The following is a 57,671-nucleotide window of genomic DNA, read 5'->3' as shown; positions in this document are numbered from 1 at the left end:
GGGCCTATGCGAAAGCTTGGCAGCGATCAATCGTGAAGGACTTCAGGTTTGAGATTGGCCGCTACGAAAGCCTCAAGGACGCGTATCTATATAACTTTCCCCGCATGAGAGGCGCGCGGGCCCATCCGACAAGGCAGCGGTCGCACAGGCGACCGAGAGCTTTCGAAACCGAGACAATTTGTGTCGGATAGGCCGCTTCGCAATCCAGGGCGGCGGGGAGTCCTGCCTACATCGGGGGAATCATCTATTCTTCTTCCGGCACCTCCTTCAAGACCTCCTCGGCGTTCTTAGGAACATTCTTAAAAAGTGTCTGCAAATCTGTCAGGCTGAGAACTGGCGCCGAGCGCATCTGATCCTTAGCTGCTGTTTTCGACTCGTCGATTTCGTTGAAGCGCCTATCCATCTTTCTAAGATGAGCGTAGCATCCACTATCGATCGCAAAAGCCTGAAAATATCCTTGCTGCGATTTGTGCGTTAGCGCGCTGCCCGCTTGGTGGATGATCCTATAGTCTACGAGGCGACTAAATAGCGACTTCCAGTCCTCCTCCTGCTGAAGCAGCTGTTCTGGCACTAGAAAGACATTCATTTTCCTGCCGAGGCAAAACTCCCTCAGAACGTAAATGCCGGCGATGAGGATGTTCTGTTCGTCGATCTGGGAATCTTGCTTAAGCTCCTCGATGTGCCGCTCGAGATTTGATCGACTAAGGACGCGGATTTCATCCATGCCTACCGCTTCGCCCTCGCTCGGACTCATAGATTCCAAAAATAGCGACAGCACGTCACGCGGAACGCCACCGCCCGCCACAACTAGGCGCGCGAACCCCTCTCCCTTGAATAAGGCCTCGAGCTCTTTCTTATCCATTCCCGCACGGCGCCCGTACTCCATCAGCATCTGCCAATTCTGGCTTTCTGTCCGCGAGAAATGGCTAAACGTGTAGTCGATGTTGATCGGCTGATAGTCGTGACGCTCCTATGCCCCGATGGGTTGCCCATCGCGGTCAGCAAACATTGTGCCGCATGGTCGCAATTTTGAAAAACAGAGGAACGTCTTTACAAAGGCGGTGAATATCGCGCCAGGCCGGTAGAGGATGCTGATCGGCACATCATAGGTGATGGAGGGCCGGCCCATCATGAATAGCTATCGCCTTCAGATATCCATGTTCTTTAGAGCCATAATGGCTTTGTTGAGCGCGTTCGAGGCTTGCTTGAGGCCGTCCACATATTCGGCTGTGACAACGGCCTCGGAGGCGCCTGCCGCATGGACGCGGACTTGGCGCCCCCCAAGGCCTGCCCAAAGCTGATCAATGTTCGCTCGTTCTCGCTCCAACTCCTCGATGATCGACCCGGGTTTTGTCATCCCGCTTTCCTTACCCATCAGGTTTGACTGTTGTACTCGGGGCCTCCGTTAAACTCGGCGAACCGGCGTGTTCGCTCATCGTATCGCCAGCACGCTCGGGTGTCCTAGGGCCTGTTTGGATTCCGGATTCTCATCCTGGCTTGGTTGTGATTCAAGCTTGGGATGGACCGATTCGTTTTGACTGATGCCCAATGGGCGAAGATGGAGCCGCTTTGTCTTGGCAAGCCGGGTGATCCCGGCCGGAGCGGCAATAACAACCGGCTGTTTGTCGAAGCCGTGCTGTGGATTGCGCGCACGGGCAGTCCGTGGCGCGATCTGCCGCGCGCCTTCGGCAACTGGATAACCGTGTACACGCGCTTCCGCGACTGGGCCAAGGCGGGCGTCTGGAAGCGCATGTTTGATGCGGTCTCGGACGAGCCGGACATGGAGTACGTCATGGTTGATGCCACCATCGTCAAAGTCCACCGCCACGGACAGGGCGCAAAAGGGGGACGCAAAACCAGGCGATCGGCCGCTCGAAAGGCGGAATGACCACCAAAATCCTGGCACTGACCGACGCGCTCGGCAATCTCCTGCGTTTCGTGCTGCTGCCAGGACAGCGCTTCGACACGGTCGGCGTCCCGCCGTTGATCGAAGGGCTGACCTTCGATGCGATGATCGCCGACAAGGCGTTCGACAGCAACGCCATCATTGCCGACCTCGACGCACGCGGCGCCAAGGTCGTCATCTCCCAGCACCCGCGGCGCGCAAAACCTCTCGCCATCGACGCGGAAATCTACAAATGGCGACATCTGATCGAAAATTTCTTCTGCAAGCTCAAGGAATTCAAGCGGATCGCCATGCGAGCCGACAAAACAGATATCAGCTTCGAAGCCATGATCAATCTCACCGCCGCTGTGATAAATTCAAGATGAATCCAAACAGGCCCTAGCTGGCGTGCTGTGATATAGCGCCAGCTTTGCCCTCTCGTCTTTCTCCAGCTGTCTGGCACGCGGGTTGCTGAGCCTAGTACCTACTGTTCTTAAAGCGTGAGTCGTGATTCAAGGTCGGGATGATACCCGAAGCAAGAGAAGTCCACCTTTCGAGGAAAGATCGCAAGGTGCTTGAGGCGTGTTGCCGCTCCCCGGTGACGTTGCAGCGCGATTTGAAGCGGGCGCGGATAGTTCTGTTGGCGGCGGATGGACGCAGCACTCGGTCGATCGCCAAGGAAGTTGGGGTCCAGCCGCGGATTGTCAGCCTTTGGCGGCATCGCTATGCCGACCAAGGCCTTGAAGGGCTGCAAGACAAGCCGCGACCGGGCAAGCAGCCAATCTATACGAAGGCCACCGACAAGCGGATTCTGAAGCTGCTGGACAAGCCGCCGCCGGACGGGTTCGCACGCTGGACCGGGCCCCTGCTGGCCGGGGCGCTGGGCGATGTTGACGTCCAATATGTCTGGCGGTTCCTGCGCAGCCACAAGATTGACCTCGCGGCTCGTAAGTCCTGGTGTGAGAGCAACGACCCGAACTTTACGGCCAAAGCCGCCGATGTTGTCGGCCTCTATGTCGCCCCGCCCGCGAAGGCCATTGTGCTGTGCGTGGACGAGAAGCCCTCGATCCAGGCTTTGGAGCGAGCGCAGGGTTATCTGAAGTTGCCCAATGGCCGCGCCTTGACCGGCCAGAGCCACGATTACAAGCGGCATGGCACCACAACATTGTTTGCGGCGCTCGAAGTCGCCACCGGAAAGATCATCGCGGCGCATTCAAAACGCCGACGCCGCGTCGAGTTTCTCGACTTCATGAACAGCGTCACCGCGGCTTTTCCGAACCGGAAGCTTCACGTCATCCTCGACAACCTCAACACCCACAAGAAGAACGAGCATTGGCTCAAGGCCCACCCCAACGTGCAATTTCATTTCACGCCGACAAGTGCGTCTTGGCTCAATCAGGTCGAGGTATGGTTTTCGATCTTGCAGGGGCAGTCGCTCAGCGGCACCTCCTTCACAAGCCTCACGCAGCTTCAGGAGCACATCGATGCCTACGTCAACGCATACAACGACAGAGCCGAGCCCTTCGTCTGGACCAAGAAAAAGGTCCGTCAACGCCGTTTCAAAGGCCGCCGTATCACTCAGCTCTGATTCTGGGTACTAGTATGGCTTGGTCCCTTATTGAATGACCCTCGTGAGGGCCAAGCCTGTTCGCGGCGCGACGGCGTGCGGGCGGCCGTTAGCAGCCGTCCGCACGCTTTCGGCAGTCGGTGCCGCCCACGTAGACGGAGATCATGGCATGACCCGAGAACAGGCTCTGAAGAAGCCATAACGACGGTCAAACAATACTTTCAAGGAAAGATCACAAAACGGGCCGTACTTGCCGCGATTGAGAAGCTGCAAGCGACTAGGCCGCCTCCAAAACAGAAAGGCCAATTTCGCCGATCTGCACTTCGATACCGCTTATCGCTCGATCAGTCCTCTCAGGACGGCTTCCGCACGCATAGAGACGGCCGTGTAGTGCCGTGCGGCCTTAATGGACCTATACCGCCCCGGATCGTTTTCCACGATGTTGGGATCAGCTAAACGCCGCTGGAGCCGCTTCCGGCGCCATGCCTGCACCCGGCGGACCCGCGACAGCACAGACGGCCGCTCTTCGATGCTGGTCCGCTTCTCCCTCGTCACTCCGGTCGCTCCTCTTGAGGTTGCGAGCCTAGACCAACGTGCGGCGCAGAGGGAAGAGGTTCCCGGAATGCTACGGGATCGAGCGCGATCAATGGCTTCTAAAAGAAGTGTGGTTAACGGCCGCCCGTCGCCGGCTCGCGGACCTTCTGTTCTCTTGCGGCTGTCACCGGCTCGGACTAGTCGCTGGACGAGAGGAGATACATGCGATGAAAACGCGGACATTCAAACAGGGCTGAGAGAAGGCGCGAGCAGGACCGCAGGCAGTCGAACCGCGTCCGCCGGCTCGTCGGCATCACCGAGCGGCTGATGGCGGAGTGCGGCTCTACTGAACTCGCGAACGTAAGGTTGACCGTCAAACGCAGTATCGCGCGGCGGATGCAAGGCATCTTTCCGCCGGAGATACTCAGGGGCATCTAGCCCGTCTTATTCGTCAGAGGGCGCCTGAGAGGCTGGCGAGCGTGGTGTAAAGCGCTGATGCGGCGTAGGATTCGGTTGCAAAGCCAACCCCATCACCTTCAGCCGCGAACACCACGCCCGCCATGACCGATGATACGATTCTGCCCTTCTCGTTTCCAGCCGTTCACGCCAAGAAAGTCACAGCTGCCTTCGATGGCGGTCGGCTGGCCTCGAACGGGGGCGTGATGCTTCTGGCGATGGCCGAGCGGCGTCTCGGCTTGGCCGACAATTTGGCCCGGGTGTTCCCGGATCGGCGCGATCCGACGCGGGTCGTGCACGGCCTTGTCGATATGTTCCGCGCGCGCATGTTCGCGATCTGCTGCGGCTACGAGGACGCCGACGACCTCGATCATCTGCGGTCCGATCCCGCATTCAAGCTGGCCTGCGGACGGCTGCCGGACACGGGTCGCGATCTGTGTTCCCAACCGACGCTGTCGCGGCTGGAGAATGCTCCGCGCCTGCGCGACGTGATCCGACTGACCTACACTTTGGTCGACGCATGGATGGATAGCTACCCGCGCGAGCCGGCATCCGTCACGCTCGATGATACCTGCGATGTCGTCCACGGCCATCAGCAGCTCTCGCTGTTCAACGCTCATTATGACGAACGCTGCTTCCTGCCGATCCACGTCTACGACACGGAGAAGAGCCGGCCCGTGGCGGTCGTGCTGCGGCCCGGCAAGACGCCGGGCGGCGTCGAGGTGCGTGCCCATCTGCGCCGCCTGATACGGCATATCCGGACGCGGTGGCACAACACGCGAATTACGTTCCGTGGCGACGGGCGCACTATGCTCGGCCGGAGGCAATGGCGTGGTGCGAGACCAACGGCATCGACTACATCTTCGGTCTGTCCGGCACCAAGCCGCTCGCCAGAAAACTCGACGAGGCCGCCGACGACATCCGCACGCGACGCGCCATCGAGAACCTGCCGGTTCTGCGTGGCTATACCGAGACGCGCCACAAGGCAAAGTCCTGGGATCGCGAACGACGCACCGTCGCCCGTATTGAGGCGACAATGCTCGGCCTCGACATCCGCTTCGTCGTCACCAGCCTCGATGTCGGTTCGGCCGAGTGGATCTACGACAGCCTGTATTGCGCGCGCGGCCAAGCCGAGAATCTGATCAAGCTGCATAAGACACAGCTCGCCTCCGATCGCACCAGCTGCCGTTCGGCGCTCGCCAATCAAGTCCGCCTCGTTCTCCACACCGCCGCTTATTGGCTGATGCTGACCGTGCGCGACGCGATTCCCAAAGCCCGGGAATTGGCCACAGCCGAGTTCGCGACGCTGCGTCTTCGGCTCTTGAAACTCGCTGCCCGTGTCGTCGAAACCACGAGCCGCATTCGCCTTGCGTTTGCCGCGGCATGTCCCGAAGCCGACCTGATCCGCGGCTTGCCAGGCGCGCTGCTGCCGCTCGGTCCTTGACCGGCGGGGCGTCCGCCCCCCCGTTCGCCCAACCTACACCTCAAGCGCGTTGCAAAGTACGGGTCGTCAGGCGGTGAAAAGCCGAAGGCAATCCCGCGCGCCTTGTCAGAGCAGATGTGCGGCCACATCAAGCGGACTAAAAAAAGCACTCTCACGAATAGGACGGGCTAGCGGCACGCCACAGGCGGCAAAAGAAAGGCCGGACAAAGCCGGGCCTCTTCTGATTGATCGCTCGCAGGACCGCTCTATGGCCCCGAAGGCCTTTGACGAAGCTCTCCAGCGTGGCCCTATGGCTGACCGACCGTAAACTAGACATCAGATTTCTTGAGAACACGCGTCCGCCACCTACGCGGACAAGCAGGTGTAGGACTTGGATTTCCGTGTCACGTTGCCGCGTCCCGGAGTGTATGCTCCGTCCAAGCGCCGTAGCCGAGTAGTGCGTGGAGCCTCCCGTACATCGCGTGCGTCATTTTGATGGGACTAGCCCGTCTTATTCGTCAGAGGGCGCCTGAGAGGCTGGCGAGCGTGGTGTAAAGCGCTAATGCGGCGTAGGATTCGGTTGCGAAGCCAACCCCATCACCTCAACCGCGAACGCCACGCCCGCCATGACCGACGATACGATTCTGCCCTTCTCGTTTCCAGCCGTTCACGCCAAGAAAGTCACAGCTGCCTTCGATGGCGGTCGGCTGACCTCGAACGGGGGCGTGATGCTTCTGGCGATGGCCGAGCGGCGTCTCGGCTTGGCCGACAATCTGGCCCGGGTGTTCCCGGATCGGCGCGATCCGACGCGGGTCGTGCACAGCCTTGTCGATATGTTCCGCGCGCGCATGTTCGCGATCTGCTGCGGCTACGAGGACGCCGACGACCTCGATCATCTGCGGTCCGATCCCGCATTCAAGCTGGCCTGCGGACGGCTGCCGGACACGGGTCGCGATCTGTGTTCCCAACCGACGCTGTCGCGGCTGGAGAATGCTCCGCGCCTGCGCGACGTGATCCGACTGACCTACACTTTGGTCGACGCATGGATGGATAGCTACCCGCGCGAGCCGGCATCCGTCACGCTCGACATCGATGATACCTGCGATGTCGTCCACGGCCATCAGCAGCTCTCGCTGTTCAACGCTCATTATGACGAACGCTGCTTCCTGCCGATCCACGTCTACGACACGGAGAAGAGCCGGCCCGTGGCGGTCGTGCTGCGGCCCGGCAAGACGCCGGGCGGCGTCGAGGTGCGTGCCCACCTGCGCCGCCTGATCCGGCATATCCGGACGCGGTGGCACAACACGCGAATTACGTTCCGTGGCGACGGGCACTATGCCCGGCCGGAGGCAATGGCGTGGTGCGAGACCAACGGCATCGACTACATCTTCGGTCTGTCCGGCACCAAGCCGCTCGCCAGAAAACTCGACGAGGCCGCCGACGACATCCGCACGCGACGCGCCATCGAGAACCTGCCGGTTCTGCGTGGCTATACCGAGACGCGCCACAAGGCCAAGTCCTGGGATCGCGAACGGCGTACCGTCGCCCGTATTGAGGCGACGATGCTCGGCCTCGACATCCGTTTCGTCGTCACCAGCCTCGTGTCGGCTCGGCCGAGTGGATCTACGACAGCCTGTATTGCGCGCGCGGCCAAGCCGAGAATCTGATCAAGCTGCATAAGACACAGCTCGCCTCCGATCGCACCAGCTGCCGTTCGGCGCTCGCCAATCAAGTCCGCCTCGTTCTCCACACCGCCGCTTATTGGCTGATGCTGACCGTGCGCGACGCGATTCCCAAAGCCCGGGAATTGGCCACAGCCGAGTTCGCGACGCTGCGTCTTCGTCTCTTGAAACTCGCTGCCCGTGTGGTCGAGACCACGAGCCGCATTCGCCTTGCGTTTGCCGCGGCATGTCCCGAAGCCGACCTGATCCGCGGCTTGCCAGGCGCGCTGCTGCCGCTCGGTCCTTGACCGGCGGGGCATCCGCCCCCCGTTCGCCCAACCTACACCTCAAGCGCGTTGCAAAGTACCGGTCGTCAGGCGGTGAAAAGCCGAAGGCAATCCCGCGCGCCTCGTCAGAGCAGATGTGCGGCCACATCAATCGGACTAAAAAAAACGCACTCTCACGAATAGGACGGGCTAGCCTCGCTTGCCGTCATAGCGGCCGCAATATTCATGCAATGAGGTGACCGACCTAGCGTTCAGCTGCGTTCGGTCGGTGTGTGCGGTGGCTCCCGTGTGCCGCCGGTTCTGATCTGCCGGAGCGCAACAAAATGGATGGTTGGATAGTGACAGTCTCTGTCCTCAAGGAAGACGGCCACGATGACGAAGATTTCAGGCACATAACTTACGTAGTGGCCCTCGCCGACCCGGCGGACGCGGTGAGAATGACCATAGCGGAATGCGGCGCAAAGGCCGCAATGCTAACCTGCCCGATCGACGAGAAGCAGCTGCCAAGACCTGGTTTGAAGCCTGGCGAGCTTCTGGTTGTACAAGATGACGAGATCAATCCAATCATCTCGCGGCCTCGGCGTCATTAGCGTGGCACGTCTGATCTCGTCAGTCGTGTCCGGTTCATGACGTTGTGGTCCGGAAGCCGCCGCTCGCGCGAGTATTCAGTCCGCACAAGGTATGAAAGCGCGCCGTTTGCTTGTCTGCGCAATGTGACCGTCTGGCACGCTGATTGCTGAGCCAGGTATGGCTTGGTCGCTTATCGATTGACCCTCGTGAGGGCCAAGTCCTCGCATCGCAACTAGTGCGGGCGGTCGTAAGCGGCTACCCGCACGTTTTTTTTGTCGGGCCGGCTCTACCCTTGCGTAGTGACCGTCTGGCACATGAGTTGCTCAGATGCTTATCGGCTTGGCTGTCTATCTTCACGCCCCCCAGACAGCCAAGCTTGGCGTACCAAACTTCGCGCGGGTGGTTCCTCCAGCCGCCCGCGTCTTTTCCGTAGCATCGGGAACAGCAACACGCCGTGGAGATCATGGCATGCCCCGTGAAACTGAGATGGCAGCAGGGTGGATGGTTACGGTCGGCGTCGTCAAAAACGACAAGCTCCGATATGTGGCTTATGCTGTCGCAATGGCTGATCAGGCTGAAGCCGTGAAAGCTTCGTTGGCAGCCAGCGCCGGTGAAGCAACGATAGACAAATCCGAACTTCGCGAAGCCGATTTGAAGGGCCTCGGCCTAAAGGCCGGCGAGCTTGTGGCCATATACGATGATCGCAGTGATCCGCGGATGTCACGCACGTGGCGACCGCGCGGCAGAAGCTAGAGCGCTGCGACCCTCTCCGGCATACGGAGAACGGCATTCCCGGCTCAGTGCGAAGAGCTTCCATCGGCCGCTCAGCCTTAACGAGCCGGCAATGGCTTGTCAGATCTCCCCGAACCCAACCGATAAAAACGGTCAACGCGGCGCTGGTCGTTGGACTTCTTCCTTCGCGGTCTCATCAGCATCTTGCAGGAAACAGAATCTGCTGCAGAAGGCTGGCCGGAGCTCTGCCCGTGTGCTTCTCGATCGCTCGCGGCTGGCGCCTCTGGCCAACCGGGAGTCGCGGCGGCCTGAGGGCTGAGCTATCGTGATGCATGATGATGAATGCGAAAAGGAGAACTCAGACAGCCCGACTTGGCCAGCCACTCAGTCCCCTTTCATCAAAAATGCTGAGCCCGATGCTGGGCTCGTTCCGGCGGAGTATAATCGGGACAGCTTCGGTGAACCCCATGAGAGTATCGTTGCCGTGAATTGTGGCTGGACCGCTGCTCTCGCCGTCACCTACGGTCTGAAGGTGCCCTGATGATAGACACAACCGCTGAAGTGGCCCGACTGATGAAGGTGACCGAAGCAATCGTCGCCGAGTTGCAGCGGCAAGGTGTGGCTAAAGCGATAGCGAACCTCAGGTTCGACCCGCTCGAGTTGGCGCGGGTGGCGATCCGCGCCGCAGACGGCAACGTAGTTCAGTTCCGAAAGCCACCGAAATGACAATGGCGGATTGACCAAAGTCTTGCTCTCCGACGTTCGCGAAACCCAAGCCAAGCGACTTCCCGCGCCCCCGATTCAGCGCGATCATCGGCCCATCATGGCCCCGATGCACCATCCCCCCCGGCCGTCCGGGGGCGACCGCAAGGCGCTGACCAAGGAGCTGAAGCGCGCCCGGGCCGTGACTACCATGCTCGCCACCCGGTCGATCGAGAAGCGCGCGGCAATGCAAGCGGAGCAGAACAGAGGGAAATAGCCACAGACCGCCCGAGCCGGTGCCGACTTCGCTCCGATCTCCGGTTCACGAACTAGCTGAATCGACTTGTCCCAGACCGCCACGCATTGTCTGGACCCGCTGCTCCGGAGTCTACAAACGCGACCGGTGTTGAACCATGCGCGAATATAGCTCGCTCACGCTAGTCGATCCGGTCTTCGTTAATAGAAAGGGGAAGATCCCGTGCACGAAGCAGGCGAGAGCAGCCAATTGCATCCGCCAGAGAGGGGCCAAGCGGTTCGCATATGCTGAGTAGGTCTCGCCTACCGAGGCCGGATGCTGTGTGAACGAAATACGAACCATCGAACTCTCCTTGCTTGCGGACAAGAGTCCGCGCTCCTTGAACAGCAACATTGCATCCTTTTACTAAAGCCACCTATGTGTTAGAATTCATTTTCATCCTTCTGCGCATTCGGCGCGAATTGTTCGCGCAGCGTATCGACCAATACGGCGGGTAATCGATCCGCCAAGTTGGCGAAGCTGCCCGGTAGAAGCTTGGCAATGGCATCGTCAACTTAATCGACCGCCGAGCTGACTCAAAGGTTCGAGATTAGGCGACAGCGCTTGTCGTGGAGATCTCGCGCCAAGTCGCAAAGGCTCGCTCGCGCGAAGCGCGACGGAAGTCGGCGGTGACGGTTCCGGGATAGGGGATGTAGAAAAGGTTCGCGACCTGATCGTGAAGTGACAGAAACCGTTGGGCCTGACGGAACAATTCAAGAGCTTCTTCATGAGCCGCTGCGCAGCGCGCGAGTCTCTTCGGCGCTGGATCAAGACGTCGAGAACGAAGCCATTCTGACCGACAGCGCGCCAGAGCCAATGTTGTGCGCCCGCGATCGAGATAACGACTTCGTCCAGATGCCATTTGTCACCGCGAGCGGGTGCGCGCTGGCGGATCCGATCGGAGAACGGCTTGCCGAATTTCCGCCCCACTGGCGCACGGTGGCATAGGTCACGCCAATGCCACGCGCCGCCAGGATTTCCTCGACCATGCGCAAGCTTAAGGGAAACCGGAAATACAACAAAACGGCACAGCTGATCACTTCCGGTGGGAAGCGATGGCGCCGATAAAGAGGGTCCCGGGTGGTCGGCATGCCTGTCGTCTACCCCCTCGGCCGCTCTAATTGTACGCATCCGGCCAGGACCGCGGACAGGCGTGCCGGTCTGCCGCGGCGCTCAGGCAGCAGCCGCTTTGGACTGTTGGGTTGCGTTCCAATTCCACGGGAGCAGGTCGGCGACTCTGTTGACGGGGTGATCTGGAAGCCTTGCCAGCACGTCAGCGAGCCAGGCCTGCGGATCGACATCATTCAGCTTGCAGGTTTCGATCAGGGTATAGACGGCGGCGGCACGATTGCCGCCAGCATCTGAACCTGCGAAGGTCCAATTTCGTCTTCCGACAGCCACACCGCGTAACGCTCGTTCGGCAGCGTTGTTCGAGAGGCAGACGCGGCCATCGTCCAGGAAGCGCGTGAACGCCGTCCAGCGGTTGAGCAGGTAGTTGATCGCCGTTGCAGTATCGTTGCCTGATGAGAGCAAGGTTCGTTGCTGGCGCATCCAGATTTCGAGATCGGCGACGATCGGCCTCGACTTATCACGACGTACCGCAAGCCGTTGTTCCGGCGTATTGCCGTTGATGGTGCGCTCGATCTCGAACAGGATATCGATGCGTCGCACGGCCTCGCTGGCAATCGGCGCCTCTCCAGATTTCGCCAGGTCGAAGAACTTTCTGCGGCCATGGCTCCAACAGGCCGCTTCAACCTTTGGGCTTTGTAGAGCTGGTTATATCCATCGAAGGCATCGGCCTGCAGGAGGCCCACATAGCCGGCAAGACGGCTTTGCGGATGCTCTCCAGCCCGATCGCGTGAGTAGTAGAACAGGGCCGCCGGCGGATCCGTGCCGCCAAACGGCCGGTCATCGCGAACATAGGCCCAGATCCGGCCGGAAACCGTCTTAAGCTTGGCCAGTACCGGCACCGTCGTATCGTCGGCGTGGATGCGCTGCGCCCTCATGACGTGGATGCGGATGGCCTCAATAATGGGATCGAGTGCTACCACGCAGGCGCCGACCCGATCCGCCAGGGTCGAGACTCGATCTCGATCCCTTCGCGGGCATAGGTCTTGCTCTGCCGGTTCAACGGCTGATGCAGCAAGAACTTGTTGACCAGCACCATCGCCAGCAGGCTCGGCCCGGCACAGCCCCGCGGGATCGGATCGGATGGGAGGGCGCCGGCGCCTCTGTGATCGCCTCGCAATCTCGGCAGGAGAACTTTTCGCGGACATGCTCGATAATCTTCCAGCGCCGCGGCTCGCAAGGGTCTTCGATACCACCTCGCCCTCGCCGAGCTTGTGCAGCCGTTCACTGCCGCACTTGCCACACGCGCAAGGCATGGGTTCGATGATACGTTCGACCGGCAGGTTATCCGGTAGGGGGCGTCGCGGCGGCCGTGGATTTTGCGCGCGCTTCTGTTTGGCGGCTTCCGGCGCTGCGAACTCGGCTTTGGTTTCCTGCTCCGCCTGTGTCTCTTCAAGATCCTCGATGGCGAGTTCGAGCTGCTCGACCAGCAGCTTGCCGCGCTCAGAAGATTGCCCGAACTGCTCGCGCCGTGCCTTGGCCAGCATCAGTTTCAGCCGCTCGATTTCCAGCCGGCCGACGGTCACTTCGCTCTTCGCCAGCGTCAGCTGTTCGCGCTGCGCAATGATCATCGCATGCGCAGCGGCAAGGTCGGCGGGAAGCGGATCGGCGGGCGTCGTCACGAGGGCGAATCAACCATATTCGCGGCAAAAAATCCCGCTGGATTCCTGCCGTGAGTCAAAGAGCCACAGCTTAACCGGAAGCCTGTGGACGCCAGGTTGCCTGCGGCATCCGCCAGTCAATTCCGGACAGGAGATAGGATAGTTGCGCAACGCTGATCGTCACAACGCCGTCCGCCAGCGACGGCCACAAAAAGCGGCCGCGCTCCAGCCGCTTCGTGAACAGACACGCGCTCTGGCCATGGTGAGTCGGCCCCGGGGGTTGCACCCGGAGCCGCTCTCCGAACCGTACGTGACGCTCTCACGTCATACGGCTCTCAACAAGTAACGAGGCAGAACTCAACATCGCCCAATGAGCGAACAGCTTCGGCCTGCGGCAGCGGATCAATCTGAGCCAGGTGGAGGCTCTGACTTTTCCATTCTTCAGCCCTTTGTATTTGCGTCGCGCCCAGCGGTTAAGAGATTCGTCGACATATCGATACAGGTTGTGCATTTCTGACCGCCCATATCTGCCGTAGTACTGCCTCCATCCACGAAGGACGGGGTTCAGTTCCAAGGCAATTGCGTCGACTTCCGTCTGCGAGCGAAGCCTGAGGCGGAGCTGCCGGATCGTCATACGCATAGACGTCATCGCCGCCCTGCTGACCGCTGGCGAGAACGTACAGAAGTTTTCTTTCTTCTGATGGTTTCTTGCCCTGCGCGGTCGAAAGGTAAATCCCAGAAAGTCAAATGACTGACTGGCATGGCTACCCGGGCGATTGCTGTCTTTGCAGTAGACGATCTTGGTCTTGTCGGGATGCATTTCGAGTTCGCATTCCTTAAACCTTGCTTGCAGCGCCGCCTTGATGGCTTCCGCTTCAGCCTTGGTTCGGCAATGAACGAGCCCGTCGTCCGCGTATCGACACCACGGCGACTGCGGGAAGTTCCGCGCCATCCATGTATCGAACGCATAATGCAAGAACAAATTGGCAAGGACGGGACTGATCACGCCGCCTTGGGGTGTGCCCCGGTCGCGAGCGGTGATCGCTCCGTCTCTGTCTTGCATCGGCGCTGTTAGCCAGCGTTCGATGTAGAGCAGAGCCCATTCGTCTTGCACATGCTTCCTGACGGCCTTCATAAGCAACTTGTGGCTGATATTGTCGAACAGGCCTTTGATGTCGAACTCCAGCACCCAGTCCATCCTCCAGCACCGTTGCCGGGTGACGCCGACGGCGTCCAGCGCGGATTTTCCGGGCCGGTAGCCGTAGGAATCGGGAAGGAAGATTTCCTCGAGTGCTTGTTCAATCTGCAGCTTGACGACCGTTTGCGCCACGCGATCTGCTACTGTCGGCACACCTAGTACCTACTGTTCTTAAAGCGTGAGTCGTGATTCAAGGTCGGGATGATACCCGAAGCAAGAGAAGTCCACCTTTCGAGGAAAGATCGCAAGGTGCTTGAGGCGTGTTGCCGCTCCCCGGTGACGTTGCAGCGCGATTTGAAGCGGGCGCGGATAGTTCTGTTGGCGGCGGATGGACGCAGCACTCGGTCGATCGCCAAGGAAGTTGGGGTCCAGCCGCGGATTGTCAGCCTTTGGCGGCATCGCTATGCCGACCAAGGCCTTGAAGGGCTGCAAGACAAGCCGCGACCGGGCAAGCAGCCAATCTATACGAAGGCCACCGACAAGCGGATTCTGAAGCTGCTGGACAAGCCGCCGCCGGACGGGTTCGCACGCTGGACCGGGCCCCTGCTGGCCGGGGCGCTGGGCGATGTTGACGTCCAATATGTCTGGCGGTTCCTGCGCAGCCACAAGATTGACCTCGCGGCTCGTAAGTCCTGGTGTGAGAGCAACGACCCGAACTTTACGGCCAAAGCCGCCGATGTTGTCGGCCTCTATGTCGCCCCGCCCGCGAAGGCCATTGTGCTGTGCGTGGACGAGAAGCCCTCGATCCAGGCTTTGGAGCGAGCGCAGGGTTATCTGAAGTTGCCCAATGGCCGCGCCTTGACCGGCCAGAGCCACGATTACAAGCGGCATGGCACCACAACATTGTTTGCGGCGCTCGAAGTCGCCACCGGAAAGATCATCGCGGCGCATTCAAAACGCCGACGCCGCGTCGAGTTTCTCGACTTCATGAACAGCGTCACCGCGGCTTTTCCGAACCGGAAGCTTCACGTCATCCTCGACAACCTCAACACCCACAAGAAGAACGAGCATTGGCTCAAGGCCCACCCCAACGTGCAATTTCATTTCACGCCGACAAGTGCGTCTTGGCTCAATCAGGTCGAGGTATGGTTTTCGATCTTGCAGGGGCAGTCGCTCAGCGGCACCTCCTTCACAAGCCTCACGCAGCTTCAGGAGCACATCGATGCCTACGTCAACGCATACAACGACAGAGCCGAGCCCTTCGTCTGGACCAAGAAAAAGGTCCGTCAACGCCGTTTCAAAGGCCGCCGTATCACTCAGCTCTGATTCTGGGTACTAGAATGCGTTGCCCGCCGTTCTTCTTGGGAATGGAGACAGCCCGAACGGCAGGTGGAAAGTAGCTGCCAGAAGACATTCGATTCCAGACCTTGTAAAGGTTGCCCTTCAAGTCCTTCTCAAAAGCTTCGAGCGACACCTTATCCACGCCGGCCGAGCCCGCATTGGCTTTGACCAATCGGTAGGCCTTCATCACTGTCTGCTTGTCGATATCGTACTGCTTACGTCCGGTTACACTCACATGTCCTCCTGCTCATCACAGTTGCATATGGGAGCAACCCACTTGTTTCGGCCCCTTCGCTCCAGTCCCATTACAGCACCTTCATCACTACTACGAGCCGATCCGCCCCAGTGTTGTGCTTCGGTACTCTCGTCTCGCGGTGTGCGCCGCTTGAACTTCTCCCTTGGCATCACAACGACTGGTTCCTGCAGTTCTCTACAAGAGCCTGTATCCAGATCGCGTCCCCTAAACGCCGGTCGCCATCCGCGCAGTAATCCAGGCGCCTCACGGATTGATCTCAGGGATGGCACGCGCCCCTGATTTTGGCGACGCCTTAGTAATTTTCGACGCGTCATCGGAAGATTCGCTTTCGCTCGCCTTCTGGATACTTACCTGCCCCGTACACCCGGGACTTTTGCAACACTTGCTCATGACCGCGCCTTTTAAGCGAAGCCACAGTGTCGTGGTTTTGCATCTGCGCCTGAAACGCCGATGCAGGAGGGCCATCCTCCATCTCTCATAAAGCTGTACGCATTAAATTCGGTTATTCACCTCCTTCATGCTCTGCAGCACACCATGCCAGATGATCTTGATCAGGTCGCCGCGGCGGCCTCTAAAAACGTAGAGATCGCCAGCGTGAGGGTTCCGTTTCAAACCCTCCTGAACCAGACGCGCAAGGCTAGGGAAGCCTCGGCGCATATCGGTATGGCCGGTCGCGAGCCAAACCCGTACATTGCCCGGTATGGCGATCATCGGCGCTCAAGCACCTCGAGGACCCGCGCCAGCGCCTCCGGATCGACGTGTGCATCCACCCGGATGCGTCGTCGGTTGCCAAGATCGATCTCGATCAATCCAGTACGCGCGGCCGCCACGGAGCGCACTCGGCCGTCACCCGCAGGCAAAAGATTCGGAGTTTCCTCCACTTCTGTAGCGACGATCTGCACCGGCGCAAAGGAAGGTACAACCTGCTCTGATGTCCGCGCTTGTCGACGCCAGGTAAACACCAGGCTGGCCGCTACTCCGTTGCGACGCGCAACCTCTGTCACCTTCGCGCCTGGCGCCAACGTCTCCTCGACAATCCGCGCCTTGTCATCCTGCGACCAGCGCCGCCGCCGCTCCAGCCCGCCCAAAACCTCGACCCGCATCGCCTGATGACTGAGCTGCTGCCGGTTTGATGGACACCGAGATTAGGTGTTTCATGAAGCCGGAGGTGGCGATGAAAAGACGGAAGTTCAGCCGCGAGTTCAAGGTCGAGGCGGTCAAGCTGGTGCGGGAACGTGGGGTGTCGGTGGCGCAAGCTGGCCGTGACCTGGATGTTCATGAGAATGTTCTCCGCAAATGGGTGAAGGAGTTGGGCTCCGACCCGGCGCAAGCCTTTCCCGGCCACGGGCAGATGAAGCCGGAGCAGCAGGAGATCGAGCGGCTGCGCCGTGAGGTCGCCAAGCTGAAGGCCGAGCGGGATATCCTAAAAAAGGCCGCAGCCTACTTCGCGAAGGAAGCGACATGAAGTTCGCCTTCGTCGCGAAGCACCGGACGATCTGGCCGGTGGCATGGCTATGCGATGCGCTGGGAGTGTCGCGGTCGGGCTTCCATGCCTGGCTGAACCGCTCTCCCAGCGCCAGATCCCGCAGCGACGAGGAGCTCGGCGGCAAGGTCAAGGCCAGCTTCGCCGCCAGCGACCGCACCTATGGCGCACGCCGGGTGTGGCGTGACCTGCTCGCCGACGGGGCGGATTGCGGCCTGCACCGGATTGAGCGGCTGATGCGCCTGCAAGGCTTGCGGGCGCGGCCGCGACGTCGGCGCTTACCGAAGGACAGCGGCGATCGACAGCTCGAGACCGTACCGGCGAACCTCCTTGACCGGCAGTTCGCCGCCGAGCGGCCGAACCAGAAGTGGATCGCCGACTTCACCTATCTCTGGACGGCCGAAGGCTGGCTCTATGTCGCAGCGGTGATCGACCTGTTCTCACGCCGCGTGGTGGGCTGGTCGATGAGTGCCTCCATGACGGCACAGCTCGTGACGGACGCATTGTTGATGGCCGTCTGGCGGCGCGGCAAGCCGGATGCGCTGTTGCATCACTCCGACCAGGGCAGCCAGTACACCAGCGAGCAGTTCCAGCGCCTGATGGCCGACCACGGCATCGTTTGCAGCATGAGCCGCTCCGGCAACGTCTGGGACAACGCGGCGATGGAGAGCTTCTTCTCCTCGCTCAAGACCGAGCGTACGGCCAACAAGATTTATCAAACCAGAGATGAGGCACGCGCCGATGTGTTCGACTACATCGAACGATTTTACAACACGACCCGCAGGCACTCGACCATCGGCTATCTCAGCCCGGTTGAGTTCGAGCGCAAGGTGGGATTAGCTTAAGCGGGTGTCCATCAAACCGGCAGCAGCTCAGACCTTAAAGCTAGACTTAAGGTCGCACGCTTCGCGAATTACCACGCGTCACGCAAGACGGCGCCCGTCGGATGCGTACCCCTAATTCGTTAGCTTGCGGTAAAAGCCGACCTAGTACCTACTGTTCTTAAAGCGTGAGTCGTGATTCAAGGTCGGGATGATACCCGAAGCAAGAGAAGTCCACCTTTCGAGGAAAGATCGCAAGGTGCTTGAGGCGTGTTGCCGCTCCCCGGTGACGTTGCAGCGCGATTTGAAGCGGGCGCGGATAGTTCTGTTGGCGGCGGATGGACGCAGCACTCGGTCGATCGCCAAGGAAGTTGGGGTCCAGCCGCGGATTGTCAGCCTTTGGCGGCATCGCTATGCCGACCAAGGCCTTGAAGGGCTGCAAGACAAGCCGCGACCGGGCAAGCAGCCAATCTATACGAAGGCCACCGACAAGCGGATTCTGAAGCTGCTGGACAAGCCGCCGCCGGACGGGTTCGCACGCTGGACCGGGCCCCTGCTGGCCGGGGCGCTGGGCGATGTTGACGTCCAATATGTCTGGCGGTTCCTGCGCAGCCACAAGATTGACCTCGCGGCTCGTAAGTCCTGGTGTGAGAGCAACGACCCGAACTTTACGGCCAAAGCCGCCGATGTTGTCGGCCTCTATGTCGCCCCGCCCGCGAAGGCCATTGTGCTGTGCGTGGACGAGAAGCCCTCGATCCAGGCTTTGGAGCGAGCGCAGGGTTATCTGAAGTTGCCCAATGGCCGCGCCTTGACCGGCCAGAGCCACGATTACAAGCGGCATGGCACCACAACATTGTTTGCGGCGCTCGAAGTCGCCACCGGAAAGATCATCGCGGCGCATTCAAAACGCCGACGCCGCGTCGAGTTTCTCGACTTCATGAACAGCGTCACCGCGGCTTTTCCGAACCGGAAGCTTCACGTCATCCTCGACAACCTCAACACCCACAAGAAGAACGAGCATTGGCTCAAGGCCCACCCCAACGTGCAATTTCATTTCACGCCGACAAGTGCGTCTTGGCTCAATCAGGTCGAGGTATGGTTTTCGATCTTGCAGGGGCAGTCGCTCAGCGGCACCTCCTTCACAAGCCTCACGCAGCTTCAGGAGCACATCGATGCCTACGTCAACGCATACAACGACAGAGCCGAGCCCTTCGTCTGGACCAAGAAAAAGGTCCGTCAACGCCGTTTCAAAGGCCGCCGTATCACTCAGCTCTGATTCTGGGTACTAGACAAGATGAGAGAGCCCATCCGGGTCATTTGCGTCGGTCTTGTTTGGCGCCATATCTAGCGCCGCCTTGGCGTCCCGCGCATCTAAGCAAATCGCTGGCAGTCTTTCCTGTGTCAGTGCATGGTAAACTAGACTGACAAGGGCCCCGTCTCGAACACGACGCGTTCGGCGGCAACCACCTCAATCCAACGCATCACAACCACGCCGGTGTTCCCAACCCCGCGATTACCCTATGTAATTGAAAGCTCGCTTACGTTGAAACCAGCAGCGATCAAGCCGATCTTGTCATCGAGACGTGGGCATACGATCCCGCCGCATTGTCTGACACCGACAACGTGGACCCTCTGTCACTTTACGCTCACTTCAAGGATCACCGTGACGAATGCGTCTCCATGGCGGCAGAACATCTCTTGGAGCAAATCACATGGTAGCTGGTGACTTGCGTTGCTCTCAGTTGCTCGGCTTATCGCGTCTGCCACACATGACTCGACCGACGGGCTGCCGCGCTCGCAGTCAAGTTGTTGAATAGAATGTAGGACGGCTTTTCGGGGTTTCTCCTCCCCCGCAGTTGGCACGACTCTTGAGTGTCTCTCGTTGCCCGGCGGCACGAGTTGCCGACGCCATCACTGATTGATCCTCTCATTGAGAAGGGAAGCAGCAATGAAGATCGATATTTCAGCTTAAGGTGTGACCGAATTAACTGCTTAAGAAGCATCTGCAACTTCAGGAGGCCGGTCTTGGCTCCTCATAGGAGCAGTGGGCGGAATTCTCGGGGTGCAGCCCCTGTAGTTATATCTGCGGGCGTCTGGTTTCCTACATATAAGCCGTACGGCTAGACTGGTTTCTTACACGTAAGCCGCACGGCTAGACCCGAAGAACACAGGTGACGAAAACGCAGTACGGACCGCGGATTAGCAGCTTCCATGGAAGCCACTAACCCGTCTTATTCGTCAGAGTGCGCCTGAGAGGCTGGCGAGCGTGGTGTAAAGCGCTGATGCGGCGTAGGATTCGGTTGCAAAGCCAACCCCATCACCTCAACCGCGAACGCCAGGCCCGCCATGACCGATGATACGATTCTGCCCTTCTCGTTTCCAGCCGTTCACGCCAAGAAAGTCACAGCTGCCTTCGATGGCGGTCGGCTGACCTCGAACGGGGGCGTGATGCTTCTGGCGATGGCCGAGCGGCGTCTCGGCTTGGCCGACAATTTGGCCCGGGTGTTCCCGGATCGGCGCGATCCGACGCGGGTCGTGCACAGCCTTGTCGATATGTTCCGCGCGCGCATGTTCGCGATCTGCTGCGGCTACGAGGACGCCGACGACCTCGATCATCTGCGGTCCGATCCCGCATTCAAGCTGGCCTGCGGACGGCTGCCGGACACGGGTCGCGATCTGTGTTCCCAACCGACGCTGTCGCGGCTGGAGAATGCTCCGCGCCTGCGCGACGTGATCCGACTGACCTACACTTTGGTCGACGCATGGATGGATAGCTACCCGCGCGAGCCGGCATCCGTCACGCTCGACATCGATGATACCTGCGATGTCGTCCACGGCCATCAGCAGCTCTCGCTGTTCAACGCTCATTATGACGAACGCTGCTTCCTGCCGATCCACGTCTACGACACGGAGAAGAGCCGGCCCGTGGCGGTCGTGTTGCGGCCCGGCAAGACGCCGGGCGGCGTCGAGGTGCGTGCCCATCTGCGCCGCCTGATACGGCATATCCGGACGCGGTGGCACAACACGCGAATTACGTTCCGTGGCGACGGGCACTATGCCCGGCCGGAGGCAATGGCGTGGTGCGAGACCAACGGCATCGACTACATCTTCGGTCTGTCCGGCACCAAGCCGCTCGCCAGAAAACTCGACGAGGCCGCCGACGACATCCGCACGCGACGCGCCATCGAGAACCTGCCGGTTCTGCGTGGCTATACCGAGACGCGCCACAAGGCCAAGTCCTGGGATCGCGAACGGCGTACCGTCGCCCGTATTGAGGCGACGATGCTCGGCCTCGACATCCGTTTCGTCGTCACCAGCCTCGATGTCGGCTCGGCCGAGTGGATCTACGACAGCCTGTATTGCGCGCGCGGCCAAGCCGAGAATCTGATCAAGCTGCATAAGACACAGCTCGCCTCCGATCGCACCAGCTGCCGTTCGGCGCTCGCCAATCAAGTCCGCCTCGTTCTCCACACCGCCGCTTATTGGCTGATGCTGACCGTGCGCGACGCGATTCCCAAAGCCCGGGAATTGGCCACAGCCGAGTTCGCGACGCTGCGTCTTCGTCTCTTGAAACTCGCTGCCCGTGTCGTCGAGACCACGAGCCGCATTCGCCTTGCGTTTGCCGCGGCATGTCCCGAAGCCGACCTGATCCGCGGCTTGCCAGGCGCGCTGCTGCCGCTCGGTCCTTGACCGGCGGGGCGTCCGCCCCCCGTTCGCCCAACCTACACCTCAAGCGCGTTGCAAAGTACGGGTCGGTCAGGCGGTGAAAAGCCGAAGGCAATCCCGCGCGCCTCGTCAGAGCAGATGTGCGGCCACATCAATCGGACTAAAAAAAGCACTCTCACGAATAGGACGGGCTAATCACCACAAGGCGTGAACTTGTGGCCTTCGGCGAACGACAGCGTTCAGGCATTCACCGGGTTTGGCAATCAACAGGTTAGGTCATGGATTGTCTGGACTTTCTTCGGACGAGCATAGCGAAAAAGGAGCTGCCGACCTACGTCTATGGTTATCCTTCCAAGCGAGCGTATCGGGCTTTTCCGCAGCCACTCCACATAACTGATGTCGTTGAGCAGGCTAGCCGTTCTAAGCACATCAACATCTATATCCACATACCGTTCTGCCGCTACCGGTGCACCTACTGCACGCTCTTCCTTACAACGCGTCAAAGCCCGGCCACGAGGGAGTCTTATGTTGCTCGATTGGCGGAGCACATCGCGCGATATGGAGAATACTTCGGAGATCGAGAGGTTGTAAGTATCTATTTCGGCGGCGGCACGCCAACTCTGCTGACTAAGCATCAATTCCGCGAGCTTTTCGCCGCCCTCGAGGCTGCATTTCCAAAACGAAGCCGGAAATGTGAGATTACGATCGAGAGCGCGCCAGACACTTTCGACAACAACCTTCTGGATTGCTTGAAGGCCTTTGGCGTCAACCGAATGAGCATGGGCATCCAGACCATGGTACCCGGCGAGCTTGCGCACGCTGGTAGACCATATTCGGTCGAGACTGCAGAAGCGGGAATGAAAGCACTGACGGAACGTTTTTCCCACGTCAATCTTGATCTGATCTACGGGTTGCGTGGTCAAACCCGTGACTCCTGGTTCTTTTCGCTTGGCCGCGCGCTCGACTACGAGTCGCAGACACTCTCCCTTTACCCCGTTGTTGTTCGTCCGATGACAAACATCATGACCTCAAAGGCGCACGCCCCCGAATTATTCTTCTCTGATGCGGATAAGTATGAGGTCTACGACCAGAATGTTGCTCTGATGGCGTCCAAGGGTTACCGCCAGGAATCCTTTACGCGTTTCACCAAGATCGCTGGCGGCCGAGCCTACCGGCAGGAGAACTCGGATTTCGAGGGAAAGAGCTGGCGCCGGTTGTTTGGACAGCGCCCCGCGGGATTTAAGTGGATTCCTGCCGGGTTATGCTGAACGCGGGGCCTTACGATTTTGTCGTTGCGTCGGGAGGGCGTAGCCCGACCAGAGCGACGACAAAATCGTCGGCGACGGTCATGCGGCCATCACCATAGCTTGCGTGCCGAAGTAAGCCTCGTCGGGCGTGCGCCCGTCAAGGCTCGAGTGAGGGCGTCCCTGATTGTAGAAGGCCAGATACTTGGCAATTGACGCTCGCGCCTCGGACACGCTGTCGTAGGCGCGGAGATAAACTTCTTCGTATTTGACCGTGCGCCAGAGCCGCTCGACAAACACGTTGTCGCGCCAGGCGCCCTTGCCGTCCATGCTGATGGCGATCTTCGCGTCCAGCAGCACATCGGTGAACTCGAGGCTGGTGAACTGGCTGCCCTGGTCCGTGTTGAAAATCTCGGGCCTGCCGTGCTTCGCCAACGCCTCCTGGACCGCTTCGACGCAGAAGGCCGCCTCCATTGTGATCGAGACGCGATGGGCCAGGACCCGTCGGCTGAACACATCGACGACCGCCGCGAGATAGACGAAGCCACGCCGCATCGGAATGTAGGTGATGTCCATTGCCCACGCCTGGTCGGGCCGCTCGATCTTCAATCCGCGCAACAGGTACGGGTAGATCTTGTGACCCGGTGCCGGCTTACTCGTGTTCGGGCGACGATAGACCGCCTCGATCCCCATGCGCTTCATCAGCGTCGCGATGTGGCGGCGACCGGCGTATACGCCCTCCCGCCGCAGCAACGATCGCTGCATACGCGCTCCCGCGAAGGGATAATCGAGATGCAGCTCATCGAGCCGACGCATCAAGGCAAGGTCCTCGGCCGAAACTGGCCGAGGTTCATAGTAGACCGTGCTGCGAGCCAGCTTCAGGACCTTCGCCTGGCGCACGATAGAAAGATCATGACCGCGGTCGATCATCGCTTTGCGCTCAGCAGGCCCGCCTTGGTGAGCGCGCCGGACAAAAAATCGTTTTCCAACGCCAGCTCGCCGATCTTGGCATGTAACGCCTTCAAATCGACCGGCGTCTCGGCCGACGCCTTGTCATGCCCAAACACGCCGGCGGCGCCTTCCAGGAGCTGGTTTTTCCAGATCGTGATCTGGTTCGGATGAACATCAAACAGTTGCGCCAGCTCCGCCAGCGTCTTGTCGCCTTTGACCGCAGCCAAAGCAACCTTCGCCTTGAATGCCGGAGAATGCATCCGGCGGCTCTTCTTCGTCATCTTCGCTCCTGATTCGCGGCAAGAATCCTCGCCGCTGTCAGGCAGAAAATCCACTCAAGCTACTGTCCGAATTTGCGGAGCCAGCTCTCTATGGCGATCACGGCCTCCAATTCGTCAATGGAACGCTTACCGGCAAATATCGAGACTTCACGCGCCCGAAGCGCTTGCTTATTCGAAATAAGTGATGCTTGAACGGTTTCTCATTGGCTGCCTTGGCCCGTCGAAAAAGGGCTTGGGTCACGTCACCACGGTCGCCAACCTTACGAGGTTATTCACACCCCGCAACTTCCCGATCACCCCACGTCTCGACGCCGGTCATCAATCGCTGAGCACGCGCTTTCGTAGGATACTTTAATACCAAATACACCGAGCACCATCAAATTCGACTCAGGGGCTCGACAACGCCGATTCTGCCGATTCAAGATTTCGCCGAATTGACTGATGCTGCGTTTGTCCCGCCGAACACTGCGGAAGTCGAGGTCGCGCTTACGGATGGTGGCGCGTTCTGTATGTAAGATCCGTCTGGCTGTACCGCGGATTGGCCGACTCAAGGTCGCCGCTCGTGGAGTCGTAGATATCCGCAGGTGTAGCCGGAGCAGGTTTTCGCCAGAATAATCTGCGCATCGCTATGGTGTTCTTGTTTCCGCCTACACCAACTGAGGCAGCCTTACGGCACGACGTGCGTCATTATTATCCCGACCAGCAGAGCAGCACCTAAGACCGTAATGCCAATACAGATGCGAGCGGCGGTTGAATAAGAATGGAAGTGTGGTTGTTCGAACATGCCACACTCAGGCTCCTTCACGGACCTCAGCCCTTCTTTAGCCCGGGCGCGCCGAGGATGAATAGAGGATGAGTGGCCAGGGAGCGACGGGCCCCCAAAATGGGTAGGAGCCCGATCCAATGTTGATGCTGTACCGTCAAACGTCGTCAGCCTTTCGGGCTGGACTCCGTGGAGCATCAGGATCTGACGATGTCTAGAAAGACTGCCAACTTGCGTGCCGAAGTTAAGAAGCGCATTGCCCAGATCGAAAGTATGACACTGGTCCAGATTCAACGGGTCATGATGGATTGTGTGTCCGAGCGGTCTGCTGGCAGGATGACGACAGATGAGGGCAATGCGTTGCGCCGAGCACTGAACAAACGGGTTAGCATTCTCAGACGAGACCTTATCGCGTAAGAGTTCGCGAGCTTGTCAGGCAAAGCACTGACGTCGCACAGCGGGACACGAATTTAGCCGGGGAGAACCTAGATAAATGACTGCTTTTAGGCGGGGTTGCTAGGTAAGCGATTTACCCGGTGGTCTAAGCTGGACGACCAGCGGGTATTCGAACTGCGGGAAGCCGCGCGAGCTGCGCAAGAGATCGCGAGTGAGCTAAAGCGCAGTGAGTCGGCGATCAGAATCCGGGTCGTCACCCTTGCGGGCCTAAAGAAAGAACCCGCGGTGGGGAGTTAGGACGAAGAGGAGCGGCGTCTTTTATTTGGAGTCCCTTACCCTCGGCGATCGTTGCCGGCCATTGACGACACGGGGGCGCACTCGGCGCATCCCGCCCTTCGTCCGTCCGGCATTAGGTAGGCGATATGAAACAGCATGTCCGAGCGGCTTCAGCTGCGGTCGCGTTCGCTTACCATCGGCGCTGCGAAGTCCTCAGCGTGTACGAACGCGAAACCAAAACGCGCAACGAGATTAGTGTCGCCGTATGCGGAAAACAAGTGGACGGATACGACTACGACAGTGAATGCCACGTCAGCGGTTTGTTACCGAACCTGTATCACCACGGGGCGAAATCGCGTTGGATATTGAGCCCTGGGACCTCGGAGATTTGCATCGGCTACGAGGACGACACATCGTCCTTCTTCTCAGTGAAAATCGTCAGCGGTCACGTTCAGGTATTTGATTGCCGCCAAGTCCTGTCCTTCACATACACAGTATGGTGGAGAGACGTGCAATCCGATAGCTGCTGATGCCCCTCGGCTCGCCGAGCCGGGTGATTTCTACGGAGGATTAGGCCGAGAGGACGTTGAACTGGAACACTGCGAGGCGGTCGGCGACGCTGGAGCTGGCTTCCGCGTCTCTCGTTACCGGCACTCCAATAGCTTTGACGACGGAAGCGCTTCTGGCCCAGATTGCCGTTGCCAAATATGCCGATGGCGAGCCGCTTTACCGCCAGGAGGCCATCTACGCCCGCGACAAGGTCGAACTCGACCGCCACGCAACAACCGCATCTCACTAGGCCGACGAAGAGATGCCTGGGCCGCCGGCGTCGGCGGTGGGTACACGATGATCTCGAAGGACCTGCGCGGCGGCGCGGGAACAAGGGGACGTGCAATAATCGCCTGAACATCCGGCACGATGCGCTGGCGGCATCCGTATTGAACGGCCTCCGGACGCACTTAATAAAGCCCGAATCGTTCAAGCTGTTTTGCGAGGAATTCACCCAAGAAGTGAACCGAATGCGGATCGAACGTCGAACCGATCAGGATGCTTGGCAAAGCGAGCTGGAAAGAGTCGAAAAGCAGATTCGAGGCATTATCACTGCGATCAAGATGGCACGTATGAACCGTCGATGAAGGCTGAGATGGATGCGCTCGAAGCTTGCAAGTCGAAGTTGACCGATCTGCTCGCGAGCGCCGAGGCCCCCGCCGCTCTTGCACCCGAACATGCGGAGTCTATCGGCAGCGCATCTCTGCACTGTATGAAAGCCTGCAGTGCGAAGAGGAGAAAGCCGAGGCGGCGGTTCCGTACGTTGATCGATCAGGTTGCTCGTGCTCGACGGGGAACAGCTCGCCATCGTGCTGCGCGGTGACTTGGCCGCGATCCTGCGATTTGCGGCGGACAAGAAGAACCCCGACTTCCTCTCGGAGGCCTGGGCTCTGGATGGCTTGCTATCGCAAGCATCGGTCGTTGCGGGACCGGATTTGAACGTATGACCATCAGTTCATAAACCGTCCTGCCCTATTGATCCTATGCTGCCAGACTGCCAGAGCGAATTTGATCCCGCCAGCCGTCGGCGCGCTTTACCATTTCGGCATTAGCGTATCCACTTGCTCGTCGAATGCCATGAACATCCGCCGCGAGCTGATGGTTTGAGATCATTGCTTCTTCATAAACGTGTGAGAGCCAGAAGCGACACACCTTCGGAGGACGGATTGCCACTACGCCCAGACAAAGATCGAGACCAAAGCGGGCACATTGACATGAAGCAAAGACACCGAGGAGGAGATGGGTCAACTTCATGTGTGTGAGCATGGATAGATAAGACGTGCAGACCTCATTGCTGAACAAATATTGCGATTCCCGCCTGCCTTGGTACACTATTTATCCGACCGTACCGGATTTCTCTGCGATGGTGGGCGCCAACACTTATGGGAGATGGTTGAGGCGGCTGCCGCGCGATGAACCGGTATCCATCTATCTCCACGTTCCGTTCTGTCGCTCGATTTGCTGGTATTGCGGCTTCCCGACAAGCCTCACTCACAGCGAGCGACCGATCCGCAAATATCTCGCGGTGCTCCGCGAGGAGATTGATTTGGTCGCAGCGCAGGCGCCGCGCGCCTTGTCCGTCAGCGACGTGCATTTCGGCGGCGGGACACCGACCATCATCTCGCCCGCCGACTTCTTGGGCCTGATGGAGCTCCTGCGCGACTGCTTCACATTCAGCAAGTCGACCACCGTTGCCGTCGAGATCGATCCCAGAGCGTTCACGACCGAGATGGCCGAAACATTAGGCTCAGCCGGCGTTAGCCGCGCCAGCATTGGCGTGCAAAGTTTTGATCCCCTGGTGCAGCGGGCAGTGAACCGCGTCCAGAGCGAGACACAGACAGCTCTTGCCGTCGAAAGTCTGCGCCAGCATGGAATAAGCCGCATCAACTTCGACCTCCTGTTCGGATTGCCACACCAGTCGGTGCAGTCCTGCGTGGACTCCGCCAGAATCGCGGTAGCGATGCGGCCGGACCGGCTTGCGGTTTTCGGCTACGCCCATGTTCCCTCCTATATGAAACGTCAGCGCCAGATCGATGAGGCGGCGCTGCCGGACAATGTCGCTCGCGCCGAGCAAGCCGCGGCGGTGGCTGACACTCTGGTCGCGGCGGGCTACCGACAAATTGGGCTCGACCATTTCGCCTTGCCAGACGACGAGCTCGCGCTGGCGCAGAAGGCCGGTCGCCTTTGCCGCAACTCCCTGGGTTATTCGGCTGATACCTGTCAAACCGTGATCGGCTTCGGTCCGTCCGCCATTGGCCGCCTTCCTGACGGCTACGTCCAGAATGAGCTCGCAACCGCTTCCTATCATCAGCATATCAAAGCTGGCTGCTTCCCGACTTCAAAGGGCTACCGTCTCACCGAGGAAGATCGGCTTCGGGCCGAAATCATCGAACGCGTGATGTGCGACTTACAGGCCGATGTTCCAGCAATCTGCGCCAACCACGGATTTGATCCAGTAGCTTTTCTTGATTCAGCTGATCGCTTGGAGATGCTCACCGAGGACGGGATAGTGGAGATCGAAAAGGGTATCCTCCGCGTCAAGCAGGAGCACCGTTTTGTCATCCGCGCCGTTGCTGCGGCATTCGACGCTTATCTCGACCGCGCACCATATTAACGAAGACCACCCATATGCGCACAGTTCCGAAGCATCAAATGAGGTCGCGGGCCGCGGCCCGTACGGTCATACTAGTACCCAGAATCAGAGCTGAGTGATACGGCGGCCTTTGAAACGGCGTTGACGGACCTTTTTCTTGGTCCAGACGAAGGGCTCGGCTCTGTCGTTGTATGCGTTGACGTAGGCATCGATGTGCTCCTGAAGCTGCGTGAGGCTTGTGAAGGAGGTGCCGCTGAGCGACTGCCCCTGCAAGATCGAAAACCATACCTCGACCTGATTGAGCCAAGACGCACTTGTCGGCGTGAAATGAAATTGCACGTTGGGGTGGGCCTTGAGCCAATGCTCGTTCTTCTTGTGGGTGTTGAGGTTGTCGAGGATGACGTGAAGCTTCCGGTTCGGAAAAGCCGCGGTGACGCTGTTCATGAAGTCGAGAAACTCGACGCGGCGTCGGCGTTTTGAATGCGCCGCGATGATCTTTCCGGTGGCGACTTCGAGCGCCGCAAACAATGTTGTGGTGCCATGCCGCTTGTAATCGTGGCTCTGGCCGGTCAAGGCGCGGCCATTGGGCAACTTCAGATAACCCTGCGCTCGCTCCAAAGCCTGGATCGAGGGCTTCTCGTCCACGCACAGCACAATGGCCTTCGCGGGCGGGGCGACATAGAGGCCGACAACATCGGCGGCTTTGGCCGTAAAGTTCGGGTCGTTGCTCTCACACCAGGACTTACGAGCCGCGAGGTCAATCTTGTGGCTGCGCAGGAACCGCCAGACATATTGGACGTCAACATCGCCCAGCGCCCCGGCCAGCAGGGGCCCGGTCCAGCGTGCGAACCCGTCCGGCGGCGGCTTGTCCAGCAGCTTCAGAATCCGCTTGTCGGTGGCCTTCGTATAGATTGGCTGCTTGCCCGGTCGCGGCTTGTCTTGCAGCCCTTCAAGGCCTTGGTCGGCATAGCGATGCCGCCAAAGGCTGACAATCCGCGGCTGGACCCCAACTTCCTTGGCGATCGACCGAGTGCTGCGTCCATCCGCCGCCAACAGAACTATCCGCGCCCGCTTCAAATCCCGCTGCAACGTCACCGGGGAGCGGCAACACGCCTCAAGCACCTTGCGATCTTTCCTCGAAAGGTGGACTTCTCTTGCTTCGGGTATCATCCCGACCTTGAATCACGACTCACGCTTTAAGAACAGTAGGTACTAGAGCATTTTCCGACCGGAACGAATCGGGTGGGGATTCCCAAAACGGCGCGAGTCAGATTCAAGCTACATGCTGGCGAGGGAGGCCAGCATGTATGGCCAGGGCGCTTTCGGTTGATCTTCGCCAAAGGGTGGTAGCAGCGATTGACGGTGGCATGTCCTGTCGACAGGCTGCCGAGCGCTTTGGTGTCAGCGCGGCCAGCGCGATCCGCTGGCGCGGTCGCCTCAAGGAAGTTGGCGACATCGTTCCTAAACGCCAGGGCGGTGACCGCAAATCGAAGCGCATCGAAGCGCATTCGCAATTGATTCTGGAGGCGGTGACAGCGAAGCCGGATATCACGCTCGCCGAGTGGCTCTGCACAGTGATTTTGATAGGTTGGGTTCGGCGGTCAGATTAGCTCCGGCAGGAGCTTCGGATCAAGATTGGATCATCGGACGACCAACCGAGACGGGGCCCTGTTCGTGGGCGGCAATCTCATGACTATCCGATGGCACGTGAACCAAATCCGTAACGCGCCGAAGATGGGACGAGTCCGAGCTACGGCTGCAGACACGAGTCGGCTTGCAACCGTTCACGCGCATACTAAAGACTTTCAATTCACGCAGCGGTGAACGGCCTTACTATGGGAACTCCAGTCAATTGCGAACAATATCTAGCACTCGGAGGACAGCATAAATGAGGATTGCCCAAGTCCCAGCGCAAAACAACACGGCAGCACGCCACGTGTTGGCCCTGAATCGATTTCGCCATTTGATGAGCTCGGATGCGTAACCACTGAAGCAACGACCGCGGACGACACCGATCATCTGGCCGTAGCTGTCAAACCGGAATTGGGAACGATGTTTTCGGATGTAATTGATCCTCTCTTGAGGCGAGAGACACCAAGTCCATATGTCAAGAGCTGAAGCTGCCTGCTGCTCGAGATGCGGCGTCCCGCGCAGTCTACTGCGATGATAACCTACTCCCGAAGCCTTGCTATATGCTCTGTTTGCGGCGCGCACGTCGTCGAAGTCTGTAAATCTAAAATGCATTATCGGATCGAGCCTGCTTTTGGTCATGTTTCGCTGGCGACGCTACAATATGACCTTACGTCAGCTTCAAGCCAAATTTGACCTACCAGCCCTATGAGGCTCCCCTCGACGTCTTGATGAGCCATGAGCGCTACGCGGGGGGATGGTGAGCGATCACCGCTGTCACGATCGCCAATTGATGTTCGTCGTGAGCTCGCGTCTCTCTGACAAGTTTGCGACCAACTGACCCGAAATCCCCGATCTTGGCGATTGTGCCAACCGCGCGGCATACTCGCTCAGTGCGGAGACGCTTCAATTGTCTGAAGAATTTAATCGTAGAACCTGCTTGCAACGGACAATGGCTCCCGATGGACTCGCGACGGCCGCTCCGTCCAGGGATAGCGGCTTGACATAGTAGGCAATGTTGGTCGTAACGCGACGATTGCTCGCTCGAACTACCTACTGCCCGGCAACAATCCCTTCTATGAGCCATGAACTGGGAGCAGGACTTCAACTTAAACGCCATGGTCTCAGCGTGGCGCGTTGAATCGCTTCCATTCCGACGCTCAGCGCGACGCTTATACGCGGCGCGCAAAGCCATGCGGCTACACGGCGTCGATGCCGACCTTTGGACCCAGACGCAGCGGTGACCTCCACCGACAGGCTGTGCTGCGATGGGTCGCGCACAAGGCCAGGATCGTCGTGCAACGCGAACTCTCTATACGGAAGATTCACGCGAGCCCGCGGGAGACGCGTCCGCGCCCCGGCCGGCGACGGGCTGCCCTGCGAATTGTCTGGCCCGTTAGATGACCCCGGCATCCTTAGCGCTCTTAGCTTCTGCTGAAAGTCCGTTGGACCCCGATGGTGCTAACCAGTCAAAATCACTGTGCAGAGCCACTAGGATAGTCCAGGTTCGGCGTTGCTCGGGCCCATTATTCAGATCGACAGGCGTTTCGGTTCGGACTTACGGCGGAGGCCGTCCGTAGCGGATCTTCTCGCTGTGATCTCGAAGATCCGGCTGCACTGAACGAGACATGTGATGGAAGGGGCCAATCCATATCCGGTTCGGGTCGAGGCGGCGCGAGGCAGCTTGACGCGGCGCCCGGCGCGGGCCCCGCCCCGGCGGTGGCGACGCGGTGAGACAGCGATACGGAGGCGACCGGTCTGTGGTGTCAGCGCTCGCCGATCGGTCCTGCGATCAAAGGCGCGCCTCCGACCGAAACAGGACCCTGTGGTTTTGAGCGTCCGATGCGTTTCTTGACGGAGCTCAAGACCGCTTTGTCTGGCGGCAAAGTAGCAGCGGAAGGAGCAGATGGACCAGGCGCCGGAATCTGCAAGGTGTCGATTCGCGAAGTCAGTGTGGTGAGTTGATCCAAGATCGCTTGGAGGTCGCCCCGCTGGGCATCGATGTGGCGGGTGAGCTCTGCGATGTCATCGCTCAGCTTCTGCTGCGCCCCCTGTGTCTCGGTCAGGGATGCCCTGTCCTCCGGTGACAGAACCATCGTTGAACCGACTTGCCCAGCGGCAGGCGTTTCGACGAACTCTGCGAGGCTCGATGCAAAATGGGCTGCCGCCGCACCCAGGCCGACGAAGACAACAAGAAACATCAAACCCCAGCGAATGCGCCCTAACGAGCTGTGCAAGAGCGGCCGCAAGTCCGAGGCGGCAGCCTGATCTGTCATCTCCATGGTTCCACGCGCGACTTCCCCGACCCAATAGGCTGCTCGTTGCTGCAATAGCCTGCGATGCTGACGGGCTGCAGCCGCCCGCGCCCCCCCCGGGCACGATCATTCTTCGCAACCTCCGATCGTTTGCCCTTTGGCTCCACTGTGGGCTCTTTTTCAGCGCAAAAGACCCCTAGCGGGGATCTCCTGCATCTTACCGTCAGCAGCGGCGTACTGCTTCGCGTCTTTGCGAGCGACGGCGCAGCATTTTCTCACGATTCACAAGATCCTTGCAGATTTTCTCACCCTGCTGCGGCCGAATACGAACCGCGCCAATTCGCCGGAGTGCGTTGCGACGGAAACTCAGCCCTGCCAGCTAGCCACCTCAGCACCTGGTCGAGGGGCGCCATGCCATTGGACCGGCAGCCATTGCAACTACCAATCTCGGCAGGTTGATCGAGACGATGGACAGCTGGCAAGCGTGGCCATCGAACGCCCCACGGATCATTTGTCAAGGAACTCGGAATGCACCATAGATTTGGCCGCGCTAATGGAGCTGACGGATTCGCCAACTGCCCTCCGGCAGCGATCAAAGCTGCTCGAATGCTATTTTCTCCGTTCTCCTGCGCCAGCACGCAGAACACTCTGCCACGATCGCCGGGGGCACAGACGGCAACATTTTCCAGACCTCGCGCCGTCTATTGCCTCGTCTTTCGGTGACCGAGCTGCCAACAAAGCTTCATGATGCCTGCCCTCGTCACCGGCGGGGGTTGCTTTCGGTGACTACCATTTCGTCGAGAATGACGTCTTCAAGCACGATGTTCGGCACCATAAGACTCCTCTGCGCCATCACGAAGCACGGTCGCTCGCGATGTCTTGCTGGCAAGGACAGCTGAAGCTCGTTCGTCATCAGCACCTCATCGAGCCCGCACGCAGCTCGCACTCGGCGCCACGCATGATGCACAAGCTACGTGCAGGCCAGATCATCCTCGCCCTCCCCGGGTGACGAGGTTCGGGACGGTTAAGCCGGTCCCGCTGGGGACGTACGAGACCTTTTGCTTTTAGAGGTCACCATAGCCTTCAGACTCCAAAGGCTGGGAAGGCCGCTTCTCGTGCAATCAGGCCGACGCTCGATCCATTCACGGCTCGCAGATAGGGACGCGAAGTACATTATGCGCGATCGCATTGTTTCGGCGATAACGTCTCGAACATCTTCGGCTACGGCGGCACTTGCATACAGCTCGAAGCGACGGCGCCGGGTTGTCGCACTTCCGCTGGCGGCTTGTCTGGTCGGCAATTCAGTTCTGGCAAAAGCCGCTAACGAGCTTGATCTCAACAGAGATACTGCAGATCAGGTCACCAAAAGGAGCCGCAGCACCGCTCCCGATCGGGCGACAAGGCTCTCCATCCGCTTGATCAGTAAGGCATCCGGACCCCGTGCCGCGGCGCCGGCAACTGGTCCCAGCATGCCTCTCAAAAAGAGCGGCAGTGCCGATCAGGCTACCCAGACGAGAACACAAGCGGCGATCGACCCTTTCGCGCGTTTCGAAAATCTACGAGAAAAGGGGTTGTGGCTCGCCATTCCTGGGCCTGCCGATACGATAGATCAGGACAAGGGCGGCGCCAGATCTGCGCTGGCGGACATCGGCATCGGGTATATCGGCTGGACGCACAACAGCTTTGCAGACAACCAGCTGCCGAATGCAGCCAGAAGCAGCTTCGCAAACCAGCTCTATATGGGACAAAATCCGACATTTGCCACGGCGAACTTCATGATCGTCACCTACGATCTCAGCCGCTTCGGTATTGCTGATGGTCAAATTGCCGTGGGGGCCGAGCAGCAATACTGGACATGGAAGCGCCCGGGGCCAGATCGAGTAGGACTCAACACGCTCGCTTACTACCAAACTTTCCTCGACAGGACACTCGAACTCAAGTTTGGCTATCTTAGAAATCAGAACGAATTCACCGGCACATTGTTCGGAGGAATTTCAGGATCAAACATGTTCGCCCTGTTCCAAGCAGGGATGAGCACCAACGCGGCGCCGACCCCCGCCCTCAACCTGAAGTACAATTTCGATGATCGCTGGTACAACAAAGTCTCCGTGCAGCGCTCAATCAGTCCAGATGGACCCTATGCGCATGTAACCGAGAATCCCAGCGGCGTGAACTGGAGCACAGCAAACGCGGGCATTCTTTTCATCGACGAGATTGGCTACAAGAGCAAGGCCGCTCCCGGCGTGCCTGACACGTGGTTGCGGGCAGGCGCTGGTTTCAGCAGCAGCCGCTACAAGAATGTAGCGGACCCGGACCGGCAAAGGCATAGCGGCAATAGTTTTCACTACATCGCCGCGGACCGGCAGCTCTGGCAGAGTGACGTCCAGGGGGCACCATCTCGTGGTATCTATGGCGGATTCTCTCTCATGGGAGCACCGCCCGACCTCAACAGAATCAGCCAGTACTACGAGCTTCGCCTTTATGCGAAGGGACCTTTTGATAGTCGGCCCAGTGATCTGATGGCTCTCGTTGCCACCAACACCGTCTGGAGCAAGTTTGCGGTGGATGCTGCCTTGGCCAAGGGCGAGCTCGTGCATCGCGATACAACAGCAATCACGGGAACATACACTGCGTATCTCGCGCCGGGAATATATGCGAGCATCGGCCTGTCATACATCCATAACCCGACGAGCATCACACACACGCCCCAAACGGAGCACGCCCTCGACCTGTTGGTGTCTACGCTGATATTCTTCTAGAGCATTTTCCGATCACGTTGCGTCGTAACCAGCCGCGACGAGATAATTTTGGCATTCCTCGGGTGAGAAGCGCTTGAGAGCGTTGGCGATTGCTTGCCAGAGATCGGGCATGGTGCGCGCTGCGGCGGCCCGCAACAGGGCTTTCAGTTTAGAGAAGGCCATTTCGATCGGGTTGAAGTCTGGACTGTAGGGCGGAAGATAGAGCAGGCTTGCTCCGACCGCCCGGATGGCCTCTCGAACGCCATGGACCTTGTGAGCGGGCAAGTTGTCCATGATAACGGTATCGCCCGGCCGCAGCGATGGGGCGAGCAATTGCTCGACGTAGGCCAGGAAAGCGTCGCCATCCATTGGACCGTCCAGAACAAGCGGCGCGATCAGACCGTCGGAGCGCAATCCAGCGGTGAATGTCGTCGTCTTCCAATGTCCGTGTGGGATAGCTGCACGACATCGCTCGCCGCGTGGCGAGCGGCCGTAAAGCCGCGCCATTTTGGTGTTGGCGCTGGTTTCGTCGATGAAGACGAGACGCTCAGGGTCAAGATCGATTTGCCCTTCGAACCACTCCTCACGCGCGGCATTTATATCGCCGCGCCGTTGCTCGGCGGCGTGCGCTGTCTTTTTTTAAGTGTGATCTTTCTGCGCTGGAAAAAACGCCAGAGCGACGCGATGCCAGTCGATATTCCACGACGTTTCAACAGTTCTCGCAACTCGGCGAGCGTGATATCCGGCTTCGCTGTCACTGCCTCCAGAATCAATTGCGAATGCGCTTCGATGCGCTGCGATTTGCGGTCACCGCCCTGGCGTTTAGGAACGATGTCGCCAACTTCCTTGAGGCGACCGCGCCAGCGGATCGCACTGGCCGCGCTGACACCAAAGCGCTCAGCAGCCTGTCGACAGGACATGCCACCGTCAATCGCGGCTATCACCCTTTGACGAAGATCAACCGAAAGCGCCCTGGCCATACATGCTGGCCTCCCTCGCCAGCATGCAGCTTGAATCTGACTCGCGCCGTTTTGGGAATCCCCACCCGATTCATTCCGGTCGGAAAATGCTCTAGATCATCGCAAGCCTCGTTTTGCTCTTACCTTTTCATGGAGCATGCGACAGCGAGCTTCTCGATTGCGATTCCGATGATTTCGCCTGGGTGTACCGATTTGATCTCGCCCAGGATTCCGAGATGATCTCGTCCATCGCCCGGGGCGCGAGGCGTTCTGGCTGTTTGGTTTCTGGTATCGGCGAAGCCGCGAGGCCAATCTAGAATCGCGGCTCGAAGGAATTGGTTTTTTTGCTGCTCCTGCTGTGATGGGGTGGACGCCCCCTCGACGGCATCGATGTGCCAAAGTGAAGGGTGTTGAACAGCCATCACGAGAGAGGAAGCGTCCGTGAACGAAGTTAGCACGATTGGACTAGCCCGTCCTATTCGTGAGAGTGCGTTTTTTTAGTCCGATTGATGTGGCCGCACATCTGCTCTGACGAGGCGCGCGGGATTGCCTTCGGCTTTTCACCGCCTGACGACCGGTACTTTGCAACGCGCTTGAGGTGTAGGTTGGGCGAACGGGGGGCGGACGCCCCGCCGGTCAAGGACCGAGCGGCAGCAGCGCGCTTGGCAAGCCGCGGATCAGGTCGGCTTCGGGACATGCCGCGGCAAACGCAAGGCGAATGCGGCTCGTGGTCTCGACGACACGGGCAGCGAGTTTCAAGAGACGAAGACGCAGCGTCGCGAACTCGGCTGTGGCCAATTCCCGGGCTTTGGGAATCGCGTCGCGCACGGTCAGCATCAGCCAATAAGCGGCGGTGTGGAGAACGAGGCGGACTTGATTGGCGAGCGCCGAACGGCAGCTGGTGCGATCGGAGGCGAGCTGTGTCTTATGCAGCTTGATCAGATTCTCGGCTTGGCCGCGCGCGCAATACAGGCTGTCGTAGATCCACTCGGCCGAGCCGACATCGAGGCTGGTGACGACGAAACGGATGTCGAGGCCGAGCATCGTCGCCTCAATACGGGCGACGGTACGCCGTTCGCGATCCCAGGACTTGGCCTTGTGGCGCGTCTCGGTATAGCCACGCAGAACCGGCAGGTTCTCGATGGCGCGTCGCGTGCGGATGTCGTCGGCGGCCTCGTCGAGTTTTCTGGCGAGCGGCTTGGTGCCGGACAGACCGAAGATGTAGTCGATGCCGTTGGTCTCGCACCACGCCATTGCCTCCGGCCGGGCATAGTGCCCGTCGCCACGGAACGTAATTCGCGTGTTGTGCCACCGCGTCCGGATATGCCGTATCAGGCGGCGCAGGTGGGCCCGCACCTCGACGCCGCCCGGCGTCTTGCCGGGCCGCAGCACGACCGCCACGGGCCGGCTCTTCTCCGTGTCGTAGACGTGGATCGGCAGGAAGCAGCGTTCGTCATAATGAGCGTTGAACAGCGAGAGCTGCTGATGGCCGTGGACGACATCGCAGGTATCATCGATGTCAAGCGTGACGGATGCCGGCTCGCGCGGGTAGCTATCCATCCATGCGTCGACCAAAGTGTAGGTCAGTCGGATCACGTCGCGCAGGCGCGGAGCATTCTCCAGCCGCGACAGCGTCGGTTGGGAACACAGATCGCGACCCGTGTCCGGCAGCCGTCCGCAGGCCAGCTTGAATGCGGGATCGGACCGCAGATGATCGAGGTCGTCGGCGTCCTCGTAGCCGCAGCAGATCGCGAACATGCGCGCGCGGAACATATCGACAAGGCTGTGCACGACCCGCGTCGGATCGCGCCGATCCGGGAACACCCGGGCCAAATTGTCGGCCAAGCCGAGACGCCGCTCGGCCATCGCCAGAAGCATCACGCCCCCGTTCGAGGTCAGCCGACCGCCATCGAAGGCAGCTGTGACTTTCCTGGCGTGAACGGCTGGAAACGAGAAGGGCAGAATCGTATCATCGATCATGGCGGGCGTGGTGTTCGCGGCTGAAGGTGATGGGGTTGGCTTTGCAACCGAATCCTACGCCGCATCAGCGCTTTACACCACGCTCGCCAGCCTCTCAGGCGCCCTCTGACGAATAAGACGGGCTAGATTTAGCGAAGTATGTCTTTCAAGCCCATGGAGCCGATGCCACCGGAAAGGTCGTTTTTCGCAAACAGCTGCGCCGGAATAAGCTGCTGGCATTCTTTGCCGAGCAGCCGGCTTGCCTCGTGGCGATGGAAGCCTGCTCGGGCGCGCATTACTGGGCTCGTGAGATTGGCAAGCTCGGCCATGAAGTGCGGCTGATCCCACCGGCTTACGTGAAGCCCTTCGTCAAGCGGCAGAAGAACGACATGGCCTCAAGCGGCAGAAGAACGACATGGCCGATGCAGAGGCGATCTGTGAAGCAGCGCAGAGGCCGACCATGCGTTTCGTTCCCGTCAAGAGTGAAGAGCAGCAAGCGAGCGCGGTGGTGTTTCGGACCCGCGACTTGCTGATCCGGCAGCGGACCCAGGCGATCAATGCTTTGCGTGGTCATCTCGCCGAATACGGGGTGATCATGGCAAAGGGAACGGCCCATGTCGGAGAGCTTGTCGAGCGCGCAATGGATCCAAAAACAAATGTGCCCGAAGCGGCACGGTTCGTACTCGACATATTGATCAAGACGATGGTGACGCTGGAAATGCAGATCAAGAAACTCGACAGCGAGATCACCCATCGCGCCCGAAAAGAAAAAGATGCCCGCCGTTTAATGACAATCCCAGGCGTGGGACCAATGACGGCGACGGCGTTGCTTGCCCTTGCGCCTGCCGCCGGAAGCCTCCGGTGCGGACGCGACTTCGCCGCATGGCTGGGGTTGACCCCGTTACAGCGCTCCACGGGCGGCAAACAGAAGCTGGGTGCGACGTCGAAAATGGGGGAGCGAACGTTGCGACGGTTACTTATCATCGGCGCGACTGCGGTCGTGCAGCAGGCACGGCGGCGAGGCACTTCACCGTCATCGTGGCTCGGGCGCATGATTGCCCGCAAGCCACCTATGCTGGTAGCCACCGCTCTTGCAAACAAGATGGCCCGCGTCGTCTGGGCTCTGATGGCCAACGGTGGGGTCTATCCCGTCTTATTCGTCAGAGTGCGCCTGAGAGGCTGGCGAGCGTGGTGTAAAGCGCTGATGCGGCGTAGGATTCGGTTGCAAAGCCAACCCCATCACCTCAACCGCGAACGCCAGGCCCGCCATGACCGATGATACGATTCTGCCCTTCTCGTTTCCAGCCGTTCACGCCAAGAAAGTCACAGCTGCCTTCGATGGCGGTCGGCTGACCTCGAACGGGGGCGTGATGCTTCTGGCGATGGCCGAGCGGCGTCTCGGCTTGGCCGACAATTTGGCCCGGGTGTTCCCGGATCGGCGCGATCCGACGCGGGTCGTGCACAGCCTTGTCGATATGTTCCGCGCGCGCATGTTCGCGATCTGCTGCGGCTACGAGGACGCCGACGACCTCGATCATCTGCGGTCCGATCCCGCATTCAAGCTGGCCTGCGGACGGCTGCCGGACACGGGTCGCGATCTGTGTTCCCAACCGACGCTGTCGCGGCTGGAGAATGCTCCGCGCCTGCGCGACGTGATCCGACTGACCTACACTTTGGTCGACGCATGGATGGATAGCTACCCGCGCGAGCCGGCATCCGTCACGCTCGACATCGATGATACCTGCGATGTCGTCCACGGCCATCAGCAGCTCTCGCTGTTCAACGCTCATTATGACGAACGCTGCTTCCTGCCGATCCACGTCTACGACACGGAGAAGAGCCGGCCCGTGGCGGTCGTGTTGCGGCCCGGCAAGACGCCGGGCGGCGTCGAGGTGCGTGCCCATCTGCGCCGCCTGATACGGCATATCCGGACGCGGTGGCACAACACGCGAATTACGTTCCGTGGCGACGGGCACTATGCCCGGCCGGAGGCAATGGCGTGGTGCGAGACCAACGGCATCGACTACATCTTCGGTCTGTCCGGCACCAAGCCGCTCGCCAGAAAACTCGACGAGGCCGCCGACGACATCCGCACGCGACGCGCCATCGAGAACCTGCCGGTTCTGCGTGGCTATACCGAGACGCGCCACAAGGCCAAGTCCTGGGATCGCGAACGGCGTACCGTCGCCCGTATTGAGGCGACGATGCTCGGCCTCGACATCCGTTTCGTCGTCACCAGCCTCGATGTCGGCTCGGCCGAGTGGATCTACGACAGCCTGTATTGCGCGCGCGGCCAAGCCGAGAATCTGATCAAGCTGCATAAGACACAGCTCGCCTCCGATCGCACCAGCTGCCGTTCGGCGCTCGCCAATCAAGTCCGCCTCGTTCTCCACACCGCCGCTTATTGGCTGATGCTGACCGTGCGCGACGCGATTCCCAAAGCCCGGGAATTGGCCACAGCCGAGTTCGCGACGCTGCGTCTTCGTCTCTTGAAACTCGCTGCCCGTGTCGTCGAGACCACGAGCCGCATTCGCCTTGCGTTTGCCGCGGCATGTCCCGAAGCCGACCTGATCCGCGGCTTGCCAGGCGCGCTGCTGCCTCTCGGTCCTTGACCGGCGGGGCGTCCGCCCCCCGTTCGCCCAACCTACACCTCAAGCGCGTTGCAAAGTACGGGTCGGTCAGGCGGTGAAAAGCCGAAGGCAATCCCGCGCGCCTCGTCAGAGCAGATGTGCGGCCACATCAATCGGACTAAAAAAAGCACTCTCACGAATAGGACGGGTTAGAGCCGGGAGCGAGGTAGCCGCCTTGCCCCGGCTTGCTATTTTCTGTAAACTGAAAATATGAAGAAGTCAATTTCAGTAAACAAAAAATCCCGAGGCCGGCCGAAAAAGAAGGGCGGAGTACATCCCGTCACGGCCGTTCGCCTTCCCCCGGAGCTTGGTGCCGCGGTCGATAAATGGTCAGACAGCCAGGATGACGCCCCCACCCGATCGGAGGCGATCCGCCGGCTGGTCGAGATAGGCCTGAAGGCGAAGCGATGAACTTCGATGCGACATTCGTGGACCGGCCTTACATGAGATCGTTTGTGGATGATCCCAGACGGCTTAGGCAGCTCGTCAAGGCCGCCCCACAGTAATCGTAAGGTAGCAAAGCCTAGGAGCTTGTCTGGATAGTCGCTGTTCAAATCTGGTCGGGTCTGATTCAACATTGGGCGATGAGCAAGTATTTTCGGCCTTGGAACATCGATCAGACGCTGCTTCTGCCGCCGAATGTGCAGGACTTCGTGCCGAAAGGCCATGTCTCGCGGTTTATGGTTGATCTGGTGCGGGAGAGCCTCGATCTCAGGGAGATCATGGGCAGCTATGTGAGCGGGCTTGGGCAGCCGCCGTTTGATCCGCGGATGATGGTGGCGCTGCTGCTGCATAGCTATGCGAGTGGGCTGTATTCGTCGCGTCGGATTGCCAAGGCCTGCCGGGAGCGGAACGATTTTGTGATGATCGTGGCGCTGGATGCGCCGGATTTTCGGACGATCAGCGACTTTCGCAAGCGACATTTGAAGGCGCTCGGCGCGCTATTCGTGCAGGTTCTGAAGTTGTGCGAGACGGCCGGGCTGGTCAAGCTCGGTCATGTCGCGCTGGATGGTACGAAGATCAAGGCGAACGCGTCGAAACACAAGGCGATGAGTTATGAGCGCATGAAGAAGCGCGAGGCGGAATTGAAGGCCGAGGTCGCTCGCATGCTGGCGGCCGCCGAGGCGGCGGATGCCTCGGAGGATGAGACTTTCGGCAACAGCGACGAACTGCCGGACTGGACCGTCGACAAGCAGAAACGGCTGGCGAAGATCCAGCAAGCGATGGCGGCGCTGGAAGCGGACGCCAAACTGGCGGCGGAGGAAGAGCGCCGCATCGAGGCCGAAAAGGAACAGCAGCGCCAGGCCGAAGGCCGCAAGAAGCCGGGCAAACCGGCGGCGCTGCCATCGGAGGAACCCAATCCCAAGGCGCAACGCAACTTCACCGATCCGGAAAGCCGCATCATGAAGTCGAAGGATGGCTTCGTTCAGGCCTATAATGCCCAGGCGGCCGTCGATGCACATGCCCAGATCATTGTCGCGCAAGAACTGACCCAGCACGGCAGCGATCAGGGCCAGTTGGTGCCCCTGATCGAGGCCATCGAGAGCAATCTTGGCCGCAAGCCGCGGCAGGCCTCAGCGGATTCCGGCTACTGCAGCGAAGCCAATCTCGAAGCGCTCGACACACGCAGCATCGATGGCTATGTCGCGCCCGGACGCGCCAAGCACCCGACAGTAGCGAACGGAAAAGTCGGCGGCCCGCTGACACAGGCCATGCGAAAGAAGATCGACGATGGCGGCTTCGAAACACCCTACCGATTGCGAAAGCAAGTGGTGGAGCCGGTGTTCGGGCAGATCAAACAGGCAAGAGGCTTCCGCCAGTTCCTGTTGCGGGGCATCGAGAAAGTGCGCGCCGAGTGGACAATGATCTGCACCGTCCATAACCTCCTCAAGCTGTTCAACCTCGCAAACGCAGCCTGAGCCTGCTACTCTACAACAAATGCCCGTCACGAAAACATATCTGGACGGGCTCCTAGGTGTTTAGTCCCGGCATTTGCTGGAGCGGATTGAGGGTGAATCGTTCGGGCTCTTTTGTCCAGGCTTTGCAGATGTATTCGTAGGGCGTGAGGCCCTTCAGCCGCCGAGCGTAGTTGTAAGCGTTAATGAAGTCGGCAAGGTGTGCTTCGAGCTGATCGTGTCGATCGTAATGATAGCGTTGGACGGTCGCTTCCTTGATCGTGCGGTTCATGCGCTCGACCTGCCCATTGGTCCAGGGATGCTTGATCTTGGTCAGCCGATGTTCGATGCCATTCTCTTGGCGGCGCATATCGAACATATGTGTCACGTATCTTGCCGTCGGGCCGTCCGCGTAGCGCGGCAAGAAGGTGAACTGGATCCCATTGTCGGTGAGAACCGTATGGATCTTGTAGGGCACAGCCGCGATCAGAGCTTCGAGGAAGGCCGAGGCTGAGGTCCTTCCCGTCTTCTTGACCAGTTGCACGAAGGCGAACTTGCTGGTGCGATCGATTGCGACGTAGAGGTAGAGCTTGCCTTCGGCAGTCTGGAGTTCAGCGATGTCGATGTGGAAATAGCCGATCGGATAAGCCTTGAACTTTTTCTTCGAAGGCTTACCGCCTTCAACCTCCGGCAATCGGCTGATGCCGTGGCGCTGAAGGCAGCGCTGCAGGGACGACCGCGTCAGATGCGGGATGGTCGGCTGCAGGGCATAGAGGCAATCGTCGAGCGGCAGTAGCGTATGCCGCCGGAAGGCGACGACGATCGCCTCCTCCTCGATGGAAAGGATTGTCGACTTGGCTTCCCTGGAGCCTGTCGAACGATCGGCGACGGTCTCGCGCTGCTTCCACTTCGCGACGGTCTTCTGGTTGATCCCGTAGCGCCTGGCGAGCGCTCTCAGGCTCTCTTGACTATTTTGTATTGCTCGACGGATTGCCTCCGTCGTGGTGGCGCAGCCGTGTAAAACCTGTCCCATAACGCATCCTTCGAATCGTGCGATAAGAATGCACCATCAAAGCTTGGGACTAAACACGCCGACTTCCGCGTCATGGATCAATCAGGTCGAGCGTTGGTTCGCTGAACTCACCAAAAAGCAAATCCAGCGAGGTGTTCACACCTCCGCCAGGCAGCTCGAGGCCGACATCCGGACCTTCATCGACCTGCACAACCAAAACCCGAAGCCCTTCAAATGGGCCAAGTCCGCAGACCAGTTTTGGCTTCCGTCAAACGCTTCTGCCACAAAGCCCAGCAGACATTATGTGGCGAACTTTAGATTCACGTGACTAGAATGATAGGCGAACTCGGTATCCTGAGTACGATTTCGGGATCTGCTCTCGCCTTGTACGCACGTCGGCACAGATCGAAGGTCTTGGAGGCAAGCGCTGGCGCGCTGCTAATTGCTGGCCTCATCTGCTTTGGCGCATCACTGCCTGAGTGAATAGCCAACCCCGGACATTTACGGAGCGAAGCTGCCTTCTTTACGATGGACAGCCTTTGGTTGTGATAGTAATTTGGTTGCCATTTTAGGACGTGAGAGAGTTTCTTGGGCAGGATGGCAACGGCCGTTTCCTTCGAGCGTGGTTGGATTGCACCTCAAAGCCCGAACGAGCTGCGGATTTAGCGCGTAATGCTGCTCTATATCTTTGCACACGTCATGATCGGGTCTTGGGTTGATTTCTGGCTCACGGCAGCCCAACGTCTCGCCCTAGGCATTTTGCCCGTGTCGAAGCTTCTTTTCTAGGTATAACTGGAGGCCGTCTTGGAATTGGCAGCACAACGGTTCATCGTTCGTCAGGGCACCATCGGTTGGATGGTTTACGATCGAGAACGCAAGGGGCCGGCTCTTTTAAGGAACGGCGACTGGGCCGAGAAACTGTCGAGGGAAGAGGCCGAACGAATAAAGGGTCTGCTTGCGAACCAGGTCTCCTGACCGGGCCGCTACCATCACTGAGCGCCTCTGGCCCTCAATTCAGGACTCACCTCAAAATCTACCCCCCATTCTAAGTCGCTTCTTGCGCAAGCTGGTAGGTTCTACATCGCTTCCAGGATGTCACGAGCACCGAACAACTCGCATACGCAGACATCCACTCCCGTAATATCGGACGATGCTGCAGGCCTAAGTGCCGATCCGCACAAAGCTCCGCGCGGGAAGACTTCGGGGGATGTCCTGGGTTCTGTTGAGTTTCTGAAGAGGTCGGCGCTGCCCACCTTGAGCCGGTAGGCTCGGGGTGCTGATTCCACAAAGGAGAGCAACGCCATGACGAGAGATATCACACCGGCTGGTTCGCCGGCGACCGGGGCTGTGGACGAAGTGTTTGCAGAAGTGCGGGCGAGCTTCGATCGGTTCTGCCTTGCGGCAGGGATCGAGGCGCTCGGCACGATGATGGAGGCGGATGTCACGGCGGCCTGCGGGCCGCGCCACGGTCGCGACGCGGCGCGGCGGGCGCACCGTTGGGCCCGAACGCGGGGACGGATCGGCTTCCACGGCGGCAAGATCGAGGTCGAGCGCCCGCGGGTCCGGGGCGTGGATGGCGGCGAGGTCACGATCCCGAGCTGGGAAACGGCGGCGCAGGAGGACTGGCTCGGTCGCTGGGCGATGAACCTGATGCTGATCAATGTGTCGACGCGCCGGTTCGGCCGCGCTGTCCGGCTGCCCGAAGGGGACGTGCCGGCACCGCCCGGATCGGGGGTTTCGAAGTCGGCGGCCTCGCGGAGGTTCGTAGCGCTGTCGGCGGCGCGGCTGGCTGACTTCATGGCTGCCGATCTGTCCGCGCTCGACCTTCTGGTGGTCCAAATCGACGGGCTGCATCACCCGACGGTGCCAACACTGTTCATCGCCGACGGCGCAAAAGCAGCGGCCGAAGGAGCTTCGTCGATCGCTCGCCTGTACCAACATCGCCGAGAACATGATGGGCACCATTCGCCGCGTCACGCGCAACGCCGAACGCTGGCGGGATGCCGGTATGGCGTTGCGATGGGGCGCGGCCGGCATGATCGAGGCCAACAAGGGCTTCTGACGATTGAAGGCGCATAAGCAATTGTCGGTTCTGCGTGCGGCCCTTCAAGCTCACCACGATCGCATGACGATCAACCCCGTTGCCCACGTCGAGGGCCGCGTAACATTCATTCCGGCAACGTCGGCCCGACGTAGTTCAACACCAATCGGGACATCCCCACGGTCATCAGCGCAGCCTCCTCAATAGCCGAGCTGCAGGCGACGCAGAATCTTCCGCTTCCGGCGCGCCCGACGCTCTGGGGTGATAGGAATTATCTGGGCCGGGCCCGCGATGGCAGGGCGCACCGACCGCGTCAGCGGCCTCACCATCTCGTCGCAAAACGAGGCCATGAACTGCAGAGGCGCGAGGGCGAGATCGACAAAGAACAGCATGTGGCCACTCCTTTCTTTAAGCCGTAGTTGTTTCGCACCAGATCGAGCAGGTCGCACTCTGTCTGGCGGCGCTCGAACTCCTCACTACCAACAGATCATCGACAGTTCGCACGCGCCCGAATTGCGCGCGGTATCCCGTGTCGTGCTCCCAGACCGTCCCCCACAGCGAAACCGTACCCACAGCGAGAGCAACCAGATCACCCTGGTCGGCAGACGGCAACAGAAGCGGAGAGCCCCAGACGGCTGCAAGCTTTGCTCCTTCATCGGCCGTGCGCTCGGTGATCCCGAGGGATCGGTCCTATCAGTGGATGAGTCTGACCGCGGCGCCGGTGGGCAAGGTGCCCAAGCTATCCGAGGTGGTGACCGTCAGCGGCGTGCCGCGCGAGCCCGCGGCCGATGGCTGGAACGGCGAGATCGACGCACTCACCGACGCATTTCTTTCCGTCAACCAAGGGCGCTGTACGTGCCGTAGAAGAGCTAGAGCGCACTGTCTCGCAAGCAGCAATTCCATACTAGAGAAGACTGCTCACCGACTGTTCATTTCGCGGGCCGGCTTGTGTCCCCGATCGCAACATTCTTAAACCCGGCGCCGTTCATTTCCGCGGCAACGGCCTCAGCTTCTTCTATCGTCCGGCACGGCTGAATGATTGGCCGACCGCTCCGACGTCCGCTTGCGAGATCACTACGGTTCTCCCTCCAATGAATTCCAGAGGAAACATGCTGCTCTATTGGAGGCTTGGCAATGCGGGATCCTACGGGGTTGCGGTATTTTTGAGCTGCCCCAAGCCCCCAGGGTCCCGCGGGAGAGACGCCTATTCGCTGAGGACGTGAGAGCCTTGGCGACGACGTTGCCGGACGACATACACCAAGGCTCACCCGCACAACGGATTGCCCCTTAAATGGCGTGAGCCGTCCTTCGGTTGTCATCCCGTCCCGGCGCGATCGAGTCCTGCTTGTCCCTCTGACTTGAAGGATGGAGGAGTATGCGCCGGGTGCCGACCGCGATCCGGGCGGCCGGCGCCCCCCTATGACCTTCTTGCGCTGAGGCTGGCCCAATGCATTCGATCGGTAGGGCCAGCGTGGTCTTCGCGGAAGCACTGTTGGCGCTCTATCATGTGGGGAAGCGCCGGTCCTTTCCCTGAACCTCCTCCGAATTGATGGACACCTGTAGTAGGCTCGAAGAGCCAGGAGAGGTGTTGGATGGAAGGACGTCAGCGTAGGTCGTTTACGGACGACTATAAGGGGCAAGCGGTCGATCTGGTCGCTTCGAGTGGCCGCTCGATCGGATCGGTGGCCAAGGAACTTGGCCTGCGCGATTCAGTTTTGCGGCGCTGGGTGGAACTACGTGGAACTGGGCGAGAGCCGACGGCTGCGGCGCGGCGCCCCACAACGCAAGCGACGCTGCCGTCGGCGGACCACGCGGCGGAGATCGCTCGTCTGCAGCGAGAGAACGAGCGGCTGCGCATGGAGCGCGACATTTTAAAAAAGTCGATCGCGATCTTTGCTGGGGGGCCGAAATGAGATTCCGCTTCATCGAAGATCGCCGCGCCGACTATCCTGTGACGATCCTGTGCGACGTGCTCGGTGTCTCGCCGGCCGGCTATTATGCTTGGCGCTCCCGGCCGGAGAGCCAGCGATCGGTCGCCAACCGTGAGCTTGTCGACGACATCAAGCGCGTCCATCGCGAGACAAACGGACGCTACGGCAGCCCGCGTATCCATGTCGAATTGAAGGCCCAGGGCCGCGGGGCGAGCCGTGGCCGCATCGAGCGGCTGATGCGCCATCACGGTATCAGGGCCATCATGGCACGGCCTCGCCGGGTGCGGACGACCGATAGCCGTCACGACCTCCCGATCGCGGCGAACCTGCTCGAGCGCAACTTCACCGCCACTGCGCCGAACCGGATCTGGCTCGCCGATATCACCTACATCGAGACCGATCAGGGTTGGCTCTATCTGGCCACCGTCATGGATTTGTACAGCCGCAGGATCGTCGGCTGGGCGATGGCGGATCATTTGCGTGCCGAGCTGCCGCTGGCAGCCTTGCGGATGGCCGTCTCAGCGCAGCGGCCTGGCGCCGGTCTGATCCATCATTCCGATCGCGGCGTCCAATACGCATCGGCGGAATACCGCAAGGTCGTGCAATCTGCCGGCTTGAGGGCATCGATGAGCCGCAAGGCCGACTGCTATGACAATGCTCCAATGGAGAGCTTCTTTCACACGCTCAAAATCGAGCTCGTCTACCACACTCACTATGCAACACGCGCAGAGGCCACACGTGATATCTTTGCTTACATTGAAGGCTTCTACAATCGAACTCGTCGTCACTCCGCCATCGGCTATGTCAGTCCGATCGAGATGGAGCTAAAAGCAGCTTAACCTTGTCCATTTTTTCGGGGGAAGATCACCCGGCTTCTCTGGGCCTTGCGATAGTCGTGGTTGACGATCTCTTTAAAGAAATTCGCTTCTCCGCTATGCCAACCCATGAGAGGATTTGCAACAGCTTCTTGTGATCGCGGGCGAACAACATTGGCTCTGGCGCGCTGTCGACCAGAATGGCTTCGTTCTCGACGTTTTGATCCAGCGCCGAAGAGACTTGCGCCCTGCGCAGCGGCTCATGAAGAAGCTCTTGAAATCCGCCGGCACACCGCCGCGCGTGATGTTCACGGACAAGCTCCGTTCCTACGGCGCTGCCAGGGCAAAGATGGGCTTTCACGTCGAACATCGCCGGCACAAAGCTCTCACCTATCGGGCCGAGAATTCTCATCGGCCCACGCGGCGACGCGAGCGGATAATGAAGCGTTTCAAATCGTCCCGTCAGGCTCAACGGGTTCTGGCAGTTCACGATCAGGTCGCGAACCTTTTCCACATCCCTATTCCGGAGCCGTCATTGCCGACTTCCGTCGTGCTTCACGCGAACGAGCCTTTGCGACTTGGCGCGAGATCTCCACGACAAGCGCTATCGCCGAATCTCGAACCTTCGAGAATCGCCTCCTTCAGCTCGGCGGTCGATTTGTCTCGAAGCGCTATACAGATCGAACCGCACCAGGCGTCTGAACGCCTGACTGACCTCTTGTTTTTGGCTGGTCGGGCGCTGAGAAATGCAATGCAAGTAAGAAAAGTCCGTGCCGGTGCCGTCGGTCCGAACTATCCGGAAGCACGGCGTCCCGTGTTCTGTCATGACGACTTAGAAGTGGCTCACGCCACAACCAACTTTAGCAGCGTACTCCGTACGGCGTTCGAGCAATGAAACGAGATCAAGGCTATCCTGGTCGGCGACATGCTCACCGGCCCGATACCGACTCAGCATGGTCTTAAAAAATGCTGTGGCGTCCCCCTGTTTCTCGAATATGCGGGTGGCCAGTTCAACCGGCTTAGATCGGCCCATCAAAACAGCTCCTCCTCGCCGGCGCGAAAGATAGTGACACGGCGAACAATCTCGGAATACCAACCTTGCCGACCACTCGCTCGTCATCATCTTCCAGAACAGCGTCTCCCCAAACTCGGTGGATGATTTCATTGACGAGGGCGGCCACGTTCGAGTGGCTGCCTTTCGGCTTACTGGTAATCGATCGCGGCCAACTGTTATTACTGAGCTGGCTCCGGTTGTCTGAACAGATTTTCCGCGTCGATAAGTGGAGCCTCTGCCATGGTTAGGCTGCCAAGCGGAGTGGCAGCGGGTTGAAGTAGGCTTGATCGGGGGTGACGCCGTCAAGGCTCGAATGCGGGCGCCGACCGTTGTAGAAGTCGAGGTATCGGCCGATCGACGCGAGGGCCTCGCTGACGCTGTCATAGGCCCGCAGATACACCTCCTCGTATTTGACGCTGCGCCATAGCCGTTCGACAAACACGTTGTCCCGCCAGGCTCCCTTGCCGTCCATGCTGATCGCAATGCCGTTGTCGGCGAGCACGCCGTTAAAAGCCTGTCCGGTGAACTGCGAGCCCTGATCCGTATTGAAGACGTCCGGCTTGCCGTGACGAGCCAGGGCATCCTGAAGCGTCGCGACACAGAACGCCGCCTCCATGGTGATCGATACGCGCCACGACAGCACGCGGCGGCTGAACCAGTCGAGCACAACCGCCAGATAGACGAAGCCTCGCGCCATCGGGATGTAGGTGATGTCCATCGCCCACACCTGGTTCGGCCGCGTGATCTCCATCCCGCGCAGCAGGTACGGGTAGATCTTGTGGCCCGGCTCGGGCTTTGTCGTGCGTGGACGGCGATAGAGCGCTTCTATCCCCATCCGCCGCATCAACGTCTTCACATGCCGACGGCCGATCTTGCACCCATCGGCAGCCAGCAGCCCTCGCAACATGCGAGAGCCGGCAAAAGGGAACTCCAGATGCAGCCGGTCGAGGCGCTGCATGATCGCAAGGTCGGCGTCCGGCACCGGCCGCGGCAGGTAGTACACGCTGCCGCGGCTAATGTTCAAAGCCTCCGCCTGCCTGGTGATCGACAGCTCGTGCTCACGGTCGATCATCGCTTTGCGCTCAGCAATCCCGCCTTGGTGAGCGCTCCTTCTAAAAAACTATGCGCGGCGATGCGCTCCCCCTGTGGGATAGAAACGGACCGGCGCTAGATTGCCGACCGGGAGGGAGCGGCCGATACGATTTTGGTGGCACGTGACCCCGTTAAAAAACCTGGTCCATGGGTTGTCGCGCACTTGAGAGTGGTGACGCCATCCGGCGATCCCGTTTAGGAATCTGACGTATAGCGCAGCCCAGCCCTTCCGCCGCCGTCAGCAGGAGGATTAGAGATGAACCCCAAAAGATCGAAGTCGAGGAACGGAGGTAAGATGCAGATGGTGCACCCGGACGCGGCTGCCATCGACGTCGGAGCGACTATGCACATGGCTGCCGTGAGGGCAGATCGCGCACCGGAGCCAGTCCGCAGCTTCGGTACCTTCACGGCTGATCTGCATCGGCTAGTCGACTGGTTTACTGAATGCGGCGTCGAGACTGTCGTCATGGAATCGACCAGCGTCTACTGGATTCCGATCTTCGAGCTTCTCGATGCCCGGGGATTTAACGTGTTTCTTGTCAACGCGCGCGATGCCAAGCACGTGCCGGGGCGCAAGACCGATGTCAGCGATGCGCAATGGCTGCAGCGGCTCCATTCATTCGGGTTGCTGCGGGCCAGCTTTCGGCCCAAAGGGCAGATTGCCGAGCTGCGAGCCTACGTGCGTCAGCGCGAGCGTCTGCTGGAGTACGCGGCCTCACACATCCAGCATATGCAGAAGGCCTTGACGGAGATGAATCTTCAGCTGCACCACGTCGTCACCGACATCACCGGCGTGACCGGCCTGCGTATCATACGGGCGATCCTTGCCGGCGAGCGCGATCCTGAGGCGCTGGCGTGCTTGCGCCATTATAGTTGCCGCTCCAGCGCCGAGACGATCGCGAAGGCGCTCACCGGAAGCTACCGCGCCGAGCATCTGTTTGCGCTCGAGCAGGCACTTGCGCTTTACGACGCCTACCACGAGAAGGCATCTGCCTGCGACGCCCGAATTGAAGCCGTGTTGAAGGAACTGAGCTTCCATCGGGGGCATGGCCACGGATCAGCGCCGCGGGTCTCGCGGCGTCGGAATCGAACCGATCAGGCGAACGCTCCAGCTTTCGATGTCCGCGAGGCGCTGTTCGCGTTGCTCGGAAAGGACCTCACCGCGATCGACGGCCTCGGTCCTTACCTCTCGCTGAAGCTGATCGCTGAATGCGGCGACGACCTCTCCTCGTGGCCAAGTGCAAAGCATTTTACCTCCTGGCTGGGACTGGCGCCGAGCAACAAGGTCTCCGGCGGCAAAATGCTCTCGTCCCGAACGCGCCGATCCGGCGGCCGAGCGGCGGCACTTCTGCGCCTTGCTGCCGTGACCGTGGGTCGTACAGACACTGCGCTCGGCGCCTTTTATAGACGGCTCTCAGCGCGCATCGGCAAGGCCAAGGCCGTGACCGCCACGGCCCGGAAGATCGCAGTTCTGTTCTACAATGCTGTGCGATACGGAATGGACTATGTCGATCCCGGGGCCTCGTCCTACGAGACGCGTTACCGGACGCGAGTGGTCAACAATTTGCATCGGCGTGCCAAGGCATTCGGCTTTGTTCTCCATCCCTTGGAGCCGAAAGTAGATGCTGCCGTTTCTTAGGAATCGTTCTCCAGCGTCAGTTCGCCGATCTTGGCGTGCAGCGACTTCACGTCGATGGCTGCTTGCTCCGCTCCGGAGCCGCCGCCGGGACCGAACGCATCGGCGGCCTTGCTTTCAAGCTGAGCCTTCCACGCCGTGATCTGATTGGGGTGGACGTCGAACTGCTCGGCAAGCTGAGCCAGCGTTCGATCGCCCTTCACGGCGGCGAGCGCCACCTTCGCCTTGAAGGCCGGTGTGTGGTTCCGGCGTGTTCTTCTGCTCATTGTCGCTCCTGATTCGCAGGCACAGCGTGCCCGCTGTCAGCCAGAAACTCCACTTATCGCCCTGTGCAGAATTCCGGGGCCGGCTCTCATGGAGGTACAGCGAGTTTCGCTAGTGAGCCTGCCGTTCTCGGCAACTACCTGCCTGGAGGTACGATGGGCACCACGATTGCGGCGGCGCCTCCCCCAGGCCTCTTTTTTGCAAGCACGATAAATTATGCCCCGATGTTGACCGGCAACGGCAACACCGGATGTGGCCCAGGCTGCACCGAGCGATACAACGGCGTCGCCGCAGCCGGGACGTTCGCTTGGGGAACAGGTCTAAAATTCCTAGGTGCGGATTACGCTCCCACAATTACGTTTGTGGGTTTGCAGTTGGGCGCGACCGGGACGCCTTATCCGCAAGGTGGTGGTGTGGGATCGTCGCCGATCTACGGCATTACTTTGGACCACGCGCTCGCCAACATCTATTTTAATCCACTCAATTTTTCTTGGAACTTGGGAAAGGGCCTGTATGTTGGGGCAGGCTTCGGGTTTGTCGCGCCGACCGGCATGTCCTATGCCGGTTCGGTCGTGCCAGACTTCTGGTCGATCCGGCCTCATGTTGCAGTAAGTTATCTTGGCGAAGGCTGGAATCTTACGGCAAACGTGACGTATGACATTAATACGGCCTCCCGAGGAAATCCGGGTACTTACCAAGTTATCGCACGGGCGCCCACAACAACGCCAGCTTTCTCTGCATTTTTGACCGGCCCAGCTAACCCAGGTGACGGCTACACTAGCGGAAACCTTTTGTACGTCGATTGGACGGCTACAAAGAAATTTGGCAATTGGGAGGTGGGCCCGGTTGGCTTTTTAAAGTTTCAGACAACAAATGACTCTCCCGGGGGCGACGACCGGCGCAGCCTGGACATGCGCCCAGCTTACCGCTGCAAGACTGCCGTCGTGCGGGAAAGATATCAACATAGGAGCGGGCCTGCTGGTCGGATACAATTTCGGCCCGGTGGACATGAAGCTCATCTACTCGAATGCATTTTATACTCGAGACTCCGTTGGCGCACCTACCGGATCAACGATCTTCTTAAAGACATCCTTCAAGATCTGGTCTCCGGAAGCCGACGAGAAGAAACCCCTGTTCGCAAAAAACTAGTACTCTCGAGCACCGGCTCAGCGTGGCGAAAAATTCCGTTTGCCTTTGGCGTAAGAGTTGACAAATCGCAAGCCAATCGCTGCAAGTATTCTCCCTGGCTGCGGATTCCGATGATCTCGCCCGGGTGTACCGATTTGATCTCGCCCAGGATTCCGAGATGATCTCGCCCACCATTCCGATTTGATGTCGCCCGGGGCGCGAGGCGTTCTGGCTGTCTGGTTTCTGGCATCGGCGAAGCCGCGTGGTCAATCTTGAATCGCGGTTCGACGGGTTGGTTTTTTCTGTTGCTCCTCCTGTGGGCATGTGGGCAACGCTCTTGCGTTGTCCAAGCGTAGCGGCATGTCCACAGCGCCACAGGCTCAGGCCTTTCGGTCGGGTTTGCGGGTTCGCCGCATGCTTTCGCCGTTCAGATCGATCCGGTGTGTCAATCGGCCTGCAAATTTGACCCCTCATCGGCGTCCAATTTTGACCCCTTCGTGCGGCGGGCTTTGCTGGTAGCGCTCGTCTCGTCGGAGCTGGCCGGGATAGCGGAGGCGAGACGAGCGCGGGTGGCGTGATCGTCGTCTCGGCTCTTGAACCGCCAGCTATCGTTGCCGGTCTCGACAATGTCGCAGTGATGGGTCAATCGGTCGAGCAGCGCTGTGGTCATTTTGGCGTCGCCGAACACGCTCGGCCATTCGCCGAAGGCGAGATTGGTCGTCACGATGACGGAGGCGCGCTCATAGAGCCGGCTGACGAGGTGGAAGAGGAGCTGGCCACCGGACTGGGCGAAGGGCAAATAGCCGAGTTCATCCAGCACGATGAAGTCCATCCGGGTCAGATGCTCGGCGAGCCGTCCTTGCCGTCCGTTGCGGGTCTCGGTCTCGAGGCGATTGACGAGGTCGACTACGTTGAAGAAGCGGCCGCGGGCACCGGATCGGATGCAGCTTCTGGCGATGGCAATGGCCAGGTGGGTCTTGCCTGTGCCGGTGCCGCCAACCAGCACGACATTGCGTTGCTGGGCGATGAAGCCGCCGCTGGCGAGATCATTGACGAGAGTCTGATTGATCGGCGTGCCGTCGAACTGGAAGTCGGCGATGTCCTTGGCAAGCGGCAGCTTGGCAATGGTCAGCTGGTATTTGATCGAGCGGGCCTGCTTCTCGTTGATCTCGGCGTTAAGCAGGTCGCCGACAATGCGCTGAGGTTCGTGCTGGCGCTTGACGGCAGTTGCCATGATCTCGTCGAAGGCAGCCTTCATGCCGTAGAGCTTGAGCTCGCCCATGAGGTCGAAGATTTGGGTTCGTTCCATCAGATGGTCCTCCGGAGGTTGTCGTAGCGGGCACAATCGGCGATCGGTGCATGACGGAGCGTCAGTGCGGCCGGCGTCATGATGTTGGCCGGTGGGGCGGGTTCACGTTGACGGGCCAGGATGTTGAGCACGACATCGGCGGAATGGACGCCATGACCGAGCGCTTCGGCACAGGCCGCTTCCACCGCGGACAGACCGTCAGTCAGCACCGCGGTGAGGATGTCGACCATCTGCCGATTGCCATCGTCGGTGCTGGCAAGCTTGCGCCGGATCCGCTCGATCGCGGCCGGCAGCACCCAGTCTTTGAAGGGAGCGCCGTTGCGCAAGGCACCGGGTTTGCGAGCCAGCACCGGCACATAGTGCCAGGGATCATAGGTCGTCTCGCCGCGGCCAAAGGATCGCGGGTGCTCGGCAACGATGCGTCCATCCTGACGGATCACGATGCGGTCGGCATAAGCCTGGACTTCGACCGGCCGTCCGACTGCGCTGGCTGCGACCGAGTACTTGTTGTTGTCGAAGCGCACCAGGCAGGTCTTCGAGACCGATGCCGTCACCGCATGGAAGCCGTCGAAGCGGCCGGCATAGGGAACGAGCTTGGGACGCTCGGCTTCGAACACTTCCCAGATCGTCTGATCGACCAGCTCCGGGTGGCGATGAGCCTTGGCGTAGGCGATGCATTTGTCGAGCAGCCAGGCGTTTAACTCGTCGAGGTTTTTGAACCGCAGCCGCGGCGTGAAGAAGCGCTCCCGGACCAGCCCGACCTGGTTCTCGACCTGCCCCTTCTCCCAGCCCGACGCCGGCGTGCAGGCGACCGGATCGACCAGATAGTGGCTGCACATCTGCAGGAAGCGGCGATTGTAGAGACGCCCTTTACCGACGAAGATCGTCTCTACGGCGGTCTTCATGTTGTCGTAGATGCCGCGGGTGCAGGTGCCTTTGAACAGAGCGAACGCCCGGTCGTGGGCGTCGAACACCATCTCCTGCGTCTCCCGCGGATAGGCCCGCACGAACAGCATGCGGCTGTGACAGAGCCGGACATGGGCGGCCTTCACCATCACCGTGGTCCCGCTCAGCAAGACCACCTCGTGGCTCCAGTCGAACTGGTAGGCTTCGCCTGGGGCAAAGCTCAGCGGGACATAAGCCGCCGCGGTCGATTGCCCGCGTTCTTTGCTCCACCGCCTGGCGTAACGCCGCACGGCATCGTAACCGCCGTCGTAGCCGCGGCCGCGCAGCTCTTCGAAGATCCGGATCAACGTCAGCTGTTCACGAGCCGATTTGGCCGCGTTCGCCGCCAGCAATCCGTCAAGCTCTACTGCCCATCGTCCCAGCTTTGGCCGCGGCTGCACCTGCCGCTCGTACTCGAAGGAGGTCTCTCCCGACCTCAGCACCTTCCGGACCGTGTTCCGCGACACCTTCAGGTCACGGGCGATCTCCTTGATCGTCTTGCCCTTGATGAAGTGCTCGCGCCGGATCCGGGCAATTGTCTCCACGATCAGCATCCCCCACCACCTGCTTCGTTCCAAAGCAGGCAGCGCAACAGATCAATCTGTAGGGGGCGCATTGCCTCATCGAAAATGTTACCGAACAATTCCGCTGATGACTGGGGCGGCGTTACCGAATCAGGTCGGTGGCGCCAATGGCGAGCGGGATCAGCATGGGCGCAAGGCGCGAGGTGTTGGCCGCGGTGGCGAGGCGCTACCGTGCGGCTGGACGAGTTGAGAAGGGACGGATCCTTGACGAGTTGACAGCAACGACGGGTTGGCACCGCAAGCACGCGGTGCGAGCACTGTCGGTTGCCGGAAGGGACAGGCCCAGACCACCACTGGACGAAGGGGCAACGAGCCCAACCGAACCAGCGACAAGTCGGCGACGCAAATACGCCAGCGTGCGCGACGCGCTGATCGCGCTGTGGGAAGCCTCCGATCGCGTCTGCGGTAAGCGCCTCGTATCGATGATCCCAGTGCTGTTGCCCGCACTCGAGCGGCATGGCCGGCTGAAGCCAACGAGCGCAGAGCGTGCGCTGCTGACAACTCTGAGCGCGGCGACGATCGATCGGATGTTGATCGACGTTAAAATTGCGGCTGCTGGGGGGCGCCGGCGGCGAGTCGGATTCTACTCGGCGATTCGACGCGAGGTGCCGATCCGCACTTTCAATGACTGGGCAAACCCGCCGCCAGGCTTTTGCGAGATCGACATGGTCGCGCACGGTGGGACCAGCGTCGCCGGCTCGTTTATCCAGACTTTGACCATGGTGGACATCGCAACAGGATGGACGGAATGCCTGCCCCTGGTGACACGCGATGGCAGCCTCGTCGTGGAAGCGATGACGCGAGCACAGGGCCTGTTCCCGTGGGTGATCTGTGGCGCCGACTTCGATAACGACAGCGCGTTCATGAACGACGTCGTCGTTCCATGGTGCCGAGCACAGAAGATCGAGGTAACGCGGTCACGTGCCTACAAAAAGAACGATCAGGCTTTCGTGGAGCAGAAGAACGGTGCGGTGGTCCGGCGGCTCGTCGGATACGGGCGCTTCGACGGGGTCGAGACGGCCCGCGTGATGGCACGTCTCTACGCGGCGGCGCGCCTGCTGGTGAACTTCTTCCAGCCGTCATTCAAGCTCAAAGAGAAGCGCCGCGAGGGTGCCAAGATCATCAAACGCTATCATCCGCCTGCCACACCATACGAACGTGCACTGGGGCACCCGAAACTCCCATCAGCGGTCAAG

The 57,671-nt window shown here is 59.9% G+C and carries 36 protein-coding genes and 18 pseudogenes (2 of these 54 running past the window's edge); 30 read left to right on the top strand and 24 right to left on the bottom strand.

Annotated features, from left to right (window positions below):
• A protein-coding gene (locus HAP54_RS23560; protein WP_029084873.1) for a hypothetical protein crosses the window boundary here: on the top strand, positions 1–52 show its 3' portion. 140 nt of this gene lie to the left of the window's left edge; only the last 52 of its 192 coding nucleotides appear in the window; its start codon lies beyond the left edge, outside the window; the stop codon is at positions 50–52.
• 192 nt (positions 53–244) lie between these two features.
• On the opposite strand, the gene HAP54_RS23555 is transcribed toward HAP54_RS23560, so the two are convergent.
• Together HAP54_RS23555 and HAP54_RS23550 are read right to left on the bottom strand one after the other, a co-directional pair.
• Complete coding sequence (locus HAP54_RS23555; protein WP_166304041.1) at positions 245–892, bottom strand: hypothetical protein; 648 nt, start codon at positions 890–892, stop codon at positions 245–247.
• Between the two features lie 255 nt (positions 893–1,147).
• A complete protein-coding gene (locus HAP54_RS23550; protein WP_156929054.1) occupies positions 1,148–1,357 on the bottom strand; it encodes a hypothetical protein in 210 nt (69 codons plus the stop codon).
• Between the two features lie 162 nt (positions 1,358–1,519).
• Between HAP54_RS23550 and HAP54_RS23545 the strand changes: the two are divergent.
• From HAP54_RS23545 to HAP54_RS23515, 7 genes and pseudogenes are all read left to right on the top strand, one after another.
• A pseudogene (locus HAP54_RS23545) lies at positions 1,520–2,271 on the top strand (IS5 family transposase).
• Between the two features lie 137 nt (positions 2,272–2,408).
• The gene (locus tag HAP54_RS23540; protein ID WP_166204319.1) at positions 2,409–3,473 is read left to right on the top strand and encodes an IS630 family transposase; all 1,065 of its coding nucleotides are present in this window, start codon (positions 2,409–2,411) and stop codon (positions 3,471–3,473) included.
• 1,073 nt (positions 3,474–4,546) lie between these two features.
• Positions 4,547–5,886: pseudogene (locus HAP54_RS23535) on the top strand (IS1380 family transposase).
• Between the two features lie 605 nt (positions 5,887–6,491).
• Positions 6,492–7,834 (top strand): annotated as a pseudogene (locus HAP54_RS23530) (IS1380-like element ISBdi2 family transposase).
• Positions 7,835–8,851: 1,017 nt separating this feature from the next.
• Complete coding sequence (locus HAP54_RS23525) at positions 8,852–9,136, top strand: hypothetical protein (protein WP_156929051.1); 285 nt, start codon at positions 8,852–8,854, stop codon at positions 9,134–9,136.
• 519 nt (positions 9,137–9,655) lie between these two features.
• Positions 9,656–9,841, top strand: coding sequence for a hypothetical protein (locus HAP54_RS23520; protein ID WP_029084868.1), 186 nt, complete (start codon positions 9,656–9,658; stop codon positions 9,839–9,841).
• A 10-nt stretch (positions 9,842–9,851) separates the two neighbouring features.
• The gene (locus tag HAP54_RS23515; RefSeq protein WP_156929050.1) at positions 9,852–10,094 is read left to right on the top strand and encodes a hypothetical protein; all 243 of its coding nucleotides are present in this window, start codon (positions 9,852–9,854) and stop codon (positions 10,092–10,094) included.
• A 111-nt stretch (positions 10,095–10,205) separates the two neighbouring features.
• Here HAP54_RS23515 and HAP54_RS23510 read toward each other — a convergent pair whose 3' ends face one another.
• The 5 genes and pseudogenes from HAP54_RS23510 to ltrA all read right to left on the bottom strand — a co-directional run bounded on the left by HAP54_RS23510 (position 10,206) and on the right by ltrA (position 14,192).
• On the bottom strand, positions 10,206–10,415 hold the full coding sequence (locus HAP54_RS23510; protein ID WP_029084866.1) for a DUF6356 family protein: 210 nt from the start codon (positions 10,413–10,415) through the stop codon (positions 10,206–10,208).
• Positions 10,416–10,662: 247 nt separating this feature from the next.
• Positions 10,663–11,203: pseudogene (locus HAP54_RS23505) on the bottom strand (IS6 family transposase).
• 82 nt (positions 11,204–11,285) lie between these two features.
• A pseudogene (gene tnpC / locus HAP54_RS23500) lies at positions 11,286–12,811 on the bottom strand (IS66 family transposase).
• Between the two features lie 121 nt (positions 12,812–12,932).
• Positions 12,933–13,127: an IS66 family insertion sequence element accessory protein TnpB gene (gene tnpB / locus HAP54_RS23495; protein WP_166304039.1), complete on the bottom strand. Its 195-nt coding sequence runs from the start codon at positions 13,125–13,127 to the stop codon at positions 12,933–12,935.
• Positions 13,128–13,160: 33 nt separating this feature from the next.
• A complete protein-coding gene (gene ltrA, locus HAP54_RS23490) occupies positions 13,161–14,192 on the bottom strand; it encodes a group II intron reverse transcriptase/maturase (protein ID WP_166294300.1) in 1,032 nt (343 codons plus the stop codon).
• Positions 14,193–14,240: 48 nt separating this feature from the next.
• Here ltrA and HAP54_RS23485 point away from each other — a divergent pair, with 48 nt between their 5' ends.
• Positions 14,241–15,305 (top strand): IS630 family transposase, encoded by a 1,065-nt coding sequence (locus HAP54_RS23485; protein WP_166204319.1) that lies wholly within the window; start codon positions 14,241–14,243, stop codon positions 15,303–15,305.
• On the opposite strand, the pseudogene HAP54_RS23480 reads toward HAP54_RS23485, so the two are convergent.
• The 3 genes and pseudogenes from HAP54_RS23480 to tnpA form a co-directional block, all read right to left on the bottom strand.
• Positions 15,304–15,507: pseudogene (locus tag HAP54_RS23480) on the bottom strand (group II intron reverse transcriptase/maturase); the annotation flags it as partial. The gene HAP54_RS23485 and the pseudogene HAP54_RS23480 sit on opposite strands and share 2 nt — an antisense overlap.
• Before the next feature lie 561 nt (positions 15,508–16,068).
• Positions 16,069–16,287 (bottom strand): IS66 family insertion sequence element accessory protein TnpB, encoded by a 219-nt coding sequence (tnpB, locus tag HAP54_RS23475; RefSeq protein WP_166304037.1) that lies wholly within the window; start codon positions 16,285–16,287, stop codon positions 16,069–16,071.
• A complete protein-coding gene (gene tnpA / locus HAP54_RS23470; RefSeq protein ID WP_166208739.1) occupies positions 16,284–16,679 on the bottom strand; it encodes an IS66-like element accessory protein TnpA in 396 nt (131 codons plus the stop codon). The genes tnpB (HAP54_RS23475) and tnpA overlap by 4 nt, the downstream gene beginning before the upstream one ends.
• 71 nt (positions 16,680–16,750) lie before the next feature.
• Between tnpA and HAP54_RS23465 the strand changes: the two genes are divergently transcribed.
• A protein-coding gene (locus tag HAP54_RS23465; protein WP_166295259.1) for an IS3 family transposase occupies positions 16,751–17,904 on the top strand; the annotation gives its coding sequence in 2 pieces (ribosomal slippage) (positions 16,751–17,000 and positions 17,000–17,904; 1,155 coding nt in all).
• Positions 17,905–18,091: 187 nt separating this feature from the next.
• Positions 18,092–19,156: an IS630 family transposase gene (locus HAP54_RS23460; RefSeq protein ID WP_166204319.1), complete on the top strand. Its 1,065-nt coding sequence runs from the start codon at positions 18,092–18,094 to the stop codon at positions 19,154–19,156.
• Between the two features lie 15 nt (positions 19,157–19,171).
• Here HAP54_RS23460 and HAP54_RS23455 read toward each other — a convergent pair.
• A pseudogene (locus HAP54_RS23455) lies at positions 19,172–19,338 on the bottom strand (IS110 family transposase); the annotation flags it as partial.
• A gap of 888 nt (positions 19,339–20,226) precedes the next feature.
• Between HAP54_RS23455 and HAP54_RS23450 the strand changes: the two are divergent.
• Positions 20,227–21,570: an IS1380-like element ISBdi2 family transposase gene (locus tag HAP54_RS23450; protein ID WP_166204320.1), complete on the top strand. Its 1,344-nt coding sequence runs from the start codon at positions 20,227–20,229 to the stop codon at positions 21,568–21,570.
• Positions 21,571–21,824: 254 nt separating this feature from the next.
• The gene (locus HAP54_RS23445) at positions 21,825–22,814 is read left to right on the top strand and encodes a radical SAM protein (RefSeq protein WP_166304034.1); all 990 of its coding nucleotides are present in this window, start codon (positions 21,825–21,827) and stop codon (positions 22,812–22,814) included.
• A 78-nt stretch (positions 22,815–22,892) separates the two neighbouring features.
• Here the strand turns inward: HAP54_RS23445 and HAP54_RS23440 are convergent.
• A protein-coding gene (locus tag HAP54_RS23440; RefSeq protein ID WP_166204126.1) for an IS3-like element ISRj2 family transposase occupies positions 22,893–24,022 on the bottom strand; the annotation gives its coding sequence in 2 pieces (ribosomal slippage) (positions 22,893–23,770 and positions 23,770–24,022; 1,131 coding nt in all).
• Between the two features lie 2,102 nt (positions 24,023–26,124).
• Between HAP54_RS23440 and HAP54_RS23430 the strand changes: the two are divergent.
• The 3 genes and pseudogenes from HAP54_RS23430 to hemN all read left to right on the top strand — a co-directional run.
• Positions 26,125–26,232, top strand: a pseudogene (locus tag HAP54_RS23430) (IS66 family transposase); the annotation flags it as partial.
• 550 nt (positions 26,233–26,782) lie between these two features.
• Positions 26,783–26,953, top strand: a complete 171-nt coding sequence (locus HAP54_RS23425; RefSeq protein ID WP_156929073.1) for a hypothetical protein — start codon at positions 26,783–26,785, stop codon at positions 26,951–26,953.
• Between the two features lie 332 nt (positions 26,954–27,285).
• Positions 27,286–28,620, top strand: coding sequence for an oxygen-independent coproporphyrinogen III oxidase (hemN, locus tag HAP54_RS23420; RefSeq protein ID WP_166304032.1), 1,335 nt, complete (start codon positions 27,286–27,288; stop codon positions 28,618–28,620).
• A gap of 84 nt (positions 28,621–28,704) precedes the next feature.
• Here the strand turns inward: hemN and HAP54_RS23415 are convergent, their stop codons facing one another.
• On the bottom strand, positions 28,705–29,769 hold the full coding sequence (locus tag HAP54_RS23415) for an IS630 family transposase (protein ID WP_166204319.1): 1,065 nt from the start codon (positions 29,767–29,769) through the stop codon (positions 28,705–28,707).
• Positions 29,770–29,906: 137 nt separating this feature from the next.
• Between HAP54_RS23415 and HAP54_RS23410 the strand changes: the two are divergent.
• Together HAP54_RS23410 and HAP54_RS23405 are read left to right on the top strand one after the other, a co-directional pair.
• Positions 29,907–30,161: pseudogene (locus HAP54_RS23410) on the top strand (helix-turn-helix domain-containing protein); the annotation flags it as partial.
• A 1,078-nt stretch (positions 30,162–31,239) separates the two neighbouring features.
• Positions 31,240–31,451, top strand: a pseudogene (locus HAP54_RS23405) (sarcosine oxidase subunit beta); the annotation flags it as partial.
• Positions 31,452–31,994: 543 nt separating this feature from the next.
• On the opposite strand, the gene HAP54_RS23400 reads toward HAP54_RS23405, so the two are convergent.
• Positions 31,995–32,510, bottom strand: coding sequence for a hypothetical protein (locus tag HAP54_RS23400; protein WP_029084417.1), 516 nt, complete (start codon positions 32,508–32,510; stop codon positions 31,995–31,997).
• Positions 32,511–33,658: 1,148 nt separating this feature from the next.
• Between HAP54_RS23400 and HAP54_RS23395 the strand changes: the two genes are divergently transcribed.
• Complete coding sequence (locus HAP54_RS23395; RefSeq protein WP_166304029.1) at positions 33,659–35,242, top strand: carbohydrate porin; 1,584 nt, start codon at positions 33,659–33,661, stop codon at positions 35,240–35,242.
• Between the two features lie 12 nt (positions 35,243–35,254).
• On the opposite strand, the gene HAP54_RS23390 is transcribed toward HAP54_RS23395, so the two are convergent.
• Positions 35,255–36,201 (bottom strand): IS630 family transposase gene (locus tag HAP54_RS23390; RefSeq protein ID WP_166293531.1). Its coding sequence is split into 2 segments (ribosomal slippage): positions 35,255–35,862 and positions 35,862–36,201, totalling 948 coding nucleotides; the frame shifts between segments, so codons are not numbered across the junction.
• A 615-nt stretch (positions 36,202–36,816) separates the two neighbouring features.
• On the bottom strand, positions 36,817–38,160 hold the full coding sequence (locus HAP54_RS23385) for an IS1380 family transposase (RefSeq protein ID WP_166298516.1): 1,344 nt from the start codon (positions 38,158–38,160) through the stop codon (positions 36,817–36,819).
• A 119-nt stretch (positions 38,161–38,279) separates the two neighbouring features.
• On the opposite strand from HAP54_RS23385, the pseudogene HAP54_RS23380 reads away from it, so the two are divergent.
• The 3 genes and pseudogenes from HAP54_RS23380 to HAP54_RS23370 all read left to right on the top strand — a co-directional run.
• Positions 38,280–39,286 (top strand): annotated as a pseudogene (locus tag HAP54_RS23380) (IS110 family transposase); the annotation flags it as partial.
• 121 nt (positions 39,287–39,407) lie between these two features.
• Positions 39,408–40,751 carry an IS1380-like element ISBdi2 family transposase gene (locus tag HAP54_RS23375; protein ID WP_166204320.1) on the top strand — a complete coding sequence of 448 codons (1,344 nt, stop codon included), beginning with the start codon at positions 39,408–39,410 and terminating at the stop codon, positions 40,749–40,751.
• Positions 40,752–41,353: 602 nt separating this feature from the next.
• On the top strand, positions 41,354–42,688 hold the full coding sequence (locus tag HAP54_RS23370) for an IS1182 family transposase (protein ID WP_166202952.1): 1,335 nt from the start codon (positions 41,354–41,356) through the stop codon (positions 42,686–42,688).
• 52 nt (positions 42,689–42,740) lie between these two features.
• Here the strand turns inward: HAP54_RS23370 and HAP54_RS23365 are convergent, their stop codons facing one another.
• On the bottom strand, positions 42,741–43,697 hold the full coding sequence (locus tag HAP54_RS23365) for an IS481 family transposase (RefSeq protein ID WP_166304026.1): 957 nt from the start codon (positions 43,695–43,697) through the stop codon (positions 42,741–42,743).
• A 55-nt stretch (positions 43,698–43,752) separates the two neighbouring features.
• On the opposite strand from HAP54_RS23365, the pseudogene HAP54_RS23360 reads away from it, so the two are divergent.
• The 3 genes and pseudogenes from HAP54_RS23360 to HAP54_RS23350 form a co-directional block, all read left to right on the top strand.
• Positions 43,753–43,994, top strand: a pseudogene (locus HAP54_RS23360) (IS630 family transposase); the annotation flags it as partial.
• 486 nt (positions 43,995–44,480) lie between these two features.
• Positions 44,481–44,651 carry a hypothetical protein gene (locus tag HAP54_RS23355; protein ID WP_166293496.1) on the top strand — a complete coding sequence of 57 codons (171 nt, stop codon included), beginning with the start codon at positions 44,481–44,483 and terminating at the stop codon, positions 44,649–44,651.
• Between the two features lie 327 nt (positions 44,652–44,978).
• A pseudogene (locus HAP54_RS23350) lies at positions 44,979–45,828 on the top strand (IS256 family transposase); the annotation flags it as partial.
• An 89-nt stretch (positions 45,829–45,917) separates the two neighbouring features.
• Here the strand turns inward: HAP54_RS23350 and HAP54_RS23345 are convergent.
• Both HAP54_RS23345 and HAP54_RS23340 read right to left on the bottom strand, forming a co-directional pair.
• Positions 45,918–46,109 (bottom strand): hypothetical protein, encoded by a 192-nt coding sequence (locus HAP54_RS23345; RefSeq protein WP_029085083.1) that lies wholly within the window; start codon positions 46,107–46,109, stop codon positions 45,918–45,920.
• A gap of 301 nt (positions 46,110–46,410) precedes the next feature.
• Positions 46,411–46,536 (bottom strand): hypothetical protein, encoded by a 126-nt coding sequence (locus HAP54_RS23340; RefSeq protein ID WP_256434653.1) that lies wholly within the window; start codon positions 46,534–46,536, stop codon positions 46,411–46,413.
• A 773-nt stretch (positions 46,537–47,309) separates the two neighbouring features.
• On the opposite strand from HAP54_RS23340, the gene HAP54_RS23335 reads away from it, so the two are divergent.
• Together HAP54_RS23335 and HAP54_RS23330 are read left to right on the top strand one after the other, a co-directional pair.
• Positions 47,310–48,487 (top strand): IS3 family transposase gene (locus HAP54_RS23335; protein ID WP_414646213.1). Its coding sequence is split into 2 segments (ribosomal slippage): positions 47,310–47,601 and positions 47,601–48,487, totalling 1,179 coding nucleotides; the frame shifts between segments, so codons are not numbered across the junction.
• A 124-nt stretch (positions 48,488–48,611) separates the two neighbouring features.
• A pseudogene (locus HAP54_RS23330) lies at positions 48,612–49,121 on the top strand (IS6 family transposase); the annotation flags it as partial.
• A 99-nt stretch (positions 49,122–49,220) separates the two neighbouring features.
• On the opposite strand, the pseudogene HAP54_RS23325 reads toward HAP54_RS23330, so the two are convergent.
• Both HAP54_RS23325 and HAP54_RS23320 read right to left on the bottom strand, forming a co-directional pair.
• Positions 49,221–49,418: pseudogene (locus HAP54_RS23325) on the bottom strand (DCL family protein); the annotation flags it as partial.
• 343 nt (positions 49,419–49,761) lie between these two features.
• Positions 49,762–50,637 (bottom strand): annotated as a pseudogene (locus HAP54_RS23320) (IS3 family transposase); the annotation flags it as partial.
• A 228-nt stretch (positions 50,638–50,865) separates the two neighbouring features.
• On the opposite strand from HAP54_RS23320, the gene HAP54_RS23315 reads away from it, so the two are divergent.
• On the top strand, positions 50,866–52,248 hold the full coding sequence (locus HAP54_RS23315) for an IS110 family transposase (protein WP_166298319.1): 1,383 nt from the start codon (positions 50,866–50,868) through the stop codon (positions 52,246–52,248).
• Between the two features lie 2 nt (positions 52,249–52,250).
• Here the strand turns inward: HAP54_RS23315 and HAP54_RS23310 are convergent.
• Positions 52,251–52,511: pseudogene (locus tag HAP54_RS23310) on the bottom strand (transposase); the annotation flags it as partial.
• A 153-nt stretch (positions 52,512–52,664) separates the two neighbouring features.
• Between HAP54_RS23310 and HAP54_RS23305 the strand changes: the two are divergent.
• A complete protein-coding gene (locus HAP54_RS23305; protein WP_166304024.1) occupies positions 52,665–53,819 on the top strand; it encodes a transporter in 1,155 nt (384 codons plus the stop codon).
• A gap of 263 nt (positions 53,820–54,082) precedes the next feature.
• Here the strand turns inward: HAP54_RS23305 and istB are convergent, their stop codons facing one another.
• Both istB and istA read right to left on the bottom strand, forming a co-directional pair.
• The gene (gene istB, locus HAP54_RS23300) at positions 54,083–54,946 is read right to left on the bottom strand and encodes an IS21-like element helper ATPase IstB (protein WP_166294386.1); all 864 of its coding nucleotides are present in this window, start codon (positions 54,944–54,946) and stop codon (positions 54,083–54,085) included.
• Positions 54,947–54,954: 8 nt separating this feature from the next.
• Positions 54,955–56,445, bottom strand: a pseudogene (gene istA, locus HAP54_RS23295) (IS21 family transposase); the annotation flags it as partial.
• Between the two features lie 386 nt (positions 56,446–56,831).
• Here istA and HAP54_RS23290 point away from each other — a divergent pair.
• On the top strand, positions 56,832–57,671 hold the 5' portion of the coding sequence (locus tag HAP54_RS23290; protein WP_166296846.1) for an integrase catalytic domain-containing protein. 567 nt of this gene lie beyond the right edge of the window; only the first 840 of its 1,407 coding nucleotides appear in the window; its start codon is at positions 56,832–56,834; its stop codon lies off the right edge, out of view.

It is taken from the genome of Bradyrhizobium sp. 2S1 (genome assembly GCF_011516625.5).
Classification (GTDB): domain Bacteria; phylum Pseudomonadota; class Alphaproteobacteria; order Rhizobiales; family Xanthobacteraceae; genus Bradyrhizobium; species Bradyrhizobium septentrionale.
This window is presented reverse-complemented; position numbering and strand designations above follow the sequence as displayed.

What these genes read in the sequence shown, in the direction of transcription:
- HAP54_RS23555 (WP_166304041.1), bottom strand. Translation starts at nt 892, where the DNA reads ATGCTGATGGAGTACGGGCGCCGTGCGGGAATGGATAAGAAAGAGCTC.
- HAP54_RS23550 (WP_156929054.1), bottom strand. Translation starts at nt 1,357, where the DNA reads ATGACAAAACCCGGGTCGATCATCGAGGAGTTGGAGCGAGAACGAGCG.
- HAP54_RS23540 (WP_166204319.1), top strand. Translation starts at nt 2,409, where the DNA reads ATGATACCCGAAGCAAGAGAAGTCCACCTTTCGAGGAAAGATCGCAAG.
- HAP54_RS23525 (WP_156929051.1), top strand. Translation starts at nt 8,852, where the DNA reads ATGCCCCGTGAAACTGAGATGGCAGCAGGGTGGATGGTTACGGTCGGC.
- HAP54_RS23520 (WP_029084868.1), top strand. Translation starts at nt 9,656, where the DNA reads ATGATAGACACAACCGCTGAAGTGGCCCGACTGATGAAGGTGACCGAA.
- HAP54_RS23510 (WP_029084866.1), bottom strand. Translation starts at nt 10,415, where the DNA reads ATGGTTCGTATTTCGTTCACACAGCATCCGGCCTCGGTAGGCGAGACC.
- HAP54_RS23485 (WP_166204319.1), top strand. Translation starts at nt 14,241, where the DNA reads ATGATACCCGAAGCAAGAGAAGTCCACCTTTCGAGGAAAGATCGCAAG.
- tnpB (WP_166304037.1), bottom strand. Translation starts at nt 16,287, where the DNA reads ATGATCGCCATACCGGGCAATGTACGGGTTTGGCTCGCGACCGGCCAT.
- tnpA (WP_166208739.1), bottom strand. Translation starts at nt 16,679, where the DNA reads ATGCGGGTCGAGGTTTTGGGCGGGCTGGAGCGGCGGCGGCGCTGGTCG.
- HAP54_RS23460 (WP_166204319.1), top strand. Translation starts at nt 18,092, where the DNA reads ATGATACCCGAAGCAAGAGAAGTCCACCTTTCGAGGAAAGATCGCAAG.
- HAP54_RS23450 (WP_166204320.1), top strand. Translation starts at nt 20,227, where the DNA reads ATGACCGATGATACGATTCTGCCCTTCTCGTTTCCAGCCGTTCACGCC.
- HAP54_RS23445 (WP_166304034.1), top strand. Translation starts at nt 21,825, where the DNA reads ATGGATTGTCTGGACTTTCTTCGGACGAGCATAGCGAAAAAGGAGCTG.
- HAP54_RS23415 (WP_166204319.1), bottom strand. Translation starts at nt 29,769, where the DNA reads ATGATACCCGAAGCAAGAGAAGTCCACCTTTCGAGGAAAGATCGCAAG.
- HAP54_RS23400 (WP_029084417.1), bottom strand. Translation starts at nt 32,510, where the DNA reads ATGGAGATGACAGATCAGGCTGCCGCCTCGGACTTGCGGCCGCTCTTG.
- HAP54_RS23395 (WP_166304029.1), top strand. Translation starts at nt 33,659, where the DNA reads ATGCGCGATCGCATTGTTTCGGCGATAACGTCTCGAACATCTTCGGCT.
- HAP54_RS23385 (WP_166298516.1), bottom strand. Translation starts at nt 38,160, where the DNA reads ATGATCGATGATACGATTCTGCCCTTCTCGTTTCCAGCCGTTCACGCC.
- HAP54_RS23375 (WP_166204320.1), top strand. Translation starts at nt 39,408, where the DNA reads ATGACCGATGATACGATTCTGCCCTTCTCGTTTCCAGCCGTTCACGCC.
- HAP54_RS23370 (WP_166202952.1), top strand. Translation starts at nt 41,354, where the DNA reads ATGAGCAAGTATTTTCGGCCTTGGAACATCGATCAGACGCTGCTTCTG.
- HAP54_RS23365 (WP_166304026.1), bottom strand. Translation starts at nt 43,697, where the DNA reads ATGGGACAGGTTTTACACGGCTGCGCCACCACGACGGAGGCAATCCGT.
- HAP54_RS23345 (WP_029085083.1), bottom strand. Translation starts at nt 46,109, where the DNA reads ATGCTGTTCTTTGTCGATCTCGCCCTCGCGCCTCTGCAGTTCATGGCC.
- HAP54_RS23315 (WP_166298319.1), top strand. Translation starts at nt 50,866, where the DNA reads ATGAACCCCAAAAGATCGAAGTCGAGGAACGGAGGTAAGATGCAGATG.
- HAP54_RS23305 (WP_166304024.1), top strand. Translation starts at nt 52,665, where the DNA reads ATGGGCACCACGATTGCGGCGGCGCCTCCCCCAGGCCTCTTTTTTGCA.
- istB (WP_166294386.1), bottom strand. Translation starts at nt 54,946, where the DNA reads ATGGAACGAACCCAAATCTTCGACCTCATGGGCGAGCTCAAGCTCTAC.